General features: G+C 70.1%; 39 protein-coding genes, 1 other RNA gene and 2 pseudogenes. 23 read left to right on the forward strand and 19 right to left on the reverse strand.

Features of this window, described 5'->3' with window-relative positions; all coding sequences use genetic code 11:
* Together H0487_RS04850 and H0487_RS04855 are read left to right on the forward strand one after the other, a co-directional pair.
* Nucleotides 1-609: lipase family alpha/beta hydrolase (locus tag H0487_RS04850; protein WP_183093102.1), on the forward strand; the 609-nt coding region annotated here is incomplete at its 5' end.
* Nucleotides 610-817: 208 nt separating this feature from the next.
* Nucleotides 818-3292, forward strand: a complete 2475-nt coding sequence (locus H0487_RS04855) for a lamin tail domain-containing protein (RefSeq protein ID WP_183093103.1) — start codon at nucleotides 818-820, stop codon at nucleotides 3290-3292.
* 86 nt (nucleotides 3293-3378) lie between these two features.
* On the opposite strand, the gene H0487_RS04860 is transcribed toward H0487_RS04855, so the two are convergent.
* On the reverse strand, nucleotides 3379-6027 hold the full coding sequence (locus H0487_RS04860; protein WP_183093104.1) for a carbohydrate binding domain-containing protein: 2649 nt from the start codon (nucleotides 6025-6027) through the stop codon (nucleotides 3379-3381).
* 2 nt (nucleotides 6028-6029) lie between these two features.
* Nucleotides 6030-7817 carry a glycoside hydrolase family 30 protein gene (locus tag H0487_RS04865; RefSeq protein ID WP_183093105.1) on the reverse strand — a complete coding sequence of 596 codons (1788 nt, stop codon included), beginning with the start codon at nucleotides 7815-7817 and terminating at the stop codon, nucleotides 6030-6032.
* A 314-nt stretch (nucleotides 7818-8131) separates the two neighbouring features.
* On the opposite strand from H0487_RS04865, the gene H0487_RS04870 reads away from it, so the two are divergent.
* Complete coding sequence (locus H0487_RS04870; protein ID WP_183093106.1) at nucleotides 8132-12943, forward strand: putative Ig domain-containing protein; 4812 nt, start codon at nucleotides 8132-8134, stop codon at nucleotides 12941-12943.
* A 1-nt stretch (nucleotide 12944) separates the two neighbouring features.
* On the opposite strand, the gene H0487_RS04875 is transcribed toward H0487_RS04870, so the two are convergent.
* From H0487_RS04875 to H0487_RS04885, 3 genes are all read right to left on the reverse strand, one after another.
* Complete coding sequence (locus tag H0487_RS04875; RefSeq protein ID WP_183093107.1) at nucleotides 12945-14201, reverse strand: type II toxin-antitoxin system HipA family toxin; 1257 nt, start codon at nucleotides 14199-14201, stop codon at nucleotides 12945-12947.
* Nucleotides 14194-14439, reverse strand: a complete 246-nt coding sequence (locus H0487_RS04880) for a helix-turn-helix transcriptional regulator (protein WP_183093108.1) — start codon at nucleotides 14437-14439, stop codon at nucleotides 14194-14196. The genes H0487_RS04875 and H0487_RS04880 overlap by 8 nt, the downstream gene beginning before the upstream one ends.
* Nucleotides 14440-14527: 88 nt before the next feature.
* Nucleotides 14528-15775, reverse strand: a complete 1248-nt coding sequence (locus tag H0487_RS04885) for a lysozyme family protein (RefSeq protein WP_183093109.1) — start codon at nucleotides 15773-15775, stop codon at nucleotides 14528-14530.
* Between the two features lie 191 nt (nucleotides 15776-15966).
* On the opposite strand from H0487_RS04885, the gene prfB reads away from it, so the two are divergent.
* Complete coding sequence (gene prfB / locus H0487_RS04890) at nucleotides 15967-17082, forward strand: peptide chain release factor 2 (RefSeq protein WP_183093110.1); 1116 nt, start codon at nucleotides 15967-15969, stop codon at nucleotides 17080-17082.
* Here the strand turns inward: prfB and H0487_RS04895 are convergent.
* Nucleotides 17079-17282 (reverse strand): hypothetical protein, encoded by a 204-nt coding sequence (locus H0487_RS04895; RefSeq protein ID WP_183093111.1) that lies wholly within the window; start codon nucleotides 17280-17282, stop codon nucleotides 17079-17081. The genes prfB and H0487_RS04895 overlap by 4 nt on opposite strands.
* Nucleotides 17283-17447: 165 nt before the next feature.
* Here H0487_RS04895 and H0487_RS04900 point away from each other — a divergent pair, with 165 nt between their 5' ends.
* Entirely contained in the window at nucleotides 17448-18794 is a 1347-nt protein-coding gene (locus H0487_RS04900; protein WP_183093112.1) for a cytochrome P450, read from the forward strand.
* Between the two features lie 3 nt (nucleotides 18795-18797).
* Here H0487_RS04900 and H0487_RS04905 read toward each other — a convergent pair whose 3' ends face one another.
* Genes H0487_RS04905 through H0487_RS04925 form a run of 5 tightly spaced genes read right to left on the reverse strand, consistent with a single transcriptional unit; the run spans nucleotide 18798 to nucleotide 23481 of the window.
* Nucleotides 18798-19502, reverse strand: coding sequence for a histidine phosphatase family protein (locus tag H0487_RS04905; protein WP_183093113.1), 705 nt, complete (start codon nucleotides 19500-19502; stop codon nucleotides 18798-18800).
* Nucleotides 19503-19512: 10 nt separating this feature from the next.
* Nucleotides 19513-20607: a phosphotransferase family protein gene (locus tag H0487_RS04910; protein WP_312855827.1), complete on the reverse strand. Its 1095-nt coding sequence runs from the start codon at nucleotides 20605-20607 to the stop codon at nucleotides 19513-19515.
* Nucleotides 20604-21359 (reverse strand): SDR family oxidoreductase, encoded by a 756-nt coding sequence (locus tag H0487_RS04915; RefSeq protein ID WP_183093114.1) that lies wholly within the window; start codon nucleotides 21357-21359, stop codon nucleotides 20604-20606. Before H0487_RS04915 ends, H0487_RS04910 begins: the two co-directional genes overlap by 4 nt.
* Entirely contained in the window at nucleotides 21356-22222 is an 867-nt protein-coding gene (locus H0487_RS04920) for an SDR family NAD(P)-dependent oxidoreductase (RefSeq protein WP_183093115.1), read from the reverse strand. The genes H0487_RS04915 and H0487_RS04920 overlap by 4 nt, the downstream gene beginning before the upstream one ends.
* On the reverse strand, nucleotides 22219-23481 hold the full coding sequence (locus H0487_RS04925) for an acyl-CoA dehydrogenase family protein (protein WP_183093116.1): 1263 nt from the start codon (nucleotides 23479-23481) through the stop codon (nucleotides 22219-22221). The genes H0487_RS04920 and H0487_RS04925 overlap by 4 nt, the downstream gene beginning before the upstream one ends.
* Before the next feature lie 39 nt (nucleotides 23482-23520).
* Here H0487_RS04925 and H0487_RS04930 point away from each other — a divergent pair, with 39 nt between their 5' ends.
* Entirely contained in the window at nucleotides 23521-24117 is a 597-nt protein-coding gene (locus H0487_RS04930) for a TetR/AcrR family transcriptional regulator (protein ID WP_220793093.1), read from the forward strand.
* Nucleotides 24118-24157: 40 nt separating this feature from the next.
* On the opposite strand, the gene H0487_RS04935 is transcribed toward H0487_RS04930, so the two are convergent.
* Nucleotides 24158-24814 (reverse strand): hypothetical protein, encoded by a 657-nt coding sequence (locus H0487_RS04935; protein WP_183093117.1) that lies wholly within the window; start codon nucleotides 24812-24814, stop codon nucleotides 24158-24160.
* Between the two features lie 76 nt (nucleotides 24815-24890).
* On the opposite strand from H0487_RS04935, the gene ftsE reads away from it, so the two are divergent.
* From ftsE to ssrA, 7 genes are all read left to right on the forward strand, one after another.
* Nucleotides 24891-25580: a cell division ATP-binding protein FtsE gene (gene ftsE, locus H0487_RS04940; RefSeq protein ID WP_183093118.1), complete on the forward strand. Its 690-nt coding sequence runs from the start codon at nucleotides 24891-24893 to the stop codon at nucleotides 25578-25580.
* Nucleotides 25581-25631: 51 nt separating this feature from the next.
* Nucleotides 25632-26570 (forward strand): permease-like cell division protein FtsX, encoded by a 939-nt coding sequence (gene ftsX, locus H0487_RS04945; protein WP_183093119.1) that lies wholly within the window; start codon nucleotides 25632-25634, stop codon nucleotides 26568-26570.
* A 55-nt stretch (nucleotides 26571-26625) separates the two neighbouring features.
* Entirely contained in the window at nucleotides 26626-27936 is a 1311-nt protein-coding gene (locus tag H0487_RS24190; protein WP_183093120.1) for a peptidoglycan DD-metalloendopeptidase family protein, read from the forward strand.
* Between the two features lie 53 nt (nucleotides 27937-27989).
* A complete protein-coding gene (smpB, locus tag H0487_RS04955) occupies nucleotides 27990-28496 on the forward strand; it encodes an SsrA-binding protein SmpB (RefSeq protein WP_183093121.1) in 507 nt (168 codons plus the stop codon).
* 129 nt (nucleotides 28497-28625) lie between these two features.
* A complete protein-coding gene (locus H0487_RS04960) occupies nucleotides 28626-36713 on the forward strand; it encodes a tandem-95 repeat protein (RefSeq protein ID WP_183093122.1) in 8088 nt (2695 codons plus the stop codon).
* A gap of 13 nt (nucleotides 36714-36726) precedes the next feature.
* Entirely contained in the window at nucleotides 36727-37608 is an 882-nt protein-coding gene (locus H0487_RS04965) for an amidohydrolase family protein (RefSeq protein ID WP_183093123.1), read from the forward strand.
* Between the two features lie 45 nt (nucleotides 37609-37653).
* Nucleotides 37654-38021: a transfer-messenger RNA gene (gene ssrA / locus H0487_RS04970) on the forward strand.
* 465 nt (nucleotides 38022-38486) lie between these two features.
* Here ssrA and H0487_RS24445 read toward each other — a convergent pair.
* Nucleotides 38487-39368, reverse strand: a pseudogene (locus H0487_RS24445) (oxidoreductase); the annotation flags it as partial.
* Between the two features lie 285 nt (nucleotides 39369-39653).
* On the opposite strand from H0487_RS24445, the gene H0487_RS04980 reads away from it, so the two are divergent.
* From H0487_RS04980 to H0487_RS05005, 6 genes are read left to right on the forward strand one after another with little or no spacing between them, the layout of a single operon-like run.
* On the forward strand, nucleotides 39654-40160 hold the full coding sequence (locus H0487_RS04980) for a hypothetical protein (protein WP_183093124.1): 507 nt from the start codon (nucleotides 39654-39656) through the stop codon (nucleotides 40158-40160).
* Nucleotides 40139-41170, forward strand: a complete 1032-nt coding sequence (locus H0487_RS04985; protein WP_183093125.1) for a hypothetical protein — start codon at nucleotides 40139-40141, stop codon at nucleotides 41168-41170. The genes H0487_RS04980 and H0487_RS04985 overlap by 22 nt, the downstream gene beginning before the upstream one ends.
* The gene (locus H0487_RS04990) at nucleotides 41167-42033 is read left to right on the forward strand and encodes a hypothetical protein (protein WP_183093126.1); all 867 of its coding nucleotides are present in this window, start codon (nucleotides 41167-41169) and stop codon (nucleotides 42031-42033) included. The genes H0487_RS04985 and H0487_RS04990 overlap by 4 nt, the downstream gene beginning before the upstream one ends.
* Before the next feature lie 23 nt (nucleotides 42034-42056).
* Nucleotides 42057-43190 (forward strand): peptidoglycan-binding domain-containing protein, encoded by a 1134-nt coding sequence (locus tag H0487_RS04995; RefSeq protein WP_183093127.1) that lies wholly within the window; start codon nucleotides 42057-42059, stop codon nucleotides 43188-43190.
* Nucleotides 43187-44374 (forward strand): ABC transporter permease, encoded by a 1188-nt coding sequence (locus H0487_RS05000; protein WP_183093128.1) that lies wholly within the window; start codon nucleotides 43187-43189, stop codon nucleotides 44372-44374. Before H0487_RS04995 ends, H0487_RS05000 begins: the two co-directional genes overlap by 4 nt.
* 15 nt (nucleotides 44375-44389) lie before the next feature.
* Nucleotides 44390-45082: an ABC transporter ATP-binding protein gene (locus H0487_RS05005; protein ID WP_183093129.1), complete on the forward strand. Its 693-nt coding sequence runs from the start codon at nucleotides 44390-44392 to the stop codon at nucleotides 45080-45082.
* Nucleotides 45083-45109: 27 nt separating this feature from the next.
* Here H0487_RS05005 and H0487_RS24560 read toward each other — a convergent pair.
* From H0487_RS24560 to H0487_RS05025, 4 genes and pseudogenes are all read right to left on the reverse strand, one after another.
* Nucleotides 45110-45190, reverse strand: a pseudogene (locus H0487_RS24560) (Fic family protein); the annotation flags it as partial.
* 83 nt (nucleotides 45191-45273) lie between these two features.
* On the reverse strand, nucleotides 45274-45834 hold the full coding sequence (locus H0487_RS05015; protein WP_183093130.1) for a TetR/AcrR family transcriptional regulator: 561 nt from the start codon (nucleotides 45832-45834) through the stop codon (nucleotides 45274-45276).
* Entirely contained in the window at nucleotides 45831-47027 is a 1197-nt protein-coding gene (locus H0487_RS05020) for a cytochrome P450 (RefSeq protein WP_183093131.1), read from the reverse strand. Before H0487_RS05020 ends, H0487_RS05015 begins: the two co-directional genes overlap by 4 nt.
* A 71-nt stretch (nucleotides 47028-47098) precedes the next feature.
* The gene (locus tag H0487_RS05025) at nucleotides 47099-49006 is read right to left on the reverse strand and encodes a Calx-beta domain-containing protein (protein WP_183093132.1); all 1908 of its coding nucleotides are present in this window, start codon (nucleotides 49004-49006) and stop codon (nucleotides 47099-47101) included.
* Between the two features lie 102 nt (nucleotides 49007-49108).
* On the opposite strand from H0487_RS05025, the gene H0487_RS05030 reads away from it, so the two are divergent.
* Entirely contained in the window at nucleotides 49109-49354 is a 246-nt protein-coding gene (locus tag H0487_RS05030; RefSeq protein ID WP_183093133.1) for a hypothetical protein, read from the forward strand.
* 3 nt (nucleotides 49355-49357) lie between these two features.
* Here the strand turns inward: H0487_RS05030 and H0487_RS05035 are convergent, their stop codons facing one another.
* Nucleotides 49358-51274 (reverse strand): linalool dehydratase/isomerase domain-containing protein, encoded by a 1917-nt coding sequence (locus tag H0487_RS05035; RefSeq protein ID WP_183093134.1) that lies wholly within the window; start codon nucleotides 51272-51274, stop codon nucleotides 49358-49360.
* A complete protein-coding gene (locus tag H0487_RS05040; RefSeq protein WP_183093135.1) occupies nucleotides 51271-51687 on the reverse strand; it encodes a hypothetical protein in 417 nt (138 codons plus the stop codon). Before H0487_RS05040 ends, H0487_RS05035 begins: the two co-directional genes overlap by 4 nt.
* Nucleotides 51688-51770: 83 nt before the next feature.
* On the opposite strand from H0487_RS05040, the gene H0487_RS05045 reads away from it, so the two are divergent.
* From H0487_RS05045 to H0487_RS05055, 3 genes are all read left to right on the forward strand, one after another.
* The gene (locus H0487_RS05045; protein ID WP_183093136.1) at nucleotides 51771-52403 is read left to right on the forward strand and encodes a TetR/AcrR family transcriptional regulator; all 633 of its coding nucleotides are present in this window, start codon (nucleotides 51771-51773) and stop codon (nucleotides 52401-52403) included.
* Between the two features lie 9 nt (nucleotides 52404-52412).
* The gene (locus tag H0487_RS05050; RefSeq protein WP_183093137.1) at nucleotides 52413-52832 is read left to right on the forward strand and encodes an HIT family protein; all 420 of its coding nucleotides are present in this window, start codon (nucleotides 52413-52415) and stop codon (nucleotides 52830-52832) included.
* 63 nt (nucleotides 52833-52895) lie between these two features.
* Entirely contained in the window at nucleotides 52896-53666 is a 771-nt protein-coding gene (locus tag H0487_RS05055) for an SDR family NAD(P)-dependent oxidoreductase (RefSeq protein ID WP_183093138.1), read from the forward strand.
* Nucleotides 53667-53759 lie beyond the last annotated feature (93 nt).

Here is a 53759-nt window from a genome sequence, read left to right on the forward strand (position 1 = left end):
TACGGCGTCCACCCGATGGCGACCGCGTTCGGCGCCCCGGGCGGGGTGATCCCGATCGAGGAGAGCGCCCGCGAGCTGAAGGTGTTCGTCGACCGCGTCCTGCGCACGACCGGCGCCGCCGAGGTCGACCTCGTCGGCCACTCCGAGGGCACCTTCATGCCGCAGTACTACCTGAAGTTCCTCGGCGGTGCCGCGAAGGTGAAGCGCTACGTCGCCTACACCCCGCTCTACGACGGCACCCGGATCCTCATGCTCCCGGCGCTGCGCGACGCAGGCGAGAGGCTCGGCATCTCCGGTCCCGTGATCGACCTGGTCAGCCGGTTCTGCGGGTCGTGCACCCAGTTCCTCGCGGGCTCGCCGATGCAGAAGAAGCTGAGCGAGGGCGGCGCCGCCGTCCCCGGCGTCGACTACACCACCGTGATGAGCAAGTACGACGAGCTCGTCGTCCCCTGGCAGAGCGGCTATCTCGAGGGAGCCGACAACGTCGTCCTCCAGGACCTCTGCCCCCGCAACGTTTCCGAGCACCTCGCGATGGCCTTCGACCCTGTCGCCGCCCAGGTCGTCTACAACGCCCTCGACCCCGCCCACCGGGCCCCGATCACCTGCTGATCCCCGACGAACCAGCAGGGTTCGGTCGACGAACCAGCAGGGTTCGGCCGACGAAGCCGCAGGGTTCGGCCGACGAAGCCGCAGGGTTCGGCCGACGAAGCCGCAGGGTTCGCGTCGCGTTCACCCGTACGACGCCCGGCGCGCCGAGCATGACGACTCGTCGTCCCCCGCCGGCTCGGGCCGGGATCGAGCCCAGGAGCCCTCTCTCGTGCGCATCACCTCGCGCGGCGCTGCCGCCGTCCTGACCACCTGTCTCGCGGCGGCGCCGATGGCACTGCTCGCCGCCCCGCCCGCGTCGGCCGCGGACGCCGACGTACGGATCAACGAGATCGAGTCCAACGGTGACCCCGTGGGCGACTGGGTGGAGCTGGTCAACAACGGCACCTCCGCCGTCGACATCTCCGGCTGGAGGGTCGTCGACAACGACGTCACCCACACGCCGATCTCGGTCCCCGCCGGGACGACCCTCGCGCCCGGTGCCTTCTTCTCGATCTACACCGAGGTCGGCCAGACCTCGGGCTTCGGCCTCGGCGGCGCGGACGCGGTGACCGTGTCGACGAGCACCGGCACCCAGGTGGACACCCACGCCTGGACCGCCCACGCGGCCCGCTCCTACGGCCGCTGCCCCGACGGCGCTGGTCCGTTCGTCGACACCACGACGACCACCCGCGGTGCGGCGAACGACTGCCCGCCGCCCGCTGGTGGCGCGGACGTCCGCCTCAACGAGGTCGAGTCCAACGGCGACGCCGTCGGTGACTGGGTCGAGCTCGTCAACGTCGGTACGTCGGCGCTCGACATCTCCGGCTGGAAGGTGATCGACAGCGACGCGACCCACCCGTTCGCGGTCGTCCCGGCCGCCACGGTGCTCGACCCGGGCGAGTACGTCGCGCTCTACACCGAGTTCCCGCCGCCCGGCTTCGGCCTCGGTTCCTCCGACACGGTCCGGCTCTACCAAGCCGACGGCACCACGCAGGTCGACTCGTTCAGCTGGTCCGGTGGTCACGCCGCGACGACGTTCGGCCGCTGCGCCGACGGGGTCGGCTCGTGGCAGGAGACCACCGTCGCGACCCGGGGTGCGGCCAACGCCTGCAGCCCGATCCGGGTCAACGAGGTCGAGTCCAGCGACCCGGCGTCGGGCCCGGACTGGGTCGAGCTCGTCAACCTCTCTTCCGCTCCGATCGACGTCGCCGGCTGGGTCGTCAAGGACAGCGGCGAGACCGGTGCCACCACGCTGCCGAGCCCGAGCGTCGTCCCGGCAGGTGGCCATCTGGTCGTCGACGCCCTGCTCGCCGGCCTGGGCGGCAGCGACGCCGTCCGGCTGTTCGACTCGGCCGCGAAGCTGATCGACTCCTACGCCTGGACCGCGCACGCCACGACGACGTACGGCCGTTGCGCCGACGGCGTCGGCACGTTCAAGACGACCGACGCGGCGACCAAGGGCGGCGTGAACGACTGCCCCGGCCTGAGCACCGTCCCGTGGCTCGGGTCGCAGACCGTGACGACCGTCGACGCGGCCGCGACCTTCAACGCCGACGCGAGCGGCCTGGTCTTCGACCCCGCGAACCCGAGCACGCTGTGGGTGGCCCAGAACAAGGCAGGCACGCTGTGGAAGCTCGTGAAGTCCGGTGACACCTACGTGCCGGCGAAGAACTGGGAGAGCGGCCGCGCGCCGAAGTACGCCGACGGCACCGGCTCGCCGGACACCGAGGGCATCACCATCGGCGCCGACAAGGCCGTCTACCTGACCTCCGAGCGCAACAACGAGGCGAGCGGGATCAGCCGCAACACGCTGCTGCGCTACGCCCCCGTGCCGAAGCCGACGATGCGCGCGACCGACCAGTGGGAGCTCAACGGGATCCTCCCGGCGCTGGGCGCGAACCTCGGGCTCGAGGGGATCACGTTCATCCCGGACGACGACCTGCTCGCGGGCGGGTTCGTCGACGAGAGCACCGGTGCGCCGTACGACCCGGCGACCTACCCGAAGCACCGTGGCGGCCTGTTCGTCGTCGCCGTCGAGGGCACCGGCCTCCTCTACGTCCTCGCGCTCGACCACACGAAGGCGGTCGACGAGGTCGCCCACCTCGTGGCGACCATCGACCCGCAACTGGTCACCAACGCCGGCCCCGCCGGCGTCATGGACGTGACCTGGGACGCCGAGCTCGAGCGGTTGTGGGCGGTCTGTGACGACAGCTGTGACGGGACGACGGTCACCCTGGCTCTGGTGTCCGGAGCGTTCGTCGTCGACACCGCCTACCAGCGGCCGGCCGGCATGCCGAACCTCAACAACGAGGGCCTGGCGATCGCCCCCCGCTCGGCGTGCGTCGGCGGCGTGAAGCCGGTGCTGTGGGCCGACGACGGCGACACCGACGGGCACTCGCTGCGGGCCGGCACGCTGCCGTGCGACGGCCTCGCGACGATGACGGTCACCACCCGTCCGGTCGTGCGCGGCACCGCCCGCGTCGGCAAGACCCTCCGTCTCACCCCGGGGCAGACCACGCCGAAGGCCGCGAGCCTCGGCTACCAGTGGTACGTCGACGGCCTGCCGGTCGCCGGCGCCACCGGGACCACCCTCGCTGTCCAACCGTCTTACGTCGGCAAGCGCGTCCGGGTCCAGGTCACCTACGCCAAGGTCGGTTTCGCCGACGCGACCGCCTCGGCGCGGTCGCTGCTGATCAAGCCCTGACGCCGGTCCTGGGTCGGGTGGGTGGGAGTGACCTCGAGGTCACTCCCACCCACCCAACTCGCGGTGACGGTGGTCCGGGTCTCGCGCTACAGACGGCTGACGCCGAGCCCGTCGATCGCGACCAGCTTGTCCCGCGTCAGCACCTTCAGGACGACGGTGCCCGTCCGGTAGGGGAACCGAGGGAGTGCGACGACCCGCTTGGTCGACCGCGTGGGCGCGTAGAGGTCGATCCGGCCGACCAGCTCACCGTCGACGAAGACCCCGACCACTCCGCAGCCGGGGCACCGGGTCGCGACCACGCCGACCCGTGACAGCCGCGCGTCAGGCTTGCGCAGCGTCTTGTCGCGCGCCTTGGTCGACTTGATCGTGCCGAGGTAGAACGCCTCGCCGGCGCCGACCGTCCAGCCCTGACCGCTCAGCGCCCGGTCGTCGAGTGCCACCGCCGTGCAGCGGTCCACTGTCCAGCCCGACAGGTTGCCCTCGCGGTCACGGGCTCGCACCGAGAAGCAGTACGTCGACCCCTCGGGCATCCCGGTCGTGGTCACCGACCGCTTCGTGGTGCGCTGCCACTCGTCGGGGTACTGGTAGGCCGACATCACGCCGTCGAAGGTCGCGCTCCGGAAGCGCACGTCGTACGACGCCGTCCCCGAGACGTCGTCCTTGCTGCTCCAGGTCGTCGTGACCGAACGTGACAGCCGGAACGTCGGGAGGGCACCCAGCTCGGCGACCGGACTCGTGACGTCGAGCTCGTCGCCGCGAGCGGTGAGCTGCGCGCCGTCGAAGTCGACGCTGCGGCCGGCGGTGTGGAGATAGAGCTGTGCCCGGAGATGCGCGTGACCACCTTCGCGGACATCGAGAGGAACACTCACCAGCCGCCAGGTGTGGCCGACCGTCACGACCTTCGCCCCCTTCTGCTGGTTGCCCCCCGCCGCCCACAGCACGAGCTCGACCGTCACCGGCGCCGTCGTTGCGGACCGCACCCACATCGAGTAGTTGAACGACTGCCCGGCCCCGGGGGCGAGCGGGACGTCCTGGTAGATCGAACCGCCCGGCTCGCTCACATTGGTCTCGCCGTACCACTCGTGATCCTTGGCCTGGGCGCGGTCCTGGTAGGCGGCGATGTTGGTCGTGCCGGGGCCCAGGACGCCCCACCCGTTGGCGTTGCCCTCCTCGAGCGACCCGTTGCGCAGTCCGCTCGGCCCGACGAATGCGCCATCGAAGTTCACGCTGCGGCCAGGCGTCTTGAGGTACATCTGGGCGCGCAGGTGGCCGTGCCCGCCCTCGCGGACGTCGAGCGGAACGCTCACGTAGCGCCACTTCGGGCCGACCTTGAAGCTCTCGGTGCCGTTCTGCTGGTTGCCTCCGGCCGCCCACAGGACGACGTCGACGTCGACCGGTGCGTTCGTCTTCGACCGGACCCACATCGAGAAGACGTACGACTCGCCGGCCTGCGGTGCGATCGCGACATCCTGGTAGATCGAGCCGTTGACCTCGCTTACGTTGGTCTCGCCGTACCAGTCGTGCTCCTTGGCCTTCGACCCGTCCTGGTAGGCCGCGATGTTGGTCGTGCCGGGGCCCAGGACGCCCCACCCGTTGGTGTTGCCCTCTTCGAGCGACCCGTTGCGGAGCAGGTTGCGCTGCACCTGGGCGCCGTCGAAATTGATGTTCTGGCCCGGGGTGTCGATATAGACCTGGGCTCGCAGGTGGGTGTGACTGCCCTCGCGGACGTCGAGCGGCACCTCGACCAACCGCCAGGTGCGACCGACGACGACCCGTTCCTGCCCGCTCTGCTGGTTGCCGCCGACGGCCCACAGGACGATCCGGAGGGTTGCCGGTGTGGAAGTCCGCGACCGCACCCAGATCGAGAACGTGAACGAACTGCCGGCCCCGGGGTTGACCGGGATGTCCTGATAGATCGAGCCACCCGCCTGGTTGGTGTTGGCCTCGCCGAACCACTGGTGGTCCTTGGACTCGGCCGGGTCCTGGTACGCCGCGAGGTTCGTCCCCGCCTCCAGGCCGCCCCAGCCGCTGGTGTTGCCCTCCTCGAGCGACGCGTTGCGCAGCAGGTTGGCCCGGCACCCTTGCCAGCGGCCCCAACCCTTGAGGGACGGGCAGGCGTCGGAGGCGTCGAACGTGCCGTCGCCGTCGGCGTCGGGGTTGGGCGGCGGTCCACTGGGGCCAGCGCTGGTGTAGGTGGTTCCGTTGCAGGGCCACCTGCCGAACACAGCCGGGTCGACCACCGGGTCGAGCTGGACCCCTGACAGGACGATGGGCGCTGGCGCTCCGTTGACTGCCCTCGAAATGTGGAGGTGCGGCGAGTAGTTGGGCGTCCCGCCGAGCGTCCCGATCGGGTCGCCGCCCATGACGCCGCCCGTCTTCGTGACGGTCGACAGATGGGCGAGATGCAGTTTCTCGTTGCCGTCGGCGCTCGTCCAGACCACGGAGTTGCCCCAGGTACTCCCGGGCGATGTCGTCACCTGCTGGACGCTTCCCGCAGCAGGCGCATAGAGCACCGTGCCGTCGTCACCTGGGAAGTTGATGTCGGCGACCCAGGTCACCGGGCTGCTCCCGAAGTAGTTCGGGTGATTCCTCGGGTCGGTGTAGGTATCCGCGCAGTACTGCACCCCCGCAGCGAAAACATCACCGCTGACCGCCCGTGCCGGCGCCACAGAGATCGCGACGAGGACGGGCGTGATGAGGGTGAGCACTGCGGTTCGAAGAAGGACTCGGCCCATGGTCAGCACTCCTTCGGGAGGTCTTGGCCCATCGGGACCTCGCGGACGACGTACGTCGGGCCCTGCACGACCGGGTAGCCGGCACCGACGGCGCACCAGTAGGCCTCGCCGGTCGGCATCCAGCGGCGTCGGGGGCGGCTCGGGTAGCCGGTGACCAGATAGCTCGCCCCGTCAGGGGAGGAGTAGACCGAGTTCCGCGTCGGCGGGCAGCCGGCGTCCTCGCCGAGCGGGTACGGCGCCAGGCTGGTCAGGGTGCGCACGGGGGCACCGAGGCAGGCGTCGACCGAAGCGCTGGTGATCCGGTGCCGGTACCCGGACCGGTCGATGAGGTAGCGCTCGCCGGTCGATGCCTGGACCACCGCGTTGCGCAGGTCGGTCACCGGCTCGGTAGACGGCCCGGTGAAGGTGAAGAGCTCGCCGGGGCCGACCCGGAACCGGACGCCGTTGCGGCCGCGGACCCGCACGTCGACGACCTCCTCGGAGCTCGACTGGTTGTGACCGACGACCCCGATGGTGCCGTCAGAGTTGAGGAACGCTGACGACACGACGCCGCCCTCGCTGGCCGACGAGATCACGCGGGCGCCGGGCCGCGCGGCCCGGGCGACGTGGCCGAGGGTGAAGAACTCGGGCCCGGGCGTGATCAAGTCGCCGGAGATGGTGAGCAGGCCGCGGCAGCTCTTGCAGCCCTTCGCCGACACCGGGTCGATCGGCCCGTTGCTGGCGTTCAGCGCGAGGTTCCACATCATCAGCCCGGTGGACCCGGCCTCGATGGAGGTGGTGATGAGGTTGATCGCGTCCCAGCGGAAGGTGCCCGACCAGGTGTCGGTGGTCCCCGTGCACTCGGTGAGGACGGTCCGGACCGGCAGGCCCGCCATCTGCCCGGGAGTGCCTCCGTAGCAGTGGACCGCGGCAGCGGCGAACGCGGAGCGAGCGCCGGCGAGCACCTCGTCGTACGCCGGGCGGTGCTCCCAGTTGTGGTCCACCGCCCAGAGTTGGACCGAGCGCTGGGTGAGGCGCGACGACACCGCGTTCGCGATGCGGATCTGCTGGGGCGCCGTCACCTTCATCGAGGTGTAGTCGGGGGCGTAGTCGGGCTCGTTGCTGATCGCCATCGCCCTCAGCGGGACGCCCTGCTCCTTCAGCCAGGACGCCTGCTTGACCAGCAGGTCGCCGTACGCCGGCTCGGAGGCGGAGCGCAGGCTGCCGCCGCGGAGCGTGGCGGGCTGCTTCATCGAGGCCGGTGCCGACCAGGCGGTGGCGACGACGCTCAGGCTGCGGCGAACGGGCAGCACCTCGTCGATCAGGTACCGGACCGCGGCCGTCTGCTGCGCCGGCGGGGCGCCGGCCGCCGTCCACGACCAGAGGCGCGGTGAGAAGTCGGTGGACGACAGGGGCAGTCGGAGCCAGTTGAGCCGCGCCCCGTCGGCGCGGGTGGGGGAGAAGAGCATCTCCGTCGCGGTCCGATTGCCCTCGAGGAGGCCGACGGAGGCGTCGGTGAGCGACGCGCCCACGCCCCGCCACGGTTGCTGGAGGGCCGAGGGGTCGACGACGATCGTTGCCGTCGCGGCCGAGGTGATCGTCGGGACCACCTTGAACCGGCGCGCCGGGTCCGTCGGTGAGGTCACCCACCCCTGCCAAGCCGCAGCAGCGGTCCGCGGAGCGGGGTCGCGCGGCTCCTGCGCCTCGGCCCCGCTGCCGCCGAACGATGCTGCGACAAGTGACGCCGCCGTGGCGATCGAAGCGAGCGAGGCGACGGCACGCCGCCGGGAGCCATGGAGAGCAGATGGCATGCCGGGAGGCTAGTGGCCCGACGGTCCGCCCGACCGTGGAAGTCGACAAACATTGCGATGTTCATGTTTCGGGCCGTCGCAGGATCTGGCAGGGTTGGCCCCGGTAGTCGGACGGGAGATCCGGACCCCAGCTCCCGCGGGGTGCACGATCTCGACGTCACGGGTCGCTCCGACACCACTCCGCCGTCATAGGAGTTGGTGTGGGCCTTCGCTTCGCCGCGCGCTCGCTGGGTGTGGTCGTCCTCTCGTTGAGTCTCGCGGGGGGCTTGGTCCCACCCACGCAGGCCGGACCGACACCGGCTGCGCGTGCGGCGGTGCTGGTCGATCAGCCGGCCGGCCCCAGCGAGGCAGCGCCGACGAGGCCTCGCCGTTCGAGGCCGACCGACGACGGCCCGTCGATCTCGAAGCGTGGGTTCCTCGACCCCAAAGCCATCTCTTGCTCGGAACGCAAGAAGCGTTCTCAAAAGCTGCGGCTCAGCGAGGTCTTCGTCCACCCCGACGTGATCCCCCTCCAGGTCTCGTTCGACAACTTCGGGGTCGACCAGCAGGCAGATGGAGACTCCGGGTACCTGCGCTACAAGTTCAGCGCCGACGTCACCTTCACGTTCAAGGTCGAAGCCAAGATCGGGGCGTTCTGCGAGCTTGAGGACAAGCGGCAGGATCCCTTCTTCAAGAAGACGATCGCGCGCGTCTACGGCGTTCCGATCACCTTGGAGGCGAGGCCGGTCTTCGAGCTCGAGATCGGCGCCAAGGGTGCCCTCGAGTTCAGTCACACCCGCACGTTCTCGATCGATTTCGAGCAGCACGAGGGCGCGCTGCCCTCCGTCAGCACCAGCTTCGCCGAGAAGCGCAACGACATCTCGCGATCGGGTTCGATCGGTGCCTCCATCAAGCTGGGCGCGAAGCTGACTCTGTTCGGGGGTGTGAACGAGAAGGGCGTTAAGGCTGGCCTCGGGTTCTCGCTCGGGCTGTCGGCGATGATCGAGGCCAAGAAGCAGGGCGACTGCCTTGACGTGACCTGGAGAGTGCCCCTGGAAGCTTCGCTGCGCGCCGAGGCGTTCATCCACGGATGGGACCTGTGGAAGGGGGAGCTCAACCTCTTCGACGGCGACCTCTTCAAGAAGTGCTTTACCAAGCCGCAGATCAAGGACAGCCTGCCGGAAGGTATCGTCGGCCAGTACTACGACCAGCGGCTCGCGACCGAAGACGACCGCAACGGGACCTGGAGCATCGTTGCTCCTAGCGTGCTTCCTGCGGGCCTGTACCTCGAATCTTCGACCGGCCGCGTGTTCGGCACCTACCGCGGGGAGCCGGGCGTATTCCGAACGCTGTTCCGATTCGTCGACATCACGCGCACCGAGGCGACGAGGTCGGTTCGCCTGGATCTCGCGCCCAAGGACCCCGAAGTCCAAGCTGTCCTGGGCCGGGTCATCAAGGACGATGACGGCCACTCGTGGTACGTCGACAAGAGAGCCTCGCGGCACCCGATCCCCAGCACCGACGTGTTCGGTTGCCTCGAAGCACAGGTCGGCTCCGCGATCGCCGTGCGTGACGACCATCGGTCGTTGAATCTTCCTGTGTTCGAGGACGCCGAGTGCATCAACGCGCGCTCGGGAGACATCCTGCGGCTGTCCGACGGTGAGTCAGCCTTGTTCGAGGACGGCATCCGCCATGCGATCCCCGACGGTGGGACGTTCCAATGCCTGGAAGCCAACGGTCACCGGCGGCTCACAGTTCCGCGCTATTTCCTGCTGGACATCCGCGAAGCGTCGCCGTTCAGGTTCAGCTGCCTCGACGTCGAGGGATCGAAGCGCAAGATCGTCCGTGCAGACAACGGCTCGAGCTGGTACATCGACGGTCGCGGCACAGCGCACTGGATCCCGAGCACCTCGATCTACGGGTGCCTGACCGGCGCCGGCGTGCCGGTGACGAGGTGGATCGTGCCGCGCAGCCAGATCGGCCTCTTCGGTCAGCCCAAGGAGGAAGCCCAGTGCGTCACCACCAAGACGGGTGACATCCTCAAGGTCGACCAGGACAGCTACCTGCTCAACGCTGACGGGACGCGGTCGTCGATCCCGGACGGCAACACCTACGAGTGCCTGGACGCCAACGGACACGACGTGGTCCGGGTGCCGCGCTACTACCTGATGGACCTCCGGTCGGCCCCGGACGCGTCGTTCAGCTGCTACGACGCCGATCGGGTCAAGGGCAAGGTCGTCCGGGCGAGTGACTCGACCAGCTGGTACATCGACAAGCGCGGTGGTCGGCACTGGATTCCCAACGGGGGGACGTTCGACTGCATCGAGGGCCAGACGGGCGGGGCGTGGCCGCACACGGTGCCGATCCGTCGGTTGACGCAGACGAAGTACGAGGACGCGTCCTGCGTCCGGCCGACGCCGGGCAACATCCTCAAGGTCGACCAGGACAGCTACCTCCTCAACGCGGACTGGACGCGGTCGTCGATCCCGGACGGCAACACCTACGAGTGCCTGAACGCGAACGGCCACGAGATGGTCCGGGTGCCGCGCTACTACCTGCTCGACCTGAGGGCCGCTCCGGACGCGTCGTTCAACTGCTACGACGGTCAGCGCGTCAACGGGAAGGTCGTCAGGGCGAGTGACTCGACAAGCTGGTACATCGACAAGCGCGGTGGTCGGCACTGGATCCCTGATGGCGGGACCTTCGAGTGCATCGCCGCCCAGACCGGCGGCGCCTGGCCGCACACGGTTCCGATCCGTCGCTTGACCCAGACGAAGTATGAGGATGCGGCGTGCGTCCGCGCGACGCCCGGCAACATCCTCAAGGTCGACCAGGACAGCTACCTCCTCAACGCGGACTGGACGCGGTCCTCGATCCCGGACGGCAACACCTACGAGTGCCTGGACGCCAACGGGCACGACATGATCCGGGTGCCGCGCTACTACCTCCTCGACCTGCGGGCCGCTCCGGACGCGTCCTACAGCTGCTACGACGCCAACCAGGTCAAGGGCAAGGTGGTCCGCGCCAGCGACGGCACCAGCTGGTACATCGACAAGCGGGGCGGTCGGCACCACATCCCCGACGGTGGGACGTTCCAGTGCATCGCCGGCCAGACCGGCGGCGCCTGGCCGCACACGGTCCCCATCCGGCGGCTGACCCAGACGAAGTACGAGGACGCCGCCTGCGTCCGCGCGAAGCCCGGCGACGTCCTCAAGGTCGACGAGGACAGCTATGTCGTCAACGCCGACCGGAGCCGGTCGTGGATCTCCTCCGTGCCGACCTTCCACTGCATCCGCGACCGCGGCGGCGACTTCCTCCGGGTGCCGCGCTACTTCATCGACGACATGCGCGACGCCGGGACGGCCAAGAACTGCATCTCACCCAGCCGGGTCGAGGGCCAGGTCATTCGGCGCAACGACGGCGTCTCCTGGGTGGTCATCCACGGCGAGCGACGGCACATCCCGAACTTCACGACCGATGTCTGCGCCCGGGCCGTGCACGGACGGACCGTCGCGATGACGGGCCTCGACTACGACGCGGCCGCGTCCATCCCGGAGTCGACCGCAAAGTACGGATGTGACATCGAGGGCGCGATCGTCCAGGCCGCCGACCGGCCGGAGCCCTATCCGTCGTACCGGGTCAGCGGCGGTACCCGCTACTGGATCCCCGACGGGTGGACCTTCGACTACTGGAAGCGGCGGGGGCTCCCGGTCGTGCAGGCCACGTCAGAGAGGATCCTCCAGGAGCTGCCCGACGGCGGCCCTGACGAGCAGCACCTGGACCCGGCAGCGATCGGCGGCAACACGATCATCCGTCGCACGGACGGCGTCTCCTGGATCGTGGACGTCAACAAGGTGCGTCACCACATCCCGTATGCCCAGGACGACGTCTGCTGGCGGCTGCTCCGCGGCCGGCCCGTGGTGGCGACGGGGCTGAGCGCTGCCCAGGTGGACGACCTGCGCGAGGACGACCCGTGGCCATGCATCATCGGCGACCGCGTGGTGAAGAGCTCGAACGGCACGTCCTGGTTCGTGGGGAAGGACAACAAGCGGCACCACATCCCCGACACTGCCACCTTCGCGGTCCTGGCGCGCAAGTACGAGGTCGTGGGCCCGTGGCCCGCGTCCGAGGTCGAGAAGATCCCGGTGGGCTCGCAGCACGAGAAGCTCTACGACCCGCCGGCGGGCTCGATCATCCGTCGCTCTGACGGAGTGTCGTGGGTTGTCGACGCCAACCACGTCCGCCACCACATCCCTTACGCGCAGGACGACGTGTGCTGGCGGCTCCTCAAGGGAGCGCCGGTCCACGCCGTCGGACTGTCGTTCAGCCAGGCGAACGCGCTGGAGGAGCGCGACAAGTGGCCGTGCATCATCGGCAACCGGGTCGTGCGGAGCACGGACGGCAGGTCATACTTCGTCGGCACCGACAACGTGCGCCACCACATCCGGGACACCGAGACGTTCGGTGAGCTGGACAAGGCCTACGAGGTCGTCGGCCCGTGGGACGCCAATGAGGTCGCCAAGCTGCCGCCCGGCAACGACCACCCGCGCCTCATCAACCCGGACTCGGTCCGCAACGGGATCATGTGTCGCAACGGCGACGGTGTGTGCTGGGTGGTCGACAACAACGCCGTCCGCCACTACATCCCGGCTTACCCCGACCAGTTCTGCCACCAGTACCGATGGGGTACGCCGTTCAAGCGGTGGGTCGATGGTGACCAGGCGAGCTCACTGAGGGAGGCCGAGGCATGGAGCTGCTCGGTGGACAATTTCGTCGTCGACAGCGACGCCGACTACCTGCTGACTGACGGCGGGGGCACCCGGCGCTGGATCCAGGACTGGATGTCCATGCAGTGCTACTCCGAGGGACGGAACGTCATCCGAGCGCCTCAGGGCGACGTGAACCGCATTCGTGAAGGCGCCTGGCTGCCGAAGTGTCTGCCTGTCTATGCCATCCGCAACAAGGTGATCACCACCCACGGGGGGTACGCATACCTGATCACGAACGACGGGGTCTGGCACTACATCACCGACAACTGGAACTGCATCGTGGCGAACCATGCCGTCTACGCCCGCGACGTCGGGTGGGACCAGGTGAAGGCCTACGGCCGCTTCAACGAGGGCAGTCGTGCGGAGTGCTGGATGTAGGTCATCCGCTCACCGCCCACGACCGCTTGGCCCATAGCGCATCCATCCGTGCCCGGATGTTCTCGGTGCCGGGCGGGAGGTCGGTGGCGGCCACGGCTTCGTGGACCTGCTCCAAGGTCGAGCGCACAGCGGACTCAGCCTGCCGGCGCGGCATGCCCCAGGTCACGCCTTCTGCCACGAGATCGTGGACGTCGACCCAGTCGATGTTGGTGCGGCCGGCGATGACGTGGCCGGTGCCCTTGAAGCGCGGGTTCAGGTACATGACGGGCGCCGTGTCGTAGAGCGGCGCGAGGGTGACCTCGCCCGACCCGGCGATGAGGAGGGAGTAGTTCTTCGAGTGCGCGTCGCCGTTGCCGATGACGACGTTGAACGCGACGGCGCGCAGTAGGTCTGCACGAAACTGTGCGGGGCTCGCCGTCCGATCTGCCGCAAGCCGGACGAGGCGGGACAGCCGGCTCCCGTGACGCTCGAATTCCGCCATGCCCTCGTACTTCGCTTCGGGCTCCAGGCCGAGTGCCTGGCAGAAGTCCTCCTGGTGGGTCCGCCTCCCGTCAGGTGAGCGGTCGTAGCGGGTGACCACGATGGCGAGACGGTCACCGAAGGTCGTGAGCTCGCTCTCGGCAGCGGACAGTCCTGCGCGCTCGGCGACGCGAAGCGCCCAGTCCTCGGCCTCGACAAGGTGCGGGACGGCGACGGCCAGCTGCGGTTCCGGTTTGACGAGGTGGGTCGACGCGGCGCCTCCCTCGGGGAGCCCCCACGCGCCGTCGGCGAGTCGGGTGAGGAGGACCTTCTCCTGGATGCCGGCCAGTGAGGCCTGGGGAAGGTCGCCGGCGTGGAGGTGGTACGTCGGGAGATCGCCCACCAGCTGGGTGACCTGGACATCGGAAAGCCGGCGGACGGTGCCGCCATCGGGGACCGCGCTCGTCGGGAGGAACTGCACCGCGCCCGCGCACTCCCCGCCCACCTGGCGAAGGATCGCCATCTTGTCGATCGACGGCACACCGAGGGCCGAGGCCACGTGCTGGCGCAGCGAGCCTTCGGGGAGGAGCCCTTCGAGGAAGGCCGAGACCGGCCGGCGATCGCGGTGGTCCGATACCGGCCGATGCTGGACCGGGATGGCGAGGGAGAGGACGCGCGCGCCCTCGCCGTGGATGTCGAGGGCCTCGTCGGTGAAGGTCAAGCGGTAGCGATATCGGCTCGGCTCGGTCAGGTCTGCGACGTGGCGGCCGTAGAGCCAGATGGCCAGGGCGTCACCCACGGTCCGTCACCTCGACGTGGGCGAACTTGGGCGTCACCACCAAGCCGTAGCCGCACTCGGACAGGGCCCGCAGTGCGGTGTCCATCCCCACTGACTCGCCCCGCTCGAGCCGGGACACGGTCATCCGAGTGACGCCGAGGAGCTCCGCCAGATCGGCCTGCTGCCAACCCTTGAGCTTGCGCGCGCGGCGAACCGCCTCCCCGAGCTCGACGGAGGTCCAGGCGCGCCAATGATTCATATATCGATAATATGCCTGGCAGCACTGGGATGCACGCTATTTCGCTCACCGCGCACATCGGGAGTGGATGCGCGATATTTCGATCCTGTTATGCCGAGGCCGGCTCGCCGTCGGGGCCGATGGTGCCCTCGCAGCCGGGCTCGCTGGTGCCGTCGTCGGAGGGGGCCCGCAGGTCGGGGGAGGAGGTGTCGACCGGGCCGGGCGGGTCGGCCGAGGGCGTCCCGTCGGTCCCGTCGGTGCCTCCTGAAGTGGGGTTGTCGGTCGGGTCGGTCGGGTCGTCCGTCGGGCACGGCTCGTCCGTGGGGTCCGTGGGGTCCGTCGGGTCCGTCGGGTCAGTGGGGTCCGTCGGATCCGTCGGGTCCGTGGGGTCCGTGGGTTCCGACGGGTCGTCGGTCGGCTCCCACGTCACCGGGTCGCTCGGTCCGTCGGTCGGGTCGGGCTCGTCGGACGGTCCGTCGGTCGGCTCGTCGGTCGGCCCGTCGGTCGGCAGGTCGGACGGCAGGTCGGTCGGATACTCCGGTACGACGATGGGGTCGAGCTCCATGCCGGCCTCGAGCTGAGCGCGGTAGCCGCGGTCGACGGCGAGCACGGTCTCGACGAACGTGCGGTCGTCGTTGATGAGGCGGACGCCCTGGACCCGGCCGACCCGGCGGCGCAGGTCGTCGTCGCCGGAGCACAGGAGGACCGAGACGGCGAGCGCGGCGTCGTCGATGTCGTAGGGGTTGCGCCGGCCGTCGTCGTCGCCGTCGACGCCGACGACCGCCCACGTGGACGGTGCGAGCTGGAGCGGGCCGACCGGCCGGTCGTAGCGCGGGTCGTTGTCGGTCCGTCCGGCGTCGGAGTCCGGGAGCCGTCGGCCGCGGTCGTCGCGGAGCGGGCGGCCGGTGAAGCGCGGCTTCATGACGCCCCGGCGGTCGAGGGAGCGGCCGGCCTTGCTGCCGTGGCCGGTCACGACCTGTCCGACGGCGGCGATCAGCGGCCAGTCGAGACGACAGCTCCGGTCGGCCTCGGCGAGGACCGCCTCGGCCCGCTGGTAGGCGCCGAGCGCGGCAGCCGGGATGTCGCCGACCTGGGGCCCGTCGGCCGCGACGAGGGTGATGTCGGGGATGCCGACGGGGGCCTCGCGGATGTCGACCGGCGGCGGCAGCGGCTCAGCCGTCCGGGTGGTCGCCGACGTCGCCGGAGCCTCGGCCGGCGGGCGCGCAGAGGGGTTGCCGTCAGTGCCGGTGAGGGCGACCGCCGCGGCGGTGATCGTGACCGAGGTGAGCGCCAGCGCCGACAGGACCGACGTGACGACCGCACGCCGAACGGGGCTGGTGGCCCTCGCGCGTTCCATGCGGTGTCGGGGAGTCATCGGCAGTCCTCGTGGTCGACCTCCATGATGCGGCCGTTCGGGCCCGCCGCAAACCGAAATCCACAACTTTCATCCGGTCGGACGACGGGTGGGGTCACTGAGGACGCGGGAGGACCCGCACGGTGGCCGCCGCGAATGGCCCCGGTCCACCCCGCCCCGTAACCTTGCCCCTTGTGGCAGGCCCCGAGTACGACACCGAGATCAAGCAGCTCACCGCGACGATGCACACCATCGAGCAGGTGCTCGACCTGGCTGCCATGCAGCGGGAGATCGACGAGCTCGGTGTCCAGGTGGCTGCGCCCGACCTGTGGGACGACCAGGCCAACGCCACCAAGGTGACCGGCCGCCTCTCCTCGCTCCAGGGCCAGGTCGAGCGCTTCGAGGCCCTGCGTGGCCGGATCGACGACCTCGGCATCCTCGTCGAGCTCGCCCAGGAGGAGGCCGACGCCGACAGCCTGGCCGAGGCGGACGCCGAGCTGGTCAAGATCAAGAAGGCGGTCGAGGCCCTCGAGGTCCGCACCCTCCTCAACGGGGAGTACGACGAGCGCGAGGCGATCGTGACGATCCGCTCCGGCGCGGGCGGCGTCGACGCCGCCGACTTCGCCGAGTCGCTGATGCGCATGTACACGCGCTGGGCCGAGCGCAACAACTACTCGGTCGAGATCTACGACGTGTCCTACGCCGAGGAGGCCGGCATCAAGTCGGCCGAGTTCGCGATCCACGCGCCCTACGGCTACGGCACCCTCTCGGTCGAGGCCGGCACCCACCGACTGGTGCGGATCAGCCCGTTCGACAACCAGGGCCGCCGCCAGACCAGCTTCGCCGCGGTCGAGGTCGTGCCGGTGCTCGAGCAGACCGACGAGATCGAGATCGACGAGAACGACATCCGCACCGACGTGTTCCGCTCCGGCGGGCCCGGTGGTCAGTCGGTCAACACGACCGACTCCGCCGTCCGGCTGACCCACATCCCCACCGGCCTGGTCGTGAGCTGCCAGAACGAGAAGAGCCAGCTGCAGAACAAGGCCAGCGCGATGGTGGTCCTCAAGGCGAAGCTCCTGGCGCTGAAGAAGGCCGAGGAGGCTGCCCAGATCAAGGACCTCAAGGGCGACGTCCAGGCGAGCTGGGGCGACCAGATGCGCAACTACGTTCTCAACCCGTACCAGATCGTCAAGGACCTGCGCACCGGCCACGAGAGCGGCAACCCGCAGGCCGTTTTCGACGGCGAGATCGACGCGTTCCTCGAGGCCGGCATCCGCTGGCGCCGCAACGCCGACAAGGCGGCCGACTAACGCTCGCTGTCCGCAGCGTCGTACACGATCTCGGCGACGGCGAACGCGACGAGCACGGAGATCGCTCCCGCCAGGTCGGCCGCGGCGAGCAGCCCGAACGCGATCAGCCCACCGACCGCGCGCCATGCTCCGCGCGGCGGGAAGCGGTCGTGCCAGGTCTTCGTCCCGGGGACGGTGCGGTGGTGGTTCATGACGCTCATGGCGACCTCCTGGCTACTGAATAACCTAAATCTAGTCACTAAGTCGACAAAAGGCGAGAGTGTGTTTCCCGGCTCCCGGGGAATCGCAGGAGGAGCCCTGCGGACGATGGGCGGTTCAGGGGTGCCTGATGGACGCCGGGGAGCGCGTGCTGGACACTGCTGACCATGACCCAGGGCGCGCTCCGCCGGGCCGTGCCCGACGAGCCGGCCTTCGACCCACATCGCTTCCCGCCGGCCGCCCGCCGCAACCGCCTCCAGCAGACGCTGCTGGTCAACCGGAACCCGCTCACGGAGCTGGCCCGGGCCCGGGAGCGTCACGGCCCGGTCTTCACGATGCGGATCTACCCCTACCAGGGCGTCGTCTGCGTGACGGACGCAGCGACGAACCGCGAGGTGCTGACCGACCACGAACGCTTCGCGGCCGGCGATGCAGCGGACCTCATCGAACCGCTCGTCGGCGAGCACTCGCTCATCCTCACGCCGTCCCCGCGCCACGCCCGCAACCGCAAGCTGCTGATGCCGCCCTTCCACGGCTCGCGCCTCGCCCCGTGGAGCGGCGTCATCGAGGCGCTGGCCGACGAATACCTCCCCGAGCTGGGGACGGGACGGCCGGTGGCGGTGCGGCCCTGGGCCCAGCGCCTGACGTTGGACGTGATCCTGCGGGTCGTCTTCGGGATCGACGACCCAAGCCGTCGCGACGACTACCGGACGGCACTGGACCGGATGATGTCGCCGGGCAACCTGGCGCTGCTCTTCGCACCCGGCCCGCTCCGCCGCGATCTCGGTCCGCTCTCACCCGGCCGGGCGTTCGAGCGACGTCGCGCGGCCGTCGACCGCCTCCTCGACGACGAGATCGCGATGCGCCGCGCGGACCCGTCCGCCGGTGACAAGACCGACGTGCTGTCGCTCCTGCTGGCGGCTCGGGACGAGGACGGCGTCGGATTCACTGATCGAGAGCTCCGGGACGAGCTCAAGGGGCTCGTGGTCGCCGGCCACGAGACCACGGCGACCTGCCTGGCGTGGTGCCTCCACCTGTTGGCCCATCACCCCGCGGCGCTGTCCGCGCTGCGCGCGGACCTCGCCGCGGGATCGACCCGCTACCTCCGCGCCACGATCCAGGAGACGATGCGGCTGCGCGCGCCGGTGTGGGACGCGGTACGGATCGCGGTGCGCGACACCGAGCTCGGCGGGCAGCCGGTCCCGGCAGGTGCCTACGTGAGCGCGATGTTCTGCGCGACCCACGTTGCCGCCGACGTGTGGGACGACCCCGACGACTTCCGCCCGGAGCGGCTTCTCGACGGCGGGCACGACACCTGGTCGCTGACGCCGTTCGGGGGAGGCGCGCGCCGGTGCGTCGGTGCCGCGCTGGCCCAGCTCGAGCTGGAGGTGGTGCTCAAGGCGGCCCTCGGACGGGGCGACCTGCTGCCGGGAGGAGCGCCCGAGCCGGTCCGGCTGCTCGGGGTGACCCTCGTCCCGGCCAAGGGCGGACGGGTCGTGCTCCGCACGGCCTAGAGGTCAGCGGTAGGTCAGGAAGTGCCGGTCGTGCTCGACGTGGCTGTGGTCGTTGTACGACGCCAGGGTGAGGCCGCTGCGTCCGTTGACGACCTTGGTGACGGCGGTGTTGACCGCGACCTTGTTGAGGGTCGCCCACAGGGAGGCGTCGCCGGCCAGCAGGTGCGAGGTGGCCAGGCCGATCGGCCCGCCGGACGTGACCACCACGACGGTGCCCCTGTCCGGGGTCATCGACGCCGCCGCGAGGAGGGCCGCCATCACCCGACCGGTGAAGGCGGGGAAGGACTCGTGGTAGTCGTCGTCGGACTCGCCGCCGGTCCAGCGCGCGGTCGCGTCCTCGAAGATCCCCTGGAACTTCTCCCGCGGCGCCCGGCTGCGCGCCAGGTCGGCCAGCATGATCGTCCGCGAGCGATACATCGGCTTGTGGACCTGGACGACGTGCTCGAAGTCGAACTCGTCCCAGCCGGCGTCCACCTCGACCGGCACCCGCCGGTCCACGCCCACGTCGGCGAGCCCGGTCAGGATGCCCTCCGCCGTCTCGCGGTGCCGGCGCAGCTCGCCGCGGACGACGACGTCGGGGACCACCTCCCTCCCGGCAAGGGCACGCCCGAGCAGCCGTGACTGCTCGTGCCCGAGGTCGGACAAGGCGTCGTAGTCCTTCTTGCCGAACGACGCCTGTCCGTGCCGGACGAGGTAGATCACCTTCACGACATCACCGTCACGAGGCCTGGCCCCCGATGAGTCCGCGGCAGCGCTGGTCGAGCATGTCCACCAGGATGCCGAACGGGGCGAACTTCGGGTTCGTCGTCTGGCCGTGGAAGAACCGGTAGTAGATCTGCTGCGCGATGACGGCCAGGCGGAACAGCCCGAACACCTCGTAGAACAGCCACTGCTCCGGCGTGACCTCGAGGCCGGCCTCGTCGCAGTAGTAGGCGACGACCTCGGCGCGGGTGAGCATGCCCGGGGCGTTGCTCGGCTGCATCCGCGTGAGCTGGAGCATCTCGTCGTCGTCGGCCTGGATCCAGTACGCCATCGTGCAGCCCAGGTCCATGAGCGGGTCTCCGACGGTGGCCATCTCCCAGTCGAGCAGGCCGATCGGCCGGGTCGGCTCCGCGGCGTCGTACACGATGTTGTCGAGGCGGAAGTCGTTGTGGATCAGGCAGCGCCGGACGTCGTCGGGCTGGTGCGCGTCCAGCCAGGCCATGACCTCCTCGAGGTCCGGCACGTCGGGCGTGACCGCCTTGCGGAAGCGCGAGGACCAGCCGCCGACCTGACGGGCGACGTAGCCCGGACCCTTGTCGAGGACGTCGAGCCCCGCTGCGGCCGGGTCGACGGCGTGGAGCGCCACCAGCAGGTCGACGGTGTTGAGGCACAACGCCCGACCCTGCTCGGCGTCGAGGTCGACGGTGAGGTCCTTGCCGGGGATCTCACCGACGAGACGCTCCATCACGTAGAACTCCGAGCCGATGACCGATTCGTCGTCGCAGTGGCCGACCATCGGCGCGACGAACGGGAAGACCGGTGCGAGCGCTTCCTGGATCCGGTACTCGCGGCCCATGTCGTGGGCGCCCTTGGCCTTGCTGCCCGCGGGCGGCCGGCGCAGGATCAGGTCCCGCTCGGGGTAGCGCAGCAGGTAGGTCAGGTTCGACGCGCCGGCGGAGAACTGCCGGACCTCCGGGAGCCCGTCGCCCCACGCGGACGCGTCGGCGCCGGCCCGCAGCCAGGCGTCGACAGCGGCGACGTCGAACGCGTCCTCGTCACGGACCGGCTTCGCGCCCGCGACGGTGTCGATCGGGTCGGGTGCGGCGGTCACATGAGCCTCCGGACGACCGGCATCGGCAGGTTCCTCAGCGCGAAGCCCAGCGGCACCCACGGCCACGCCGGCACGAGCGCCTTCTCCTTGCGCTTCTCGATGGCCGCGACCATCGCCTTGACGCCGGTCTCGGTGTCGACCATGAACTTGGTCCGCTGGGCGACCTTCTCGTTCATCTCCGAGCGGATGTAGCCCGGGTAGATGATCGAGACGTCGATGCCCAGGGCCTTCACGTTCTCGTTCAGGAGGCCTTCGGCGAGCGCCGCGACGCCGGCCTTGGTGGCGGCGTAGGTCGTGATCGTCTTGCGCATGCCGCGCATCGCCGACACCGACGAGATCATCACCAGGTGTCCGCTGCCCTGGCTGCGGAAGATCTCCATCGCGGCCTCGGTCTGGGCGAGGGCTGCGACGAAGTTGGTCATCGCGGTGGCCTTGTTGGCGTCGTAGCGGCCGGTGCCGAGCGGCGCACCCTTGCCGAGGCCCGCGTTGACGATCACCCGGTCGATGGTGCCGAGCTCGGCGGCGAGCTCCTTGAACACCGCGAACACGGCGTCGTCGTCGTTGACGTCGAGCGCCTTCACCGTGACGGTGGTGCCCGGGTGGACGGCGCCGATCTCGGCGCCCAGCGCCTCGAGCCGGTCGGTACGACGCGCACAGAGCGCCAGGTCGTAGCCGAGTGCCGCGAACTGGCGCGCCATCTCCTCCCCGAGGCCGGAGCTCGCTCCGGTGATGAGGACGGTTCCCTTGCTCATGCGTTCCCTTCCGCCTGTTCTGCCATGGTCTTGATGCGCGCGGCGAAGCTGCGCTGCTCCTGGTCGTAGGTGGGTCGCTCCTGGGCCTTGGCCCACACCGCCAGCCGGGCCGGCTCGTCCGGCACGACGACCATCGCCCCCTCGTCGATGCCCTTCATCACCTCGGCCGCGATCTGGTCCGGGCTGTAGGTCGACTTCTCGATGAGCCGCGCGGCGAGGTGGCCGACCGCGGCGTCGCTCCCGTCGATCGAGCTCGCCAGGTTGGTGCGGAAGAAGCCGGGGCAGACCGCGGTGACCAGGACGCCGTACGGGTCGAGTTCGTAGGAGAGGGTCTCGCTGAGGGCCACGACACCCGCCTTGACCGCCGTGTAGGACGACATCCCCGGCGGGTGCACGAGCCCGGCCAGCGAGGCCGTGTTGACGATGTGGCCGGACCCCTGGGCCTTGAACCCGGGGGTGAACGTGCGGCAGCCCCGCACCACTCCGAGCAGGTTGACGTCGATGACGCGCTGCCACTCCGCGATGGTGGCGACGTCGATCCGGCCGCCGCTCGCGATCCCGGCGTTGTTGACGAGCACGTCCAGGCCGCCCCACTCCTGGGTGACCCACTCCAGCGCGGCCGCCCAGTCGTCGTCGGAGGTGACGTCGAGCCGGAGCCACTGCACGCCGTCGGCCGGGGTCGTCGGCTCGACGCGGTCGGCGACGAGGACCCGGTCGCCGCGAGCGGCGAACTCCGCGACCAGCGCCGCTCCCAGGCCGGACGCGCCGCCGGTGACCAGGACGCGCCTGCTGTCTTTTCGGGGTCCCCGCGAAGTTGTCTGGGGGAGCGAAGCGGAGGAGGAGAACTTCGTGGGGTGACTCACCGGCTGACGCCGTATTTCATGAGCTCGAGGCGTGCGATGAGGCCCAGGTGCACCTCGTCGGGGCCGTCGGCGAACCGCAGCGACCGGGCGCCGGTCCAGGCCGCGGCCAGCGGGAAGTCGTCGGTCAGGCCCCCGCCGCCGTGGATCTGCATGGCGAAGTCGATGATGTCGAGCGCCATCCGAGGCGCGGCGACCTTGATCTGGGAGACCTCGCTGATGGCGTTCATCGGTCCGCCGACGTCGAGCTTCCATGCGGCGTTGAGCACGAGCAGTCGGGTCGACTCGATCGCGATCCGGGCCTGCGCGATCCGCTCGCGGTTGCCGCCGAGGTTGACGAGCTGCTTGCCGAAGGCGACGCGGTCGGTGCCGCGCTGGCAGGCGAGCTCGAGGGCCTTCTCGGCGAGGCCGATGAGGCGCATGCAGTGGTGGACGCGGCCGGGACCGAGCCGACCCTGGGCGATGGCGAACGCCTCGCCCGGCCCCGACACGAAGTTGGAGATCGGCACCCGCACGTCGGTGAGGGAGACCTCACCGTGGCCGTGCGGCTCGTCGAAGTAGCCCATCGTCGAGAGCATCCGCTCGACCTTCACGCCGGGGGTGTCGCGGGGTACCAGCACCATCGAGTGGCGCCGGTGGCGGTCGGCCTCGGGGTCGGTGAGGCCCATGACGATGAAGATCTCGCAGTCGGGGTGCCCGACGCCGGTCGAGAACCACTTGCGGCCGTTGAGGACGATCTCGTCGCCGTCGACGACGGCGCTGAGCTCCATGTTGGTGGCGTCGGAGGACGCCACGCCCGGCTCGGTCATGAGGAACGCGCTACGGATCTCGCCGCGGAGCAGCGGATCGAGCCAGCGGTCCTTCTGCTCCTGGCTGCCGTACTTGAGGAGCACCTCCATGTTGCCGGTGTCCGGGGCGTTGCAGTTGAGCACGTACGGCGCGATGAACGACCGACCGGTCAGCTCGGCGATCGGCGCGTAGTCGACGTTGCTGAGGCCGGCGCCGCCGAGGGTGCCGTACTTCTCCGCGTAGGGGCCCTCGTGGCCGGCCGGGAGGAAGAGGTTCCACAGGCCGCGCTCACGCGCCTTGGCCTGGAGCTCCTTCATGACCGGCAGCTCCTGCCACTGCTCGCCCTGGCCCGCCTCGCGGCGACGGGTGAGCTCCTGGTGGTAGTCGCGCTCGACCGGCTCGACCTCCGTGGCGAGGAAGTCCTTGACCAGGGCGGTCAGCTCGGCGGCGCGGGGGGAGGGTGCGAAGTCCATGGGTTGACCCTGGCACACTATTGAGCAATGCTCAATAGTGTGGATGCAGATCACACCGCGGCCTCTCCGACCCGGCCGCGCACCCGGATGAGCCAGGACGAACGACGCCGTCAGCTGCTCGGGATCGGTCTGCGGATGCTCGTCGAGAAGCCCATCCAGGAGCTCTCGATCGACGACGTCGCAGCTCAGGCGGGGATCTCGCGCGGGCTGCTCTTCCACTACTTCCCGACCAAGACCGACTACTACGACGCCGTCGTCGGCGCCGCCCTGCGGAGGGTGCTGCGCAACATCGAGCCCGACGAGGACGTCGACGCCGCGACGGCGCTCCTCCACTTCGTCGAGCGGTTCTACGCCCAGATCGAGCGGCGCCGGGAGTTCTACCTCGCGCTCGTCTTCGGCAGCGGTGCGATCTCCGTCGGGGGGGAGGGCATCGAGTCGCACCGGATGACCGTCGCCCGTCGGATCGTCGAGGCGACCGATGTCGACCCCGCGATGATCGCGGTGGTGCACGGATGGGTGGCCTACGTCGAGGACCGGGCGTTGCTGTGGTCCGGCGCAGTCGAGAGCGCACGAGCGCCGATCGAGGACGAGGTCGCTCACTGCTCCCGCGCGTTGAGCGCACTCCTCGCGAGCTAGCCGGGACAGTCCTGACCGGGGCAGTCCTGACCGGAGAGTCCTAGCCGGCGGGTGTGGCCGCGGCCTGGGCGACCGCCACGCACCACCGGCCGGCCCGGTCGACGAGGTCGGCCTCCGGCAGGCTCGTGGGTGCGGCGACGCTGCAGGCCAGCCAGGCGTCGCCGAACAACCCGCGGTACGACGCCCACCGCCGGTCGCCCGACGGGCAGACCAGCGCGACGCTCGGGGCGCCGAACGGGCGTGCCCGAGCGGGGGTCCTGCAGCCGGCGCGCTCCGCGGCGAGGGCCACCAGGTCGCCGGCCCGGCTCCGGGTCACGGGAGGTGCGAACAGCCAGGCCCGCGCCTCGGTGCCGCCGCTGCCCTCGGCGCGGCAGCCGTACTCATGGGCGACGTCGTCCACCCCCGGCGCCACCTCAGCGCGTTCGCCGTTGTCGTACGACGTCATCGGGCCGGTCGTCCCGCCGAGCGCCTCGGCGAGCGCCTCCTCGGGCAGCAGGTCGCAGAACGGCGCCCGGGTCACGGCGACCACCGTCGTGTCGTAGTCGGCCAGGGCCGTCGAGGAGTACGACGGCGGCGTCGGCATGGTGATCGGCGGGGAGGTCGTCCTCTCGCCGTCACCGAGGACGATCACGCCGGCCGCGATCGGCAGCACCGTCAGCACGACGGCCAGCATCAACCATCGCAGCGGCCCCGGCACGCGCTCACGATAGACCGACGCTCCGAGGCGGCAGGCGTCCGATCGCTGGTTGCCCGTCTCGCGTACCGTCTGGTCAGTGATTCGCTTCGAAAAGGTCACCAAGAACTACCCGGGGCCGGGCACGCCTGCCCTCGACCACGTGACGGTCGACATCGACAAGGGAGAGTTCGTCTACCTCGTCGGCCAGTCCGGGTCGGGCAAGTCGACCGCGCTGCGCCTGATGCTCCGCGAGCTGCGGCCCACGAGCGGCCGCATCTACGTCGCCGGCAAGGAGATCAACCGGATGGCCGGCTGGAAGGTGCCCCGGCTGCGCCGTCAGGTCGGCACCGTCTTCCAGGACTTCCGCCTGCTCCCCAACAAGACGGTCACCGAGAACGTCGCCTTCGCGCTCCAGGTCATCGGCAAGTCCCGGCGTGAGATCAACCGGGTCGTCCCCGAGACCCTCGAGGTCGTCGGCCTCAAGGACAAGGGGGGCCGGATGCCCGACGAGCTGTCCGGCGGTGAGCAGCAGCGGGTCGCGATCGCCCGGGCGTTCGTCAACCGGCCGATGATCATCATCGCCGACGAGCCGACCGGCAACCTCGACCCGCAGACCTCGGTCGGGATCATGAACCTCCTCGAGGACATCAACAAGCGCGGCACGACCGTCGTCATGGCCACCCACGACCACGGCCTCGTCGACCAGTTCCGCAAGCGCGTGGTCGAGCTCGAGCACGGCAAGGTCGTGCGCGACGAGGCAGCCGGCAGCTACGGCTTCCAGCACTAGCCCGTCCGGCGCCGACCACTCTTTCTCGCACCACCAGGAGAGCCCACCCTCATGCAGTTGCGCTACGTCTTCACCGAGCTCCGTTCCGGCCTGCGCCGCAACGCCTCGATGCACGTCGCCGTCGTCCTGACCCTCTTCGTCTCGCTCACTCTCGCCGGCTGCGGCATGCTGCTGCAGCGCCAGGCGGACAAGACCGCCGAGGCGTTGGGCAACGAGCTCCAGATCCTCGTCAACCTGTGTGTGGTGGACGACCCCTCCAAGAAGCCCAACTGCGGCGGCGGTGCCGTGACCGGGCCGCAGAAGCGTGAGGTCGAGCGGGCGCTCAAGGCGAGCGACGAGGTCGAGGCCTTCGAGTTCCAGTCGCAGGCCGAGGGCTACGCGGAGGCTCAGGAGATCCCGCAGTACGAGCCGTACTTCGACGGACCGGACCCGATCATCACCCAGGAGGACTGGCCGGCGCAGTACTGGGTGACCCTGGAGGACCCGAAGGAGGCCGAGGGCGTCATCAGTGCCGTCGAGGGCCTCGACGGGGTCGCCGGGATCAAGGACCAGCGCGACGACCTGGAACCGGTCTTCGGCATCATCGACGCGCTCAAGTACGGGTCGTGGATCGGCTCCGGCCTGCTCCTGCTGGCCTCGCTGTTGCTCGTCGCCAACACGATCCGGCTCGCCGCGATGGCACGCCGTCGCGAGATCGGCATCATGCGACTGGTCGGGGCGTCGACGCTCTACATCGCGCTGCCGTTCCTCCTGGAGTCGCTGGTGGCGGCCGCGATCGGCGTGGGTCTCGCGGCCGGTGCGCTCGCCGCGTTCGTGAAGTTCGCGATCCTCGACGGGCTCGAGGGGGCGATCGAGTTCGTGCCGTGGATCGGTTGGGACGACTACGTCGAGGCGCTGATCGGGACGGTGCCGCCCGGGGTCGTCATCCTCGGCCCTGCGCTGACGCTGATCCCGACACTCCTGCTGACCCGCAAATACATCAAAGTCTGATCGGCGGAGGTTACCGTCGAGGCGATCACTTCCCCGATCAAGATTGGCTGTACCTGTGCGCTCCTTCCCCAGCGCTCCCTACCTCGACGACCCGTCCACCCCCGCCGCGAACGATGTCCGACCGTCGCGCGGGCGTCGACTGTCCGCGCTCCTGGTGGGGACGGTCGCTGCGGTGGCCATCGCCGCTCCCGTCGCCAACGCTGACGACGAGGACGACCTCAAGAACGAGCAGAACCAGGTCGAGAACCAGATCGACCAGGCCCACGACGACCTCCACGAGTCGAGCAAGCGGGTCGCCCGCATCGTGCACCGGCTCGAGAGCGCCGTTGACCGGCTGGGGAGCGCCCGCGAGCGCCTGCAGACCGTGCGCCGCGACCTGTGGGACGCCCGCGAGGAGCGAGCGCGCCTCGCCCGGGCGCTGGTCCGTGCGGAGGACCGCTTCGAGCGGGTCTCGGCCTCGCTGCGTGCGGCGCGCGCCGAGGTCGCCGCGCAGCGTGAGCTGGTCCGCAACACCGTGCTCGGGTTCGAGACCCGCGCCAACACCGACCTGGCGGTCCTCGACGCCGTGACGTCGTCCGGCTCGATCCAGGAGCTGCTCGTCGCCCAGACCGCCGGCGTGATGATCCTCGGCCGTGAGGACCAGGCGCTCGCCGACTACGAGACGGCCGAGGCCGCGCTCGCGGAGTGGAAGGACGAGGTCCGCCAGGCCCGCGACGAGGTCGCGCGCCAGAAGGACGAGGCCCGGCGCAACCTGGAGCGGATCCGTGGGCTCTTCGAGAGCGCGCGGACGACCCGGGTCGAGATCGCCTCGCTCGTCGAGGAGTCGCGCTCCGCCCGGCAGGCGGCGGTCCGCGCCCGGCAGGCGGACCGGGCGGCGCTCGAGCGTCTGAAGAAGCGCGAGGAGCGCATCAAGGCCGAGATCCTCGCCCTCGCCCAGCAGGACGACGGGCCGTCGTACTCCGGTGACACCGACGGCCTCCTCCAGGCGCCCGTCGACGGTCCGGTCACCTCCCCGTTCGGCTACCGCGAGCACCCGATCTACGGCTACTGGGGCCTGCACGACGGCACCGACTTCGGCGCCGGCTGCGGCTCGGCGCTCTGGGCGGGGGAGTCCGGCACGGTGATCAACACCTACTACGACGAGGTCTACGGCAACCGTCTCTACCTCTCCGTGGGCTCGGTCAACGGCGCCAACCTCACCCTCGTCTACAACCACCTCTCCAGCTATGAGGTCTCCGAGGGCGCCCGCGTCGGCCGTGGCGACGTCGTCGGGTACGTCGGCTCGACCGGCTGGTCCACCGGCTGCCACCTGCACTTCACGGTGCTGCGCAACGGCGAGCCCGTCGACCCGATGAACTACCTCTGACCCTGCCGGTGGCCCTGCGTTAACTCGTTGACCCCGCCTGGGAGAATGGTCGGATGGCCAAGCAGGGGAAGGGCGCGCCGAAGGACACGAGCGAGCCGCGCAAGCTCGTCGCGTCCAACAAGAAGGCGCGCCACGACTACCACATCGACTCGACCTTCGAGGCCGGCCTGGTCCTCCAGGGCACCGAGGTGAAGTCGCTGCGGATGGGGCGCGCCACGCTGGTCGACGGGTTCGTCGACATCGACAACGGTGAGGCCTGGCTGCACGGAGTCAACATCCCCCAGTACGCCCAGGGCACCTGGACCAACCACGCCGCGACCCGCAAGCGCAAGCTCCTCCTGCACAAGGCCGAGATCGAGAAGATCGAGCGCAAGGTCAGCGAGAAGGGCCACACCGTCATCCCGCTGGCCCTCTACTTCGTGAAGGGCCGGGCGAAGGTCGAGATCGGCGTCGCCAAGGGCAAGAAGTCGTGGGACAAGCGCCAGTCGATCGCCGAGCGGGACTGGGACCGCGAGAAGCAGCAGGAGCTCGGGCGCCGGCTCAAGGGCCGGACCGACTGAGGGACCTCTTCTCCCATTCGACGTACACGGGGTCGTCCGCGCTGGCAGAGTCCGTCTCGCTGATCAATTTCCGCGTCGGTCCGGGGCGCTGCGGTCGACGTGCGGAGCATGGGGATGCAACGACGTGCGGTGAGGAGTGCCACGGCGCTCGCGGTTGCCCTCCTGCTGGCGTCGCCGGCCTGGACCGGGGCCCGCGCTGAACCGCCGCCGATCGGCTCGGCCTGCACGATCACCGGCACCAGCGCGGCCAACACGCTGACCGGAACGGCGGAGACCGACGTGATCTGCGGCCTCGGCGGCAACGACACGATCAACGGGCTCGGCGGTGACGACCTGATCGTCGGAGGACCGGGCAGCGACACCGTCGACGGCGGCGACGGCGCCGACCGGATCCAGGGCGGCGACGGGGACGACCTCCTGTCCGGCGGGACCGGCTTCGACGAGATCGCTGGGCAGTCCGGGGCCGACACCGTCGACGGCCAGGGCGGCAACGACCGCGTGGTCGGTGGCGTCGGCAACGACGTGGTCCGGGGCGGCGACGGCAACGACCTGATGTTCGGCGAGGGCGGGGACGACGACCTCGACGGCGGCGCCAACAGCGACAAGATGTATGGCGACGACGGCAACGACGACCTGGTCGGCGGGACCGGGATCGACACGCTCAACGACCGCGACGGCTCGCCGTTCGTCGACCACCTCACCTGCGGTGAGGGCACCGGCGAGCTCGCCTACATCGACGTCTACGACACCGCGGAGCCGGACTGCGAGCGGATCCGGGTCCTCGACCGCGAGCCGCCGGTCGCCGTCGACGACACCAGGACGGTCTTCGAGGACTCCGTGGCCAGCACGGTGACCGTGACCGCCAACGACACCGACGTCGACGGAGGCGCCATCGGCGTCGCTTCGGTGACCCAGCCTGACAACGGCACCGTCGTGAAGCGGGCCCGGTCGGTGACGTACCGCCCCGACGCGAACTACTGCAACAGCGCCGTCGGCGACCCGAAGGACGTGTTCACCTACACCCTCGCGCCCGGGGGGAGCGCCGCGACCGTGACCGTGACGGTGCGGTGCGTCGACGACCCGCCGGTCGCGGTCGACGACGCGGCCACGGTCGCCGAGGACGCCAACGCGACCACGATCGCCGTCCGCACCAACGACACCGACATCGACGCCGGCCCCAAGACCGTCGCCTCCGTGACCCAGCCCGCTGACGGCACGGTCGCGATCACGTCGGGCGGCACGGGGGTGACCTACAAGCCGGACGCGAACTACTGCAACGGCGGCTCGCCGACCGACGACTTCACCTACACGCTGGCGCCGGGCGGGGACATCGGGACGGTGGAGGTCACGGTGACCTGCGCCGACGACGCACCGGTCGCCGTGGACGACATCGCGACCGTCGCCGAGGACGCCAACGCGACGACGGTCGACGTGCTCGCCAACGACACCGACGACGACAGCTCGCCCGAGACGATCGACGCCGTCACCCAGCCCGACCACGGGACCGTCGCGATCACCAACGCCGGTGCCGACCTGACCTATGAGCCGGACGCCGACTACTGCAACGGCGGCTCACCGACCGACGACTTCACCTACACCCTGGCGCCGGGCGGGGACACCGCGACCGTGGAGGTCACGGTGACCTGCGTCGACGACGCGCCGGTGGCGGTCGACGACGTGGTGACGGTCCTGGAGGACGCCGACGCGACGACGCTCGCCGTCCTCTCCAACGACACCGATGCCGACGACGACCCGTTCGGGATCGACGCGGTCACGCAGCCCGACAACGGCACCGTGGTGCTCGCGAACGACGGGGAGGACCTGACCTACGAGCCGGACGGGGACTACTGCAACGACCCGCCGGGGACCGTGAAGGACACCTTCACCTACACGATGAGCCCGGGCGGCGACACCGCCACGGTGAGCGTCACGGTGACCTGCGTCAACGACGCCCCGACGATCACCGGCATCGAGGGCACCGCTCTGGCCTACACCGAGAACGGCCCGGCGACGGTCGTCACGGGCGACGCGGTCGTGAACGACGGCGACTCGTCGAACTTCAACGAGGGGACGCTGACGGTCGACATCATCGCGGGAGGGACGGCCAGCGAGAAGCTGGAGATCCGCAACCAGGGCACGGGCGCGGGTCAGATCGGTGTCTCGGTGGCGGACGTCACCTTCGGTGGGACGACCATCGGCAGCTTCGTCGGCGGGGACGGCACGACTCCGCTCGTGGTCGAGCTGAACGCGAACGCCACACCGGCGGCGGTGCAGGCCTTGGTCCGCAACGTCACCTACCGCGACACCTCCGACACCCCGGCCGCCAACCGAACGGTGCGCTTCGTGCTGACCGACGGCGACGGCGGGACCAGTGCCGCGGCCAGCCGTGGTGTCCTCATCGCGTCGGTCAACGACGCCCCGGTGCTGTCGGCCATCGAGGGCGCAGCGGTCGGCTACACCGAGCAGGACCCCGCGACGATCGTCACGACAGCGACGACCGTGACGGATGTCGACTCCACGAACTTCGACTCCGGCGTGCTGACGGTGGACCTGCCCGTCGGCAACCAGGCCGACGACCGGCTGGACGTCCGCAACCAGGGCACCGGCTCCGGGCAGATCGGGGTGTCCGGATCGACCGTCTCCTTCCAGGGCACGGCCATCGGTACGGTCACCGGCGGCATCGGGACGCAGCCGCTGGTGGTCCTCCTCAACGCGAGCGCGACGCCGGCCGCGGTCCAGGCGCTCGTCCGCAACGTCACCTTCCGCAGCCTGAGCGACGCCCCGACGGCCTCGAAGACGGTCCGGTTCGTGCTCACCGACGGCGACGGCGGCACCAGCGCCCCGGCGACGCGCGGCATCTCCTCGAACCCGATCAACGACCCGCCCGCGATCGACGGGATCGAGGGCAGCGTCCTCGCCTACGCCGAGAACGCCCCCGCGACGGTGATCACGGCGACCGGCATCGTCACCGACCCCGACTCGGTCGACTTCAACGAGGGATCGCTGACCATCGATCTCTCCGCGGGTGGGCAGGCCGACGACCTGCTGGAGATCCGCAACCAGGGGAGCGGTGCGGGGCAGATCAGCTTGCTCGGCCCCAACGTGAGGTACGAGGTCACGACGATCGGGTCCTTCGCCGGCGGCAGCGGGTCTACGCCGCTGGTGATCACCCTGAACGCCAATGCCAACGCGACCAAGGTCCAGGCCCTGGTGCGCAACATCACCTTCCGCAACACCGGCGAGGACCCGGGGACGTCGCGGACGGCCCGGTTCGTGCTGACTGACGGCGACGGCGGCACCAGTACCGCCGCCACCCGGGCGATCGCCTCGGCGCCCGCCAACGACGCCCCGGTGATCGGCTCGGTCGAGGGCGGCTCCCTCGGCTACGCCGAGAACGCCGGCGCGGTCCTCCTCACGGCCGCGGGCACGATCTCCGACCCCGACTCGACCAACTTCGAGACCGGCACGCTGACGGTGGACCTCTCCGCGGGCGGGCAGGCCGAGGACCGGCTCGAGATCCGCAACGAGGGCACCGGCACCGGCCAGATCTCCGTGTCGGGCAACAGCGTGGTCTCCGGCGGCACCGTGACGTTCGGCAGCTTCACCGGCGGCACCGGCACGACGCCCCTGGTGATCACTCTCAACAGCTTCGCGACCCCGGCGCGGACCCAGGCGCTGCTGCGCAACCTGACCTACCGCAACGTCTCCGACAACCCGAGCACCGCCAACCGCACGGTCCGGTTCGTGCTCACCGACGGTGACGGCGGCACCAGCACCGCCGTGAGCCGCACCGTCACCGTCACCGCCAGCAACGACGCCCCGGTCCTCGCTGCCATCGAGGGCGCCAACCTGGCCTACACGGAGAACGACGCGGCAACACCGATCACCGCGACCACGACGGTCGCCGACGTCGACTCGACGAACTTCCAGAGCGGCACGCTGTCGATCAACTTCACGACGGGCGGCCCCTCCGAGGACCGGCTCGACGTCCGCAACCAGGGCACCGCCGCTGGTCAGATCGGCGTCTCCGGGTCGAACGTCACCTTCGGCGGCACGACGATCGGGACCTACCCCGGGGGCACCAGCGGGTCCGGCCCCCTGGTGGTCACGCTCAACGCGAGCGCCACCCCGGCCGCGACCCAGGCGCTCGTCCGCAACATCACCTACCGCAACGCGTCCGACACCCCGGTCACCACCACCAGGGTCGTGCAGATGGTCCTGACCGACGGGGACGGCGGCACCAGCGCCCCGGTGACCCGCAGCATCGCGATCACCGCCACCAACGACGCCCCGGTCATCGCCGACCCGCAGGCGCCGACGACGTACACCGAGCAGAACGGCACGGCGGCGCTCGTGTCGCCCGGCTTCGTCGTGAGCGACGTCGACAACAGCCAGGTGGCGTCGACGACGGTCACCATCACCAGCCCCCTGCCCGGCGACACCTTGACGTTCACGAACCAGAACGGCATCACCGGGAGCTTCGCGTCAGGCGTGCTGACCCTGACCGGGACCTCTGCGTCGGTCAACTACGTGAACGCGCTGCGCACGGTCGGGTTCCGCAACACCACCAGCGACACCCCGGGCACCAGCCGATCCTTCGTCATCCAGTCCAGCGACGGCAGCGCCGCGTCCAACTCGATCACCCGGACGATCACCGTCTCGCCGGTCAACGACGTGCCGGTGGTGGCCCTCGACGCGAGCACCACGCTCGGCTTCACCGAGGGCAACGCGGGCTACGTCAACCTGACCGGTGCCAACGCGACCGTGACCGACGTGGACAACACGACGCTGGCGTCGCTGAAGGTGACGATCTCGGCGGGCTTCGACGCCTCCTTCGACCTGCTCCGCCTGGACCCGGCGATCGCCGGCTTCACGAGCACCTACACCGGAGGGGTGCTCACCCTGGCCAAGGCCGGCGGGACCGTCGCGGAGTACCAGACCGCACTGCGCAACGTGCAGTTCCGCAACACCGACGACGACCCGGACAACCGCAACGACGGCACCGCCAACGCCGCGGACGCCAACCGGACGCTCTCCGCGGTCGTCAACGACGGCGCCGGCGACAGCGTGGCCCGCACGCGGTCGGCCACCATCACGCCGGTCAACGACGCCCCGGGTGTGCCGTCGACCAAGCCGACCGTGGCGGGTGTCCGCAACACCACCCTGGTCTCGGGCGTCGCCGCCACCGGCCCGCACTCGGTGCGCACCATCAACATGGTCAGCAACGCCGTCGACCCGGACGGCCTGGAGAGCGCGATCACCGTCGTACCGGTGAGCAACGCGGCGACCAGCCAGAGCGGGCGGATCACGCTCACCGGCGCGGGCACGGTCCGCTACGAACCGCCGGCGAGCGGCACGCTGGCCAGCGACACCTACAACTACCTGCTGACCGACGGCACCACCCAGTCGGCCGCGACCCTGTTCACCGTCAACTTCTCCGGCGCCGTCTGGTACGTCGCCGACGGCGCGACCGGGACGATGGACGGCACCGCGGCCCGGCCGTTCGACACCATCGCAGCGGCGCTGGCCCTGCCCGGCTCCCAGACGGTCCACGTGACCCGGGGGAGCGGCGACGGCACCCTCAGCGGCGCGGTGGTTCTCGGCACCGGCGACAAGCTGATCGGCGGCCGGCTCGCGCTCACCAACACCGAGGTCGGATCGAGCACCGCCGAGACGCTGTTGGCCGCCGGCACCGCCCCGCTCCTCACCGCCCCCAGCGGCGTCGACGTCGTCACGCTGGCCAGCACCACCAACGTCGGGGGTGTCGACATCGACGCCGTCGGCGCCGCCAACGCGGTCTCCGGGACCAGCACCCCGTCGGTGACGCTGCGCTCGTTGACCGTCATCGACGGCGCCACGGCGTCGACGCAGCCGAGCGTCGAGCTGGCGGGGACGGGCAACGGCCTCACCTTCGGGTCAGCGGTGACGCTCAACGGCAACCAGGCCGGTGCCCTCACCGTGGCCAACGCCGTGCTCTCCGGCACCGTCGCGTCCGTGGCGGTGTCGGGCAGCAGCAACAGCCCCGCCGTGAGCCTGACCAGCACCACAGGCTCCCTGACCTTCACCGACCTGGACGCGCAGACCACCAACCACTCGGCGGTCCTCCTCAGCAACGCAGCCGCGATCACCGTCCAGGGCGGCACCGTCGCGACCTCGAACCGGCCCGTGGTCGACGCGACCGGTCTCGGTGCCGGGACGACGCTGGCCTTCACCGAGGCGGACTCGATCAACAGCACGACCGACGGCGTCAACCTCGACGGCACCGGAGGCTGGTCCTTCACCGCAGGCGCCGGCAGCAGCATCTCGGGCGCGCAGCAGATCGGCTTCGACGTCAACGGCGGCAGCGGGCTGGTCACCTACCCCGGGACGATCGCGTCCTTCGAGAAGTCCGTCGACGTGACCGGACGCAGCGGCACCACCCGGTTCACGGGCAACCTGACCGGCCGGATCACCGTCGACGGCAACACCGCCGGCCTGACCGAGTTCCTCAGCGGCCCGATCCAGGTGATCTCGGGCGCCAACGACGCCATCGCGCTGACCAACAACACCGGCCACACGATCCGGTTCCATGCCGCGCTCAGCCTCACCGCCACCTCCGGCAGCGCCTTCAGGGCGACCGGAGGCGGCACCGTCGCCGTGGTGGTGCCCGGCGGAACCCCGAGCTACCGCTCGGCCGAGACCGACACCGGCATCGCCGTCAACATCGCCAACACCACCATCAGCGCCGAGGGCGTCTCGTTCAGCCGCGTGTTCGTCGACAACGGCTCCGCTGCCACCACGACGAGCGGGATCGTCCTCAACAACACCGGCAAGACCGGACCGTTCAGCGTCACCGGCATCGTGGGCACCGGCGACTCCGGCGGCACGATCAAGAACACGTCAGGTCCGGGCATCTCGCTGACCAACACCGGCTCGGTGTCCCTGCACGAGATGAAGCTCGAAGGCACCGACCGCAATGGCGTGCTCGGGACCGGCGTCAGCGGCTTCTCGATGACCAGCACCACGATCCTCAACGCCGGGGACACCCGGAGCAACGTCACCGACGCGGCGGTCGCGTTCAACTCCACGACGGCCGGGGTGAACAACCTCGACGGTGCCGTCACCATCACCGGCAACACCATCACCTCGCCGTACGGCGGCGGCGTCGACATCCGCAACTTCGCCGGCACGATCAGCAACGCGACGATCAGCAACAACACGATCACCAGCGCCGTCCCCGACCCGTTCTTCCAGAAGGGCAGCGGGATCTCGCTGCTGCTGCGGGGGTCGGCCAGCACGGTCGCGAGCCTGACCAAGGCCACGATCGCCAACAACACCATCACCGGCATGCCGTGCAGCGAGACGTGTGACCTCGCCTCGCCCAACGCGAGCGGCATCGTCGTGCTCGGGGGCAACACCACCAGCGCCGGGGCGACCGCGGGAACCTACGGCGTGGCGAACGCCGGCACGGACGTCGTGACGATCTCGGGCAACCTGGTGACCGGCGACAGCCTGAACCGCACCGGCTCGGCGATCTGGGCCGGCGTGATCGGGCGGGGTCAGGGCCATTTCGTGATCACCGGCAACGGCACCCCGGGCAGCCCGCTCGCCAACACCTGGGGGCCGGCGATCCGGATGGACGCCAAGGGGAGCGCGAACGTCTGGTTCAAGGCGGCGAACAACGTCATCAACGCCAACAACATGATCACCGAGCCCGGCATTCGGGTGCTCAGCGAGCGCTCCACCCAGGGCGACGCCGCCATCCTCGCGAACCCGACGGTGCGCGCCACGGTCACCGGCAACACGGTCAGCAACACCGCAGGTCCCGGGATCCACGCCTTCCAGGGTGACTCCAACGGCTTCTTCGACATCCGCCTGCAGGGCAACGTGACCAGCAACATCAATTCCGGTCAGGTCTTCTCCGGCATCGTGGTGCGCAACGGCAGCAGCGGCAGCGGCAGCTACAACCCCACTCTGTGTGCCGAGATCACCCAGAACACCGCCGCGAGCTCCAGCACCTCGCCCAAGCCCGCCGGCATCGGTCTGCAGAAGCAGGGCACCACCTCCACGCTGTACAAGTTCGGGATCCCGGGCCTGGCGACCTCCGCCACCAACGCGGCGACCGAGTCCTACGTGTCGGGGCTCAATCCGGCCAGTGACCTCGGCGCCTCGGGGTCCAGGGCCGACGTGCAGCTCGGTCAGGCCTACACCCCGTGCACCCTGCAGCCCCTGCCGTGACACGATCGGCCGGGTGAGGGAGCGCGAGGTCGACCGGGTCCGGTCGTTCTGGCAACGGCTCGAGCTCCCCGGCGTGCTGGACCTCCACGTCCACTTCCTGCCGCCGCCGATCGAGCGCGCGGTGTGGCGGGAGTTCGACAACGGCGGGGAGAAGATCGGGCGGGACTGGCCGATCCGTTACCGGCAGTCACCGGAGGAGCGGGTCTCGCTGCTGCGCGACTTCGGGGTCCGCCGGTGGACGACGCTGCCCTACGCCCACAAGCCGGGAGTGGCGTCCTACCTCAACGATTGGTCGCGGGACTTCGCGCTCGCGACGCCGGAGGTCGTACGGAGCGCGACCCTCTACCCTGAGCCCGAGGCGGCGTCCTACGTCGGCGCGCAGATCGCGGACGGCGTCGAGGTCCTCAAGATCCATCTCCAGGTGGGGGAGTTCCACCTCGACGACCCGCTGCTCGACGAGGTGTGGCCGCTCATCGAGGAGGCCGGGACGCCGGTCGTCGTGCACGCCGGTTCCGGCCCGGTCGGCAACGACTTCACCGGACCTGCGTCGACCGCCCGGCTGCTCGCACGCTTCCCGCGGCTCGTCCTCGTGATCGCGCACATGGGCACCCCGGAGGCCGAGGAGTTCCTCGCCCTCGCCGAGACCCACGACGGCGTGCACCTCGACACCTCGATGGCTTTCACCGACTTCTTCGCCTCCCACCACCGCTATCCGCGCGCTCTGCTGCCGCGGTTGGCCGACCTCCGCGACCGCGTCGTCTACGGCTCCGACTTCCCCACGCTGCCGTTCGCCTACGCCGACCAGCTCAACCAGCTGGCCGGTCTGGGGCTCGGCGAGGAGTGGCTGCGGGCCGTCTGCTGGGGCAACGCGGCCCGGCTGCTGGGAAACCGATGAGCGTTCTGTCGGTCGCATCCGTAAGATGGACCCGATAACTCAAAAGGGGCTGATCGGTTTCGACTTGGGACGTTAGTTCCAGGGGAAGCGGGTCGAGGAGCCAGCGTCATCTCGTAAACGATCGCTGGAAACTAATAACTGCCGACAACAAGCAGTCCTTCGCTCTCGCCGCCTGAGCGGTGATCGAAGCGTCAGTCAGGGCGTCCGTCTCCGGCCCTGAACCTGGCGTCGACTAGGAGACTCGCTGGCCAGACCTCCGTCGGGAGGGTCGGCCGGGACTTCATCCCGAATAGGCCTGTCGGCGACGTGTCAGTGCGAGCGCCGAGGCAGAAAAAACGACACCACTGACTGCACCCGGAGAAGACCTGGTTCGACGCTCGAGGACGCGGGTTCGATTCCCGCCAGCTCCACGGAAGCAACTCTGGACGACGTGTGCCCCGCTTCGCGGGGCCACGTCGTCGCTTTTCTTGGTTGGGGCGACGTCCTACGGGCGGGGCGTGGGGCGGTGCTGTCCGTAGGACGCGGGCTCGGCGCCGGCGGCGACGAGGCGGGCGCGCCGGCGTGGGGCGGTGCTGTCCGTAGGACGCGGGCTCGGCGCCGGCGGCGACGAGGCGGGCGCGCCGGCGTCGGGCAGCGAGGCCGCGGACCAGCTCACCGCCGACGAACGCGGTGGCGGCGACGGCGGCGTGCAGGCCGGGCTTCACCTCGCGGCCAGCGCCGAGTCGACCGATCTGGTTCTCGTACCACTCCGACTCGCCGGCGAAGCCGATCACGGTGGGCAGGGTGTAGCGCGGCAGCACCGCGCCATCGGCGCCGGCGAGCAGCTTGACCGGCAGGTCCGGGTCGATCGCGACCGGTCGGCCCAGGCCGATCAGGTCCACACCGCCCTCGTCCAGCAGCGACTCCATCACCGCACGGGTCCGGATGCCGCCGGTCAGCATCACCGGGACGCCGCCCGCGGCCGCACGGGCCCGGCGGGCGAACGCGGCGAAGTAGGCCTCCTTCGCGTTCGACCCGGCACCGAGCTCGGCCACCTCGCCGAACAGAGCCGGGCTCTCGTAGGTGCCGCCCGAGATCTCGATGAGGTCGACGCCCTCCTCGACCAGCAGCCGGACGACCTGCTCCGCGTCGTCCTCGGTGAAGCCGCCGTGCCGGAAGTCCGAGGAGTTCAGCTTCACCGCGACCGTGAACCCGTCGCCGGTCGACCGACGAGCGGCACGCACAGCCGACAGCAGCGCCCGCGCGCGGCCGGTGACGTCGCCGCCCCACTCGTCGGTACGACGGTTGACGTGCGGCGAGAGGAACTGGGCCAGCAGGTAGCCGTGGGCCGCGTGGACCTGGACGCCGTCGAGACCGGCCTCCTCGCACAGGGCCGCCGCACTGCCGAACCCCGCGACGATCGCCTCGATCTCGCTGGCTTCCAGCGCCCGTGGCCGGGCGAACAGGCCCAGCATCGGCACGGCGTCGCTGGCGCTCGGGGCCACCGGCCGCGAGGCGAGGAAGCGGTTGGTCTGTCGCCCCGGGTGGTTGAGCTGCGCGATCACCGGTGAGGACGCTGCGGCCTCGCGGACCCGGCGCAGCCCGGCGACGTCGAGGTGTCTGTCGGCGACGATGTTGCGGCTCCGCTCGAGGAACCGGCGGTCGACCATCAGGTTCCCGGTGACCAGGAGACCGCCCGCCGCGCCTTCGGCCCAACGCCGATAGAGCCGCTCGTGCCGCACCGTCGGCTGGTTGTCGACATCGGCGAGGTTCTCGGTCATCGCCGCCTTCACGATCCGGTGCGGCAGCACCAGCCCGCTGGGCAGGGTCAGAGGCGTGGCAAGACGGTTCACGAAAGGCTCCTGAAGCGAAGGGACGGTCGATGGTCGCACGGCTGGATCCACCCATGGTCGTGCGGGCGTGGTGACCTCGATCCCACGCCACGTTGCGAGATCTGAGAAGCCGTGGACGGTCCTCGAAAGTTCTTCTCAGAACGGCGTAAGGAAAGCGTCGCCTCCCTCGTCCATGGGGTGACAGAAGGATCAACCTCAACCCTTGGAGGAACCATGAGCAGCATCTCGGGAGCCCGCCGGGCAGCCGTCGCCGGACTGGTCGCACTGGCAGCGGTCACCATTGGCGGGCCTGCAGAGGCGGGCAAGATCAGCTCGACCAAGAACTGGACAGGACATGGCGACGCCTACACGTCCCTCTATGCCGACGTTCAGCGCGACTGCGGCTGGGTCAGCTGCACGTCCTGGGTCACCTCGGTCCGGCACTACTCCCGCGACTGGGGAACGACGTACACGACGATCGTGGGGCGTCACAAGTGGGGCGGTATCAGCCTGTCCTCCGCGACCGCCGGTTACAAGACAGGCAGCGTCTCCCTCGACAGCAACTCATCGAACTGCGTGATCAAGGTCGGTGAGCTCCGTGACGAGAACGCCACCTTCGAGGGTGGCGGACGCGTTTGTTCCGCGAAGTCGAACTTCGTGGTCTATCACGACGAGAGCTCAACCCAAGGAAGTCATCGTCAAGGATCCGTGGTCGAGCAGTGGACCGTTCGCGCGTCGTGATGCGTGCCGCCGCAGCCTTTCGCTGCGTGTCGATGCAGGTGCTCGCCCTGAGCCTCGTTGGGTGCTCCCTCAATGGGCGATCTGAGCCTAGCCGCGAGGCCGGAAACCTGGTGGCGTCAGCATCCCAGGTCGATGGGGTCACGATCTCGGTCTACGACAGTGGGCAGCCGTTCTCCTACCTGACGTCGGTCATCGCGCTGTCGGCCTTCGGTGACCGTGTCGCGGTGGCCCTGGACGAGATCGGGTACGAGAAGAACCGTCGACTCTGGGACAAGGGTTTCAAGGAGCTCATGTCCACCGCAGAGTTCGACGACCTGACGCTGATTGCACTGGCGTCGGTGACAGCGGTGGAGGCGAGGTCACGCGGCCAGTTCCTCACTCAAGAGCAGGTCGGCGCCGTTGGTCGCTATCTGGATGACATCCTGGACGGCAAGCTCCCACTGGGCGGGGAAGACGCCGACCTGGCCCCGCCCTCGATCGCGACCGCCTCGATGTTGCGTCAGATTTCTCGAAATCTGGCGCAGGACAAACTGGCCGTGGGAGCGCTCATCGAGCGAATCGCGGGCGAGCTCGTCGATTCGACCATCGATTGCACTCCTCGCGCCTGGCTATCGGATGAGCGCTACATCCTCGTCGAGCGCCTGATGGCTGGACTCGACCTGGGATGCACGCTGCCCCAGCTCCACGCCGCATGGGATGCCGTGATGAGCATGCTCGACGACGGAGGAGACTTCGGCGGCCCTCGTCGGGAGGCCCTCGCGATCGTGGTGCTGACGAGCGTCGCTTACGCCGATGCCTTCAGCGAGGACGAGATCGCTCGCGTGCAAGCGGCGGTCGACCGATCGGTCGACCGGCCGTCGGTCGACGCGTACGACTGGATCTACGAGCACAAGTTGTTCGTCGATCAGTCGGTCGCCCCTTACGACTTGATGGTCACGCCTGCTGCTGACGAGATCCTCCTCTACGCCGCTTCCCGCGGCAGCGTCCCGTATGTCGAGGTGGAGAGATGAGCCGCACGCGCGTCGCGGCCGGGTGGATGCAGATGGTCGTGGTCGCCTCGGCGATCGCACCCATCATCGCGGCCTGCTCGGAGGACACATCCGATCCGCCCGCTTTGCTGTCCAACGCAGGCATGAAGGAACTTCTGAGCGATCAATGGAAGTTCACCGAGGACTCGATCTCGGCCTGCATGGCCGAAGCAGGCTTCGACTACTTCCCGAAGGTCTTCGACGAGGACAAGGTTGCGATCCCGACGGGTGACGACGCAGACGCGAGGTTTCTCGAGTTCACGCTGACCGTCGAGGAGGTCGAGGAGAAGGGCTTCGGGGTGTCGACAGGACTTGCCCATGACCTGTCGTCCGTGGGGGCGCCGGACAGGAATGCAGCGTATGAGGCCTCGCTTTCGCCGAGTGATTACGCCGCCTATCAGCTCGCGCTCGAAGGAGGCGGCACTGGTGACGGCTGCCGTGCTGAGGCCGAGACCGCCGCGGAGGAGGAGTTTGCTGCGCCGGTCGCGGAGCTAACCGAGTCCGCCGACTTCGTTCGCACGTTCGTCATGACGAGTGCTGAATTCGAGCGGATCTCGGCGGGCTGGAGTACGTGCATGGCCGAGCGTGGCTGGGCCGACGCCGACGTCACCGAGTTCGACACCGTCACGCGCGACGAGGCCCAGCGGCGCCTCGACAGGATCGCGGTAGACGGCACCTCGGGAAACGAAGAAGCGGGCCCACATGCACCGGAATACCCCGAGGATGAGCTGAGTGCCGTCCGCCAATGGGAGACCGAGGCGGCCGTCGACTACGTCGAGTGCTTCGGTGCCTTCCGCGCCGACTACGGAAAGCTGCTCGACGAGGCGTACTCGAGGCTTCCGTGAGACGCCGGCGCGCGCTGTCTCTCATGGTCGTCCTCGCCTTACCGCTCGCGGGCGCAGCGGTCGCGTGGGTGCTCATGGCTCGAATCCAGCCGCCGCCGAGGTCGAACCAGGACAGCCTTGAACGCACCTTGATCACCGCGCCGATCCAACGACGGGTGCTGCGGTCCCACGTCGTTGCTCGGGGAAGCGTGCGGGAGATTGGCAGGACGGAGGTCAACCTCGCTGGCGACGTCGGGAACCTGGAGGGGGAGCCGATCTACACTGGTGGCCTCGTTGCGCCCGGAGAGCTCCTCACGAGCGGCACGGTCCTGGCCGAGATCTCGGGGAGACCGGTCATGGTGATCGAGGGCGCCGTCCCGATGTACCGCACGCTGCTGGTCGGCTCGCGAGGTGAGGATGTCCGCCAACTCGAGTCCTACCTGGCTTGGGCAGGGTTCCTCGGCGCCGGCATCGATGACCTGTACGACGAGTCGACGGCGGGCGCCGTGGAGACCTTTTATCGCGCCCGTGGATATGAACCGGTGCGAGCGGCCGTTGTCGACCATGTCGGGGCCACCGGCATCGGCCGGGGAGAGCGACCTCCGGGGTCAGGTCATGCGCTCGTCCCGCGCGGTGAGCTGACGTTCGTGAGTGACCTTCCTCGTACCGTCGACGCGTCCAACGCCCGTGTGGGTCAGGCTCCGAGCGGGGTCGCCTTCGCGCTTCGCGGCGTGCGAGTCGAAGTCCGCGCAGAGGTCGCTCGGCGCTGGATGCCGGTGATCGGGAGGGGAACCCGGGCAGAGCTGGTCGGCCCCGAGGTCGGGTTGCAAGCAGTGGCGCGGGTGGTCGACGTAGTCCTCCGTAGGTCCCAGGTCGACCAGGTGATGGTGCGAATGGTGAGCGCGAAGCGACTCCGACCTTGGGTGCGTGCGAACGTGGCAGTGCACTTCTCGTTCGCTGTCACAGAAGACCGGGTCCTCGTCGCACCGGTCGCCGCCTTGCATACCGACGAGGTCGGATCGACGTACGTGGAGGTCGTGCGTGGCGGTACGTCTGGGGACGAACGGATCTCACGGGTCGGGGTCGATCTGGGGCTTGCCGCCGACGCGCTCGTCGAGGTCGAGCCGGTGAGCGGTGAGCTCCATGCCGGCGACCGAGTGGTCGTGTCCGTTCAATGAGATTGCGTTACGTGTGTCAGGACGCCTTGGTCTCCTCGGTTTCCCGCCCGAGCAAGCTGTTCCTCACGGCGTTCGGTGCGATGCTGGGCGTGGCCTCACTCGTCGCGATCAGTGGGCTCACGACCACCGCCGGTACCCAGATCATCGCGCGGTTCGACTCCGCTTCGTCCACCTACGTGTCGATCGAGAACGCTGGCGAGCCCGTCAATCACGGCGATCCGCGTTTGCGTTGGGCGAGTGGCGACGGCGTGGCGAGGATCGAAGGCGTTGTGCGGGTCGCCCTGTCGGCGCGCCTTGCCGGAATCACGTCGGTGGTGGCTGTGCCTTTGGACGACCCAACCGTCCCGGAAGCGACTCCGCCGGCGGTCCTCGCGGCCACCGCTGACCTGGGGGAGGTGCTTGGGTTGCGTTTGTCCGACGGGCGGATGTTCGACCGCGGCCACGAGGAGCGTGGTGACAACGTCGTGGTCGTTGGCGCGCAAGCAGCCGGACAGCTCGGAGTCGATGACTTGGCCCTTCAGCGCGTTGTCTTCATCAACGACGTCGCGTACGACGTCGTCGGGATCTTCGATGAGGCGATCGACAACAGCTTCTTGGGCGCCGTGATCATGCCGGCCCGTACCGCTCAGACCCACCTAGGTGCCACGAGCCCCGACGTCCTCCACGTCATCGTGCGTCCCGGTTCCGCCCGGCTGGTTGCTGAGCAGGGACCGATCGCGTTGGCGCCGAGTGGCCCCACCGCTTTCGCCGCCAGCTACACCCCCGATCCGACAGACCTTCGCGAGCAGGTCGGCGAGGACACCCGTGCGATGTTCGTCGTGGTGGGCTTCGTGAGCATGCTGGCCGGAACAGTCGGCATCATGAACACCATGCTCCTGAACGTCATGGAGCGCACAGGGGAGATCGGCCTGCGGCGGGCGTTGGGAGCCAAGCGGGCGGAGATCGTCGTCCAGTTCCTCACGGAGTCTGCAGTCGTCGGCGTGGTCAGCGGTGCCGCCGGGAGCGCGATCGGGATGGTGGTGATCGTCGCGTTGGCGGAGTCACGGAGCTGGGCTCCCGTTGCCGAGTGGTGGCTGATGCCCGTCGGTTTCGCGCTGGGGGTCGCCTCAGGCCTGGTGGCCGGAGCCTTCCCTGCGTGGCGGGCAGCGCGTATCGAACCGGCATCGTCGCTCCGGGCCGCGTGAGCGGCGCGCTCTTTCATGACCCGCACAGTTCCGCTGATCGAGCTGGAAGGCGTGGCCAAGGACTATCCTGGCCCACCGACTGTTCGCGCCTTGCGTGACGCGCAGATGACTGTTGGCAAGGGCGAGTACGTGTCCATCGTCGGCCGCTCTGGATCGGGGAAGTCGACGCTATTGAACGTGGTCGGCCTCCTCGACAGGCCGACGTGCGGTCGTTACAGCTTCGCGGGTGTTGACACCGGATCCCTGTCGGAGCGGCGGCGAACCGCTCTTCGTGCTCGGGCCATCGGCTTCGTCTTCCAGGGTTTCCACCTGATGCCGCACCGCACGGTCGTGGAGAACGTCGGGATGGGGCTCATCTACCAAGGGGCTTCCTGGCGACAGCGCCGCCGGATCGCTGAGGAGAAGCTCGAAGCGGTCGGTCTCGGCTCTCGATCGACCGCTCTGCCCACGATGCTCTCGGGCGGTGAGATGCAGCGCGTCGCAATCGCCCGGGCTCTCGCGTGCTCGCCGTCACTGCTCCTTTGCGACGAACCAACCGGAAACCTTGACTCGCAGACCGCGGACGGGATTCTCCAGATCGTTGACGACCTGGTCGAGGCTCAGTTGACGGTTCTCATGATCACTCACGACCCTCAGGTCGCCGCTCGCGCGCACCGCTCGGTCGTTGTCCGTGACGGCCGACTGATTCACGATCAGGGCCGCGGCTGATTCCGCTCGGTGGAGGAGACCGTGGACGAGCGCCCGGCCGACGCGACCGTTGCCGTCGTCGAAGGGATGGATCGTTTCGAACTGGGCGTGGACGATCGCTGCCTGGACGACCGGCGGACCATGCCCACACCTCCTGGGTTAGGGAAAGCACTACTTCCCTTAACTCAAAGGGTTGGTTTCCTCCTGCTCCCTCAGGTCCGGGGGAGGAGCGGGGCGAGGAAGCGGCGGACGAGGCGCTCCTCCTCGTCCGGGTCGGCCGGGGGGAGGGCGAGCAGCGAGACGATCGAGCGCAGCACCCAGCGGGCGAGGTCGAGGTCGGGGGATGCGGAGTCGCCGGCGAACCGGGCGACCGCGGCCTCGATCAGCGGGGAGTCGTGGAGGACGGCGAGCAGCTCCGCGGTGTTGTCGGGGCTGATCCAGGCGGCGAGCGTCGGCCGCGCGCGGACCTCGGCCATGGCGCCGAGCAGGGCCCGAGCCGCCCGTTCTGCTGGGTCCTCGATCGCGGCGACCTCCCGCAGCACGACGTCGATGATCGCGTCGGCCTCGCGGTGGGCGAACGCCGTCTGCAGGGCGCGCCGGCCGTCGAAGTAGCGGTACAGCGTCGCCCGCGAGCAGCCGGCCGCCTCGGCGATCGCCGCCATCCCGACGCCGGACGGCCCGTTCTCCGAGAAGAGCCGCTCGGCCGCGGACAGGATCTGCTCGACCGCCGCGTCCGCGCGCGGCTGCGCCAGCCACGGCTGGGACGGGCTCATCGATCGGTCACCGTGAGCAGGACGCTGGTCGGACGTCGTACGTAGCCACCGTCGGCCCAGGTCACCGCGTCACGGTCGACGCTGAAGTGGGGGACCCGGGTCAGCAGCTCCTCCAGCGTCACCCGCGCCATCATCCGGGCGGCGGCCGCGCCGAGGCAGTGGTGCGCGCCGTGGGAGAAGGTGAGGATGTGCCGCGGGTTGCGGGTGACGTCGAGCTCGTCGGCGTCGGCGCCGTAGAAGTCGTGGTCGCGGTTGGCCGCGCCGTAGCACATCAGCACCTTGCGGCCCTCCGGGATCGTCACGCCGTCGAGGGTCACCTCTCGGGTCGTCGTCCGGGCCAGGCCCTGGACCGGGCTGGTCAGGCGCAGCAGCTCCTCGACCGCGGCCGCAGGGTCGGCCAGCGCGGCCGCCCGCTGGTCGGGCCGGTCGGCGAGCAGCTGGACACCGCCGCCCAGCAGGCCGGTCGTCGTGTCGTTGCCGCCGGTCACCATCGTGAACGTGAAGGCCAAGATCCGCAGCAGCCCGTCGGGGTCGTCGGCCTCGCCGGCCGCGGCCAGGTGGGAGACGGTGTCGTCGGCCGGGTTCTCGAGGCGGAACGCGATGAGCTCGGTGAAGTAGCCCATCATCTCGGCGACCGCGCCGGCCACCTCCGCGTAGGCGCCGGTCGAGCTCGCCGCGACGATCGCATCGGTCCACCCGTCGAACTGCGGGCGGTCCGTCTCGGGGACGCCGAGGTAGTGCGCGACCACCATGCTCGGCAGCGGCTTGAACAGGGACGTGACGATGTCGCCACCGCCGTCGGCGACCAAGGCCTGGAGCCGGTCGACCACGAACTCCCGGACGGCGGGCTCGACGCTCTCGACCTGGCGCGGGGTGAAGCCGCGCGACACCAGCCGCCGGAAGTCGGTGTGGCTCGGCGGGTCGGTCATCACCATCGGCGGGTTGTCCTGGAGTCCGATCCGCTCGAGCTCGCCGTACTCGACGGTCAGGCCCTGCGCCGAGGACCACGTGTCGTGGTCGCGCAGCGCCGCGAAGACGTCGCGGTGCCGGGTGAGCACCCAGTAGTCACCGTCGGCGGCGTGGTGGACGGGATCGTGCTCGCGGAGCGCCGCGTACAGCGGGAACGGGTCGCGCCAGGTGTCAGCGCCGAACAGGCGGAACTGGGGAAGCGCGGACGTCGGGGAGGCGGTCACGTCCTCAACGGTGAGACAAGTTGCCCGATTTGTCTAGGTCACGCAACAGAATGCCGTCAATGTTTCTCCGGTTAGCCGACCGTGACGCCCGTGACGGTGACCGGCGTGAGGGTCCCGGCGCCGGTGCCGTTGCCGAGCTGGCCGGCCGCGTTCGACCCCCAGCACCGGACCGCGCCGCCGGTGACGACCGCGCACGTGTGGAAGACCCCGGACTCGATCACCGACGCCCCGCTGAGGTTGGAGACGGGGACGCTGGTGAAGCTGTCGTTCGTGGTGCCGTCGCCGAGTCGCGCGTCCGAGCCGTTGAACCCGACGCAGCGGGCCGACCCCGAGGTGAGCACGACGCAGGTGTGGTCCTGCCCCAGGGACACGGCGGACGCGGTGGTCACGCCGGTCATCGGGACCGAGGAGTACCTGGTCTGCTGCGTGCCGTCGCCGAGGGCACCCTCGAAGTTGTAGCCCCAGCACCGCGGGACCGCGGCCACCACGACGCAGGTGTGGTACTGCCCGGTGCCGAGGGCTGTCGCCCCGCTGATGCCGGACGCCGCGACCGGGGTGGTGCGGTTGACCTGGGTGCCGTCGCCGAGCTCGCCGTTGAAGTTGGAGCCGCTGCACTTCACGGTGCCGTCGGCCCATCGTCCGCAGGTGTGGTGCAGCCCCGCAGACATCTGCACGGCGCCCGCCCAGCCAGCGACCGTGGTCGGGCTCGCGACGTCGGAGTCCCCGCCGTTGCCCTGCCGACCGCCGAAGCCCTCGCCCCAGCACTTGACCGTGCCGCCGGTCAGGATCGCGCAGGTGTGGTGGCTCCCGGCCTCGATCGCGATCACTCCGGTCAGACCGGGCACGGTGACCGGGGTGAGCCGGTCCTGGTTGCGGTCGAGCTGGGTGTCGACGCCGAGGCCGAGCTGGAGGTCGGTGTTCAGCCCCCAGCACTTGACGGTCGTGTCGGCCAGCAGGGCGCAGGTGTGGCCGTGTCCCGCGGCGACCTTCACCGCGCTGGTGAGGCCCGTCACCGTGGTCGGCGCGAACGCCGTGCCGTAGGTGCCGTTGCCGAGCTGGCCGTCGTCGTTGAAGCCCCAGCACTTCACGGCGCCGCCGGCGACGACCGCGCAGGTGTGGAGGACGCCGGCGGAGAGCCTGCCGACGGGGGAGACCGGCGGCACCGGGTCGTCGTTGGTGATCGTGATCGTGCCGTTGGGGCGGCCGACCTTGGCCCCGCCCGTGGGCGTGGCGATCCGGACGGTCAGCGTCTCGTTCGGCTCGTGCTGGGTGTCACCGAGGATCGGCACGAGGGCGTAGGCCGTCGTCGCGCCGCTGGCGAAGGACAGCCGGCCACTGCGCGAGGAGTAGTCGACGCCGTCGGTCGCCGTGCCCGGGATCGTCGTCCAGTCCACGGTGAGGGCGGTCGGCGCCGGACCCGAGAGCGTCACCGGTACGACGACGTTGCGGGCGCCCGTCCTGCCCTCGGCGATCGACCCGTCGCCGGCGGCGACCCGGAGGCCGGTCAGCGGCGGGTCGTCGTCGACCACCTTGCCCACCCCGGCGGAGCGCCCCAGGGAGGCGCCGGTCGGTGCCGAGAGCCGGACCCGGAAGGTCTCGGTCGCCTCGTCGATGGTGTCACCGCGCACCCCGACGTTGGCCACGGCGGTCTGGGTGCCGGCGGGGAACCGGACGGTGGTGCTGAGGGCGTTGTAGTCCGAGCCCACCGTGGCCGTGCTGTCGGCGGTCGCGACCTTGACGGTGACCTCCGACGCGCTCGTGGTGGAGAGGGTGAGGGTGAACCGAGCGGTGCGGACGCCCGAGGAGCCCTCGGCCACTGCAGCGTCCCCGATCGCGACCGACGGCAGGGTGGCGCGTGCGGCGGGGGTGGCTCGGTCCGGGGTCGCGGGTCCGGGGGTGGCCTGCGCCGGTGCGGTGAGCAGCGCGCTCGACACGGCGAGGGCCACCAGGCTGCTGTGGAGAAGGCGTGGCTGGCGCATCGGGACCGTCCTGGAGCAAGTCAGTCGGCGTGCTGGGCCCGGAGCGCCGGTGGTGACGGAACTGTATCCCGCGAGCCGCGACGGCGTGGAAGGATCCCCCTCATGGAGCCGGTTCTCGACCTGGGCCCGCGGCTGCGCGGAAGCCTCGCCCTCGGCGCGTCGGCGTACGGCGCCAGTGCGGTCGGAGCGCTCGCCATCGGCGCGGTGGCGGTCGGCGCCCTCGCGGTCGGCGCGGTCGCGATCGGGCGGCTCGCCCTCGGCGAGGGCCAGATCAAGAGGCTCGTCATCGACGAGCTCGAGGTCAAGGTGCTCCGGGTCGGCGTGCTCGAGCCGCTCGTCGAGGACTGAGTCTCACCCGCGCGGAGCCACCCGCACCTCGAGCCGGCCGTCGAGGTCGATCTCGAGGTCCGCGGTTCCGTCGGCGCCCGCGGTGCAGGTCGGCAGGAGGGCGCCGTGGACGTCATAGGTGTGGCCGGGGACCAGCCGGTCGACCCGGACGACCGTCCGGCGGGCGCTGGCGCCGGGCCGCAGCACCAGGTCGAGCGCGCGCCCGTCGGTGACGGCCTTCGCGACGAGCACGTCGGGGTAGGCCGCCTCGGCCAGGCGCGGTCCCGCGCGCCACGCCTCGGGCGCGCCGAACACGACGAGGTCGCGCAGGGCGCTGTGCCGGCCGTACCGCCCGAGCAGGGAGTAGAGGTTGGCGAGCCCGGACGCGTTCGCGTAGCGCCGTGCGCCGTCGGCCTCGGCGATCTCCTGCTGCTCGTCGAGCCCGCGCTGCACCTCGGCGGCGAGGTCCTCGTCGCCGTGCTCGCGGGCTGCCATCAGGGTGACGACCTGGCTGTAGGTGTCGGTACCGAGCTGGTAGTTGCCGGGGTCGAGTCGGGCCGACACGGTCGGCCGGGTGGTGACGGTGCCGCTGTCACGGCGCAGGTCGTGCTCGCGCAGCAGCCACCAGGTGCGGCGGGCGATGTCGGGCAGCGCGGCGTGCATCCAGTACGACGTGGTGATCTGGATGGACGGGCCTGCCCACAGGTTCCACGACAGCCCGAGGTGGCTGCTGCGGACGCCGATGATACGGCCGTCGGGCCGGAGGAACTCGTTCTCGTACGACGTGCGCAGCCGGTCCTCGACCGCGGTGAAGTAGTCGGTGCCGTGCAGCCGATCGTGGCTGCGCATCGTGTTCATGCCGAAGGTGTTGCAGACCGTGTAGATCCAGTTCGGCTCGCACGGGAACAGGGCGAACGGGGAGGCCTGCACGTTGCGGTGGATGGACGAGGCCAGCGTGCCGTAGTCGTTGGCGTAGTCGGTCGTCCCGTCCCAGCGATAGGTCAGGGCGCCCGGGCGCGAGTAGCGGTCGTCGTTGAGCGACTCGTACATGCCGACCATGAGGCCGTGGAACCCGGTGAGCATGATGTTCTCGCCGTTGTCGACCGGGTCGCGGTCGAGGTCGAGGTTGCCCCACGCGTTCTCGAGCGCCCAGTAGCCCCAGATCCGTCGGTCGAGCATCTTCTCGATCGCGTTGCGCTGCGCCTCGGCGAGGTAGCCGCTGAAGGCCGGTGTCCGCGTGAACTGCGACATCGCGAGGCCGTAGCCGAGCGCGTTGAGCTGGTAGCGGGTGGCGGCCTCCCGGAACTGGTCGATGCGGGTGAAGCCCTCGAACGAGTCGAGCGGCTGAAGGGCCAGGTCGAGCCCGTAGCGGAGGTGTGCGAGGTCGGCCTCGGTGTGCTCGGCGACCGGCACCCGGACGTCGAGCCCGGGCGGGCCGGTGATGACGAAGTCCACCTCGGCGAGCCGCTCGTTGAGGCGGGCCCCGGCCCGGACCTGGCGGGCGTGGCGGAACCGGTGGACGACGGCGGCGGCCACGACCAGCGCGGGGCCGGCGACGAGGGCGGCCGTCTGCGCGGCGCTCGAGCCGGGGTCGGCCAGGGCCGCGCCGAGGCCTGCTGTGCCGAGCCAGACGAGCGGCGGGAGGACGGTCGGGCCGGTGGCCCACCACGTGAAGACCGAGAGGACGAGCACGAGGACCGCCGCCACCGCGAGGACCGGGTGGCCGCCCCAGAGCAGGCCGCCGCCCGGGAGGGCGAGGCCGAGGCCGGCAGCGGTCCAGGCCGCGCCGAGGTCGAGCAGGCCGGGGAGCGCGCCGAGGGCCCAGAGCGCGCCGTACGTCAGGATCGCGCGGCGCTGGCGGCGGGCGGTGACCGGCGGCAGGGCGCGGGTGTGGGTCGGCAGCAGGAGTCGGACGGTCTGGTCCGTGGTCATGGTGGTCATGCCCGCACCGCCACGACGCTCGCGCCGATCGCGGCCAGCCAGAGACCGGAGGAGTGGAACGCGGTGTCGGTGAGCAGCGAGGCCTCCGCCCAGGCGAACCAGCCGAGCGCGTGCATCCCGACCACGCCGATCACGAACCAGGCGAGGCCGGCCCCGACGAGCCCGGCGCCCACCGTCCCGGCGCCCACCTTCCCGGCCCCGACTCTCCCGGTTGGGCGGGCACGTGTGCTGCTGCGCGGCGGCGCCCACGCCACGGCGGGCGCAGGCCCCGAGGCGACGAGCGTCCCGCCCGGCGCCGGGCGGCGCGCCGGGGGAGCGAAGGAAGCGGTCGGTGCGGGCGCCCCGCCGACGGCGGCGAACCAGCCACGTCGGACGAGAGCGACGACATAGGCGAGAGCGAGACAACAGCCCATGAGGCACCTCCTACAAAGTAGGAACGGCGGCGTTCCTGATTATGAGGATCCGTCAGGATCGCGGTGCTGTCAAGATGTACGGCGTGACGGAGAAGCCTGCCGGGACGGTCCGCCCGTACCGGGGCGTCAGTGCCGACGACCGCCGTTCGCTTCGGCGTTCGCAGCTGCTCGAGTCGTGCCTCGACGTGGTCGGCGACATCGGGGTCGTGGCTGCCACCGCCGAGGCCGTCTGTGCCCGGGCCGGCCTGTCGAAGCGCTACTTCTACGAGAGCTTCGGCGACCGGGACACGGTCCTTCTCGCGGCGCTGGACGGCGTGTTCGACGGCGCCCGAGCCGCGATCACCCCGCCCTTGACGGACGCGGCCTCGACGCCTGAGGAGCGGCTCCGCAGGACGGTCGCGGCGCTGGTCGCGACGCTGTCCGCCGACCCGCGCGCCGCGCGGCTCTATGTCGAGTCGCCCCGCAACCTCGTGCTCGAGCAGCGACGGCTCGCGGCGTACGACGAGTTCGCCGACCTGTTGCTGCGCCACGTCCTCGCCGTCGACGGCGGCCCGGTGACCGACCGCCGGCGTGCTGTCGCCCTGTTGATCGTCTCCGGCACCACCGAGGTCATGGCGCGCTGGCTCGCCGGCGACCTCGACCTCGCCGAGTCGGAGGTCGTCGACACCGTCAGCGCGATCGGCATCGCCGCTGCCGCCGCGCTCGACGGCTCCTAGGGTCGGGGCATGAGTAGTCCGACCGAGTGCGTGTTCTGCGCGATCGTCGCGGGGGACGCCCCGGCCGACCTCGTCCTCGACGAGCCCGACTTCCTGGCGTTCCTCGACCGTCGGCCCGTCTTCAAGGGGCACGTGCTGCTGGTCCCGCGCGTGCACGTCGTGACCCTGCCGGACCTGCCGGCCGACCTCCGCGACGGCTTCGTCGCTGCTGCCCAGCGCCTCGCGACCGCGGTGGTCGACGGCCTAGGTGCACAGGGCAGCTTCGTGGCGATGAACAACATCGTCAGCCAGTCGGTGCCCCACCTGCACTGCCACGTCGTGCCTCGCACCAAGGGCGACGGCCTGCGCGGCTTCTTCTGGCCCCGGCGCACGTACGCCGAAGGGGAGTCCGCCGCCTACGCCGACCGGTTGCGGCAGGCCCTGGCGTAGCCCTCCCGGACGACCTCGGTACGGTGGCCGTGCAGGCGCATCCACACGTGCAGGAGTGAAGTCATGGGTCGTTTCGACGGGCGAGTAGCCGTCATCACCGGAGCAGCGCGCGGGATCGGGTTCGGCACCGCCACCCGGTTCGCCGAGGAGGGCGCGTCGGTCGCGATCGTCGACCTCGACGAGGCCGCCGCTGCTGAGGCCGCGGCGAAGCTGCCGGTCGTCGAGGGCGCTCGGGCGATCGGCGTCGGCGCCAACGTGTCCGACTCCGCGTCGGTCGACGCTGCGGTCGAGCGGGTCGTCGCCGAGCTGGGTGGCATCCACGTGCTGGTCAACAACGCCGGTATCACCCGCGACAACCTGCTCTTCAAGATGACCGAGGACGACTGGGACCTGGTCATGGGCGTGCACCTCAAGGGCGCGTTCCTCATGGCCAAGGCTGCTCAGAAGCACTTCGTCGAGCAGAAGTACGGCAAGATCGTGAACATCTCGAGCATCTCCGCGCTCGGCAACCGCGGTCAGGCCAACTACTCGGCCGCCAAGATGGGCATCCAGGGCTTCACCCGCACCCTCGGCATCGAGCTCGGCCCGTTCGGCATCAACACCAACGCGGTCGCCCCCGGTTTCATCGCGACCGAGATGACCGACGCCACCGCGGCCCGGCTGAAGATGGACGTCGAGGAGTTCCGTCGCCTCAACGCCGAGGCCAACCCGGTCCGCCGGGTGGGCTTCCCCGAGGACATCGCGGCTGCGGTCACGTTCCTTGCGAGCGACGAGGCCTCCTACATCACCGGCCAGACGATCTACGTCGACGGCGGCATCAGCCTCGGCACCTGATCGCTCCGGCGGACACGCCGGGCGACTGCCCGGCGTGCCCGGTCCGGGGGGTCACACTGGGTACGACGAAAGTCGACCATTTCGGTAGTGGTT

This window comes from Nocardioides stalactiti (genome assembly GCF_014180715.1).
Taxonomy (GTDB): Bacteria; Actinomycetota; Actinomycetes; order Propionibacteriales; family Nocardioidaceae; genus Nocardioides; species Nocardioides stalactiti.

Coding starts and splice junctions, on each gene's coding strand:
- H0487_RS04860 (WP_183093104.1), bottom strand. CDS start 6,027: ATGGGCCGAGTCCTTCTTCGAACCGCAGTGCTCACCCTCATCACGCCC.
- H0487_RS04865 (WP_183093105.1), bottom strand. CDS start 7,817: ATGCCATCTGCTCTCCATGGCTCCCGGCGGCGTGCCGTCGCCTCGCTC.
- H0487_RS04880 (WP_183093108.1), bottom strand. CDS start 14,439: ATGAATCATTGGCGCGCCTGGACCTCCGTCGAGCTCGGGGAGGCGGTT.
- H0487_RS04885 (WP_183093109.1), bottom strand. CDS start 15,775: ATGGAACGCGCGAGGGCCACCAGCCCCGTTCGGCGTGCGGTCGTCACG.
- H0487_RS04895 (WP_183093111.1), bottom strand. CDS start 17,282: ATGAGCGTCATGAACCACCACCGCACCGTCCCCGGGACGAAGACCTGG.
- H0487_RS04900 (WP_183093112.1), top strand. CDS start 17,448: ATGACCCAGGGCGCGCTCCGCCGGGCCGTGCCCGACGAGCCGGCCTTC.
- H0487_RS04915 (WP_183093114.1), bottom strand. CDS start 21,359: ATGAGCAAGGGAACCGTCCTCATCACCGGAGCGAGCTCCGGCCTCGGG.
- H0487_RS04925 (WP_183093116.1), bottom strand. CDS start 23,481: ATGGACTTCGCACCCTCCCCCCGCGCCGCCGAGCTGACCGCCCTGGTC.
- ftsX (WP_183093119.1), top strand. CDS start 25,632: ATGCAGTTGCGCTACGTCTTCACCGAGCTCCGTTCCGGCCTGCGCCGC.
- smpB (WP_183093121.1), top strand. CDS start 27,990: ATGGCCAAGCAGGGGAAGGGCGCGCCGAAGGACACGAGCGAGCCGCGC.
- H0487_RS04980 (WP_183093124.1), top strand. CDS start 39,654: ATGAGCAGCATCTCGGGAGCCCGCCGGGCAGCCGTCGCCGGACTGGTC.
- H0487_RS04990 (WP_183093126.1), top strand. CDS start 41,167: ATGAGCCGCACGCGCGTCGCGGCCGGGTGGATGCAGATGGTCGTGGTC.
- H0487_RS04995 (WP_183093127.1), top strand. CDS start 42,057: ATGGTCGTCCTCGCCTTACCGCTCGCGGGCGCAGCGGTCGCGTGGGTG.
- H0487_RS05000 (WP_183093128.1), top strand. CDS start 43,187: ATGAGATTGCGTTACGTGTGTCAGGACGCCTTGGTCTCCTCGGTTTCC.
- H0487_RS05005 (WP_183093129.1), top strand. CDS start 44,390: ATGACCCGCACAGTTCCGCTGATCGAGCTGGAAGGCGTGGCCAAGGAC.
- H0487_RS05015 (WP_183093130.1), bottom strand. CDS start 45,834: ATGAGCCCGTCCCAGCCGTGGCTGGCGCAGCCGCGCGCGGACGCGGCG.
- H0487_RS05025 (WP_183093132.1), bottom strand. CDS start 49,006: ATGCGCCAGCCACGCCTTCTCCACAGCAGCCTGGTGGCCCTCGCCGTG.
- H0487_RS05030 (WP_183093133.1), top strand. CDS start 49,109: ATGGAGCCGGTTCTCGACCTGGGCCCGCGGCTGCGCGGAAGCCTCGCC.
- H0487_RS05035 (WP_183093134.1), bottom strand. CDS start 51,274: ATGACCACCATGACCACGGACCAGACCGTCCGACTCCTGCTGCCGACC.
- H0487_RS05040 (WP_183093135.1), bottom strand. CDS start 51,687: ATGGGCTGTTGTCTCGCTCTCGCCTATGTCGTCGCTCTCGTCCGACGT.
- H0487_RS05050 (WP_183093137.1), top strand. CDS start 52,413: ATGAGTAGTCCGACCGAGTGCGTGTTCTGCGCGATCGTCGCGGGGGAC.
- H0487_RS05055 (WP_183093138.1), top strand. CDS start 52,896: ATGGGTCGTTTCGACGGGCGAGTAGCCGTCATCACCGGAGCAGCGCGC.